Origin of the sequence: Nocardioides sp. BP30 (genome assembly GCF_029873215.1) — a bacterium.
Taxonomy (GTDB): domain Bacteria; phylum Actinomycetota; class Actinomycetes; order Propionibacteriales; family Nocardioidaceae; genus Nocardioides.
In genome coordinates this window covers 514,492-570,768 of record NZ_CP123620.1, presented here as the reverse complement: position 1 = coordinate 570,768, position 56,277 = coordinate 514,492, and the positions used below count along the sequence as shown (strand labels likewise).

Genomic DNA, 56,277 nt, shown 5'->3' with positions numbered 1-56,277 from the left:
CTGGCTGGCCTCGACGGCCGTGTGCTTGGCGAGCGCCGCTCCCGCCACGGTGCCGGCCGTGGTCCCCTCGGCGTCGTACTCGCGCACCACGGCATGGGTGTAGGCCTTCGCCGCCTCGACGCGGCGGTGCATCTCGACGAGCCGGTGGCGCACCACCTGGCGTGCGATCAGCGGCTCGCCGAACGTGCTGCGGCCACGGGCGTGCTCGGCGGTCAGCGCCAGCGAGCGCGCGGCGATGCCGTAGGCGTGCACGGCGAGCGCGATCCGCTCGGTGACGAAGGCCTCGGCCAGGTAGCCGAAGGCCGCGTTCTCCTCGCCGACCAGGTTGCCGGCGGGCACGCGTACGTCGCTGAATCCCAGCTCGGCGGTGTCCGAGCAGTGCCAGCCCATCTTGGCCAGCCGGCGGTCGAGGCTGAACCCGGGGGTGTCCTTGTCGATGACCAGCAGGCTGATGCCGCGCGCGCCGCCGTGCCCGTCCTCGGGACGTCCCGTGCGCACGGCGACGGTGACGAAGTCGGCCCGGGCGCCGCTGGTGATGAAGGTCTTGGTGCCGTTGACGACGTAGTCGTCACCGTCCCGGACCGCCCGGGTCGTCAGGTGCGCGACGTCGGAGCCACCGCCCGGCTCGGTGACGGCGAGCGCGCCGATCAACCTCCCCGCCAGGGTCGGCCGCACGTAGCGGTCGACCAGCGCGGGCGAGCCGTGCCGGGCCAGGTGCGGCAGCGCGATGCCACCGGTGAACAGCGCCGCCAGCAGACCGCTGGACGCACCCGCCGCCAGCATGCCCTCCTGCAGGGCGGTCATGTCGGCCAGGGTGCCGCCCTCGCCACCGACCTCCGGGGCGAAGCCGAGGCCGAGCAGACCCTGCTTCGCTGCTGCGAGATGCAGCGAGCGCGGCACCTCGCCGGCGTCCTCCCAGGCCTGCAGCGAGTCGAGGACCTCGCGCCGGGTGAACTCGGCGCCGAGGGTGAACAGCTCCGGAGTCATCGCTGCACGGCCTCCGGTGCTAGCAGGTGATCGGGCAGGTCGACGTACCGGCTGCGCAGCCACTCCCCCAGCGCCTTGGCCTGCGGGTCGAACCGCACTCCCTCGGCCACACCGGCGCCGAGGATGCCGTGCACGACGATGTTCACCCCGCGCAGGTTGGGCAGCGCGACGATGTCGATCTCCAGCTCCGCCGTCTCGGGCAGCAGGGTGCGCACCCAGTCGGCGGTGACCGTCTCGAGCAGCCAGTCGACGGCCGCATCCGGGCGGCCGGCCGGGATCCACAGCCCGATGTTGGCGTCGCCGCCCTTGTCGCCGGAGCGGGCGTAGACCAGGTCGCCCAGCGGTCGGCGCGTCATGCGATCACCTCGGTGGTCCCGTCGGGCAGGTGCACGGTGTGCCGGACGAGGTCGCGGTCGACGTACGTCGGCGTGTAGACGCCGAAGGCACTCGCCTTGCCCGGCGGCGCCGTGACGTGGAAGCCGGCGTAGGAGGCGAGGACCAGCTCGATCGCCGGGCCGGTGAACGCCCGCCCGACCGCCGCCTCGTCGTCGGACCAGACCGTCAGCCGCTGCAGCACGGCGGCGCCCTCCTCGGTCGGCGAGTCAGGGGCGGGCGCCCGCCAGGTGGACCAGGACCGCTGGAGGTCGGCATGGAGCGCTGCCTCGACCTGGACACGCAGCAGTGTCGACTTCCGCTCGATGTCGAGCCCGGTGAGCACGAACTCGACCTGGTTGCGCCAGCCGCCGATGCGGTTGACCGCCACCTTGAGCCGCGCCGGGGGCTCGCTTCCCCGCGTGCCGGTCACCTCGACCCGGTCGCGGCCGGCCTGGTGCAGCGAGATCGTGCTGAGGTCGGTGGTGACGTCCGGGTTGAGGTAGGTGCTGCCCTGGATCTCGTAGAAGAGCTGGGCGGTGACGGTGTCCACGGTGACCAGACCGCCGGTGCCGGGGTGCTTGGTGATGACGCTGGAGCCGTCGGCCGCGATCTCGGCGATCGGGAAGCCGAACGGCCGGATCGGATCCTCGACCAGCCCGGCGTCGATCGCGTCGAAGAGGCCGGCGAAGTTGCCGCCGGTCGCCTGGGTGCCGCACTCGATGACGTGACCGGCGACGACGGCGCCCGCGAGTGCGTCGTGGTCGGTGGACGACCAGCCGTGCCACCAGATCGCCGGCCCCATCACCACGGCCGCGTCGGTGACCCGGCCGGTGACCACGACGTCGGCGCCCGCCGCCAGGGCGCGGGCGATGCCGAAGCCGCCGAGATAGGCGTTCGCCGTCAGGGCGTCGGGGATCTCCTCGAGGCGGCCGCGGACGTCGTCGCCGTCGACGTAGGCGATCCGAGCACCGGTGCCGAGCTCGTCGAGCGCCTGCGCCAGACCGGCCGGGTTGAGCCCGCCGGCGTTGCTGACCAGCCTGACGCCCTGCTCCAGCGCCAGCCCGAGGCACTCGCGTGCCTGGGCGAGGAAGGTCTTGGCGTAGCCGAGCGAGGCGTCACGGATGGTGTCCTTGCCGAGGATGAGCATGGTCAGCTCGGCGAGGTAGTCGCCGGTGAGCACGTCCAACGGGCCGCCGGTCAGCATCTCGCGCATCGCGCTGAGCCGGTCGCCGTAGAAGCCGGAGCAGTTGCCGATCAGGATCGGGCGCTGGGGTTCAGCCACGAGGGCGCCCCTCTCCCGCGGGACCGGCGAAGGCCTGGGCGATGGTCAGCCACCGTTCGGCCTCGGCGCCGGAGGTCACCAGGTGGGTGTCGTCGCGGTGCACCCGCTGGGTGACCAGCCGGGCGAAGTCCCACGCGGAGCCGCGCACCCGCTCGGCCGCCTCCTCCGGTCCCCACTGCCACCGCTCGCCGCTGGGCGAGGCCAGCTCGACGCGGACCTCGTGGGTCGGCGCCGGCAGCCCGTGGGTGGTGAAGGCGAAGCCACGGGTCCGTACGCCGAGGTGGCACACGTGCCGGATCCGGTCGGTCCGCTCGACCGGCAGGCCCAGCGCCTCGCGGACGTCGAGCCCGTGCGCCCAGGTCTCCATGAACCGCGCGGTCGCCATCGAGGCCGGCGACATCGGCGGACCGAACCACTGCATCCTGCCCTCCACCCGGCGCAGCGCCGGCGGTAGGGCGGCGCGCGCGGCGTCCCAGCGGGCCAGCAACTCCGCCGGAGGTACGGCGCCGCCGCTGAGCGCCGCCTTGTCCACCACGCCGTCGATGTCGGCCAGTGCCACCTCGACCAGGGCGTGCCAGGCAGCCCGGTCGGTGGCGGAGGCCAGCGCGCACTCGTCGGTCCAGGCCAGGTGGGCGATCTGGGTGGCGACGTCCCAGCCGGCGGCGGGCGTCGGCGTGCGCCATCGGTCGTCGGGAAGGTCGGCTACCGCCGCACGGAGCTGGTCACCCTCCACGGCGAGGTCCGCCAGCAGCTCCTCAGGAACCATCGCCGATCTCCTTCTCCAGGACCTTCGCCCACTCGTCGAGGATCCGAGCGCGCCGCTTCGCGTCGTCGGAGAGCGTGTCGGCCAGGCCGAGGCCGCGACACAGGTCGAGGGTCGCCTGGATCAGCTCGCGCACCCCGGGGACGGACTCGTCGGCGCTCAGGAGCTCGACGGTGATCCGGTGCGCCTCGCGGCCGATCCGGCGCTCGAGCGGGGCGACCGCCGCATGCAGGTCGGCATCGCTGCGTGCCGCCACCCACAGCTCCAACGCCGCCTGGAAGCCGGGCGAGGTGAAGTGGTCGGCGAGCATCTCCAGGACGCCACGGGTCTTGGCGCCCTGGTAGGTGCGGACCGCCTCGCGAAGCTCGTCGGCCCGTCCGGCCATCACGTGCTCGACGGCGGCCACGACCAGGGCGTTCTTGGTCGGGAAGTGGTGCAGCTGCGCACCCCGGCTGACACCCGCGCGCTGGGAGACCAGCGTGGTGGTGGTGCCCGCCCACCCGCGCTCGGTGAGCACCTCGACCGTCGCCTCGAGGAGCCGGGCCCGCATCAGCCGGGTGCGCTCCTCCTGGGGCACGCGCTGCGTGGTCGTCGTCACATCGACCAGCGTGCCGCGTGGCAAACAAACAGTCAAGACTGACTTTTTGTTGCGGGCGGGCGTGGCCGGTCGCTTCCGCATGTAACGCGGTGTTCGATCACCACCTGCGGTGCCGCAGCACCGCGATGGTGCGCCGGACACCGCGTTACATGGGGGCTCAGCCCGGCTGGCGCAGGTCCCAGTGCGAGAGGTAGTCCGGGTGTCGCCGGTAGAGATGAGCGATCCGGAGCAGGAACCGCTCCACCTCGTAGGCGCTGGGCGGCACCGCCCACAGATACGCCTCCATCTTCTTCACCTCGGTCAGCAGGCTCTCGAGCCAATCCGCACGCAGCGGATCGCCCGTGGCCCGCCTGACCTGGTCGACGATCCGGGCCTTGACGAAGACCAGCAACGGTTCCAGGTCCGAGCCGGGTCCGGGCCTCCTCACCACGACCGGGCCCTCGAGACCGACGGCGCCATCCCTCCGACGGCGCTGGCCCACGCATGCACGCCCTATGTCTAAGGCCGCCGGCTGAATCCCTGCACCACTGATCCTGAAACGATGCTGTTAATTCTCGGCACCGCGGCGGCCCCGGACCGGCCCCGGACCGGCCCCGGACCGGCCCCGGACCGGGCCGGGGAGCGCGCCGCCTCAGCGTCGATCGACCAGCCCCACCGTCTCGGCGAGCACCTGGAGCTGGTGCTCGAAGAGGGCGGCGGGGTCGCCGAAGGTGTCGGCGCCGTACTGCCCGAACACCTCGAAGCTGACACAGCCGAACAGCGCGGCCCACGCCAGCACGCCGCGCGCGAGCGCCTGGTCGGGAAGCTCCACCCCGAGCTCGTCGCGTACGGCGAGGAACGACGCGGCCAGGCCGGCGGGCACCGGCGGCCCGTCGGGGAGCCGCATCGCCCCGGCGGCGTACGCCTCGGTCCACAGCCGTACCAGCGCCCGGATCACCCGCGTGCCCGGCCCGGTGGTCCGCTCGGCAGGTGCGTGGTAGCCCGGGACCGGGCTGCCGAAGAGCAGGGCGTACATCGCCGGCTCGCGCACCGCCCAGCTGCGCACCGCTGCGCCGATCGCGAGCAGCCGCCCCCGGAAGTCACCCTCGTCGATGCCTCCGAGGGCCTCGTCGACGGCGTCGCCGAGCTCGTCGTAGCCCGCCACGACGAGCAGGGTGAGCAACTCGTCGCGGCTGGCGACGTAGCGGTAGACGGCCGAGGAGACCACGCCCAGATCGCGCGCCACCGCCCGCAGTGAGAGTGCGGCGGCACCGTCGCTGCTCAGGTGCTCGCGACCTATCCGGACGATGTCGGCCATGGTCCGTGCTCGGGCGCGATCACGCGGCGTTCCCTCCATGCCCCCATCGTGCCGTCAGAGAGCGATCGAGGCAAATGTGAGCACTGCTCTTGCTTTATCTCCGAAGAGGGCCCATGATCGAAACCGAGAGCGGTGCTCTCACAATCACCTCGACGAAGGAGAGACCATGAACAACGTCGTCATCGGAGCGGGTCCGGTCGGATCCACCATCGCCCTCCAGCTCGCCGCCGCCGGTGAGCCGGTGCGGCTCCTCACCAGGTCGGGCAGCGGCCCGGAGCACCCGCTCGTCGAGCGGCGCCGCGCCGACGCCGGCGACCTCCGCCAGCTGAGCGAGGCACTCGACGGCAGCCGTGTCGTCTACGACTGCATGCACGCCTCGGCCTACCGGGCCGACGTGTGGCGGACCGAGCTCCCCCACGCCGAGCACACCGTGCTGGAGGCCGCCCGCCGTACGGACGCGGTCGTGGTGTTCCCCGAGAGCCTCTACTCCTACGGCCACGTGTCGGCTCCCATGACCGAGTCGACGCCGCGCACCGCCGACTTCGGCAAGCCCGGGGTGCGCACGCAGCTCCTCGCGGCCCGGGAGCGCTCGGCCACCGCCACCGTCAGCGTGGTCGCCTCCGACTTCTACGGCCCGGGCGTGCTGACCGCCCACGCCGGTGAGCGGATGGTGCCGACCGTCCTGGCCGGCCGCACGATGCGGGTGATCGGCGACCCGGACGCGCCGCACTCGTGGACCTACGTCCCCGACCTGGCCGCGGCGATGATCCGGGCGGCCGGCGACTCCTCGCTGTGGGGCGCTGTCCTGCACGCACCCACCGCCGCCCCGCTGAGCCAGCGCGAGCTGGTGACGCTGTACGCCGAGGTGGCCGGCGTACCCGCCCCGAGGGTCTCGACCGTCCCGACGTGGTTGCTGCGAGCGGTGGGCGCCGTGCACCGCGACACCCGGGAGATCGTGGAGATGACCTACCAGTTCGAGCGCCCGTTCGTGATGGACTCCACCGCGAGCGAGGCCCGGCTCGGCCTGTCGCCCACCCCGATGACCGAGGGTGCGCGACAGACCGTGGCGTGGTGGCGCGAGCGCGGGAAGTGACCTCTCGACCTCCCGAAGGTGACGTCTCGGCGTCAGGACAGCCGCGAGACCATCGGCAGCCTCGAGCGCGTGCAGGCGCCGACGAGCAGCGCTGTCAGCACCGGCAGACCCACCACGACCAGCCCGATCAGGAGCCACGGGATGTCGAGGTAGGGGCCCTTGCTGCCGGGGTACTGCTGCCCGGTCAACGGCCAGGTGATCGCGATGCCGGGCACGAACCCGACCAGCATCCCGAGCACCGCCCCGACGAAGGCGACCACGAAGGTGTACGACGCCGCCACCCCGCGGCGGGTCCGCGGATCGGCGCCGACGGCGGCCAGGGTGGCCAGGTCGGGCCGGGCATCGGACAGGGCCAGGAACATCGCCGTCAGCGTGCCACCGAGCATCAGGATCGCCGCCAGTGCCGCCAGCACGAACTGGATGATCAGCGCGTCGGTCTTGGTCTGGTAGCCGCGCTCGACGTAGATCGTCGCGGGCGTGGCGAGGCCGTCGAGTGCGGCATCGAGATCCTTCTGTGCCGCGTTCGACAGATGCGGCTGGTCGAGCTCGAGCCCGGCGACGACGGTGGGCAGCTTCAGCCCCTGCGCGAGGGCCGGCGGCAGAATCGCATGCAGCGGGGCCGAGACGTCGGCGCCGCGGTAGACGACGGTGGCCGGCACCGTCTTGGAGAGCACGTGCGTGAGCGTGCCGTCCGCCTTCGTCACGTCGACGCTGATCGTGACCTGCCTCAACCGGGCCTGGCCGGTGTCGCTGCTGAAGACGACCGCCCTGCCCGCGGCGAGGGCGGCCTGGACGCCGTCACCGGGCCGCAGTGCCGCGACGAGGGTAGGGGGCAGGTCAGCGGCGCCGCTGACCACGAGGTCGGTCCCCTCGGCGTAGCGGGACTGGGCCGGTGAGACGTCGGTGTCGACCTGGCCCGGCACCTGGAACCTCACGTCGGTGTAGTCGCCCGCGGGCGTCGACTGCTGCACACCCCGCACGACCGAGATCCGCGCATCGGGGACGTGCTGCCGGATCACGTCGGTCACCTTCGTCCAGTCCATCGTGGACGGGTCCACGTCGCTGAAGTCCTCCGACGGCGTCACCTCGGCGTTGCCCAGCGCCAGGAGCGGCTGGTAGGTCTCGCGATTCTGCAGGGCGTCGCTGCCGGTCGAGATGCCGAGCGCCACCACGCCGGCGACCGTCGCCGCGACAGCCGCCACGGCCGGCGTCGTGCGGGTGCGGTGCCGGACGGCGTCGCGGGCCGCGAAGCGAAGCGCGAGCGGAAGACGTCCGGCGACGCGGGCCAGTGCCATCACCACGACGGGGACCAACAGCACCATGCCCAGTACGCAGACCACGGCCGACCACGAGACCATCAGGTCGCCGCGTCCCCGCGCCCCCTCGACAGCCATCAGCACGCCGATCGCGAACAGCACCACGCCGAGCAGCGGGAACGCGCGCACCGGCCTGGCATCACCGCGGCGACCGGCGAGGACGGCCACCACGTTCTGCCGCGAGGCGATCCACGCCGGTACGACGCAGGCGATCAGCGCGCTGACCAGCCCGAACGCGGCGACCGCCGCCAGGTGCGCCCACGGTACGTCGAACGGGCCCAGCCAGGTTCCGTCGACGTGCTGGACCGCCGGCACCAGCAGCCGGGCGAGCCCGATGCCGCCCGCCACGCCGACCAGGCCGGCGCAGAGGCCGAGGAGCAGGCCGCCGGCGATGATCACCCGCCGCGACTGCGCCGGCGTACCGCCCGATGCGACCAGGAGGGCCAGGGAGCGCTGCTGCTTGCGTGCGCCCACCGCGAAGGCGGGACCGGCCAGCAGGACGACCTCGATCAGCGCCATCACCGCCACCAGGACCGCGACCTGGAAGGTGCTCTCGTCGATGCCCGAGCTCGGGAAGGGGTCCGGATAGTCATCCGGATGGCCGGCGATCTGCCGGTCGGTGACCAGCACGCCGAGCGCGTTGAGCTGCTTGACCTGCGCCCAGGTGATCGGCGGCCCGTCCACCAGCCACGCCGCGCCATCGTCCGGGGCGGCGGAGGCCGAGCTGTCCGGGAAGGCGCCGGGCAGTCCGACGGCGACCGAGCCGTCGCGGGTGCTGGCGTCCACGATCGTGCCGACGATCCTCCGCGTCGACTCGCTGCGGTCGGGGCTGACCACGCGCAGGGTGTCGCCCACGCCGCGCTCCAGCAGCGCCCGGTTGACGACCACCTCGTCGGTCGAGGTCGGCCAGCGTCCGCGGGTGAGCCGGTACAGGCCCCTGGCGAGCGGCGCCGAGGCGTCGACCTGGTCGGCGCGAACGCTCTCGCGGCCGTGCGCGGTGCGGACCAGCGCGTCGCCGTGGAGGGCTGCGGGCAGCATCGTGCGCCTGCCGATCACCCGCTCGATGTCGGCGAGGGTCGTGGGCCGAGCCAGGTCGCCCTCGTCGCCGTAGTCGGTGGGGTCCGCACCCTGGACCACCTTCTGGTCGTCACCGGTGCGGACGAGCTCGGCGGTGGCGACGGTGCCGATCCGCCGGTCGATGCCCTCGCTGGGCGAGACCTTCGCCGTCTGGATCAGGATGTCGGCGGTGACCACGCCGAAGACCGGCAGCGTCACCATCACCAGCGCGATGATGGCGCGGGCGCGGTGCTTGACCAGGTCGCGACGCGCGAGCCGCAGCGCGAGCCGCCAGCTCGTGAACCAGCCCCTCATGCCCGGACCGCCGTCGACCGGCCGGCCTCGTCGACCACTGCACCGTCGCGGAGGTAGACGATGCGGTCCGCCCACCCTGCGTGCCGCGGCTCGTGCGTGACCAGGACCCCGGCCGCACCCGCGTCGCAGCGCGCCCGCAGCAGGCGCAGGATGTCCTCACCCGTGACGGAGTCCAGCGCACCGGTCGGCTCGTCGGCGAGGACGAGCCGCCGCTCGCCGACGACGGCGCGGGCGATGGCGACCCGCTGCTGCTGGCCGCCCGACATCTCGTCGGGGAAGCGGTCCGCCAGCTCGTCGATGCCCAGCTCCTCCAGAGCGGCCACGGCTCTCGCCCGCGCGCCCCGGGCCGGTACGCCGTCCAGCTCCATCGGGAGGCTGACGTTCTCCGCGGCCGTCAGGGCCGGGATGAGGTTGAAGTCCTGGAACACGTATCCGATGGAGGTACGGCGCAGCTTGGCCCGGCCGGCGTTCCCCGCGGCGGTCAGGTCGGCGCCCTCCACCAGCACGCGACCGGCGGTCGGCTGGTCGAGGCCGCCCGCGATCGTGAGCAACGTCGACTTCCCGGAGCCGGAGGGACCCATTACCGCCACGAGCTCGCCGGCGTACGCCTCGAAGGAGACCTCGCGCAGCGCATGGACCGCGAGCTCACCGGCGCCGTGGATCCGCGTGACGCGGTCGAGATGGAGCACAGGGCTGCCAGGAGTGGTCATCGGTCGGTCTCCTCGGTTCGGGTCTCGGGCGGGTCGGTACGACGGGTGGCAGGAGCGGGGCGGCGTAGCCGCTCGCGGGCCTGCTCGAGCCAGCGGATCTCCGCTCTGCGGAGCCGGTCAGCCTCGGTGGGGGCCAGGTAGGAGCTCATCGCGAGGTCCTCGAGCCGTCCTGGCGCAGTCGTGCCTCACAGTGGTCGAGCCAACGGATCTCGGCCTCGGCAGCGAAGATCAGCGCGTCGAGGACCAGGCCGTAGGCGAGATCGGTGGAGCTGCGCTTGAGCCGGGTGTGCTCCTGCAGCGAGGCCATCGTGGCGCTGCGCTGTCGTTGGATCACGGCCGCCAGGTCGAGCGACGGTGCGCCGACGGCGAAGGCCAGTTTGATCGCGAGCTCGTCGCGAGGCGGCTGGGTCCGGGGAACCGCGCTGCCGAACCAGTCGGTCACCTCGGTCCGGCCGGCGTCGGTCAACCGGTAGAGCTGGTGGCCGTCGGCGTCGGTCTCGCCACCTTCCACCAGGCCGTCGCGCTCCAGCCGGGCGAGGGTCGTGTAGACCTGCCCGATGTTCAGCGGCCACAGCTGGGCGGTGCGCTCCTCGAACGCGGCACGGAGCTGGTAGCCGTACATCGGCTCCCGCTCCAGGAGCGCGAGCAGCGCGTGCTTGACCGACATCCCTGACCTCTCGTTGCTTACATACCGAGTATGCGCATACTCGGTATAGCGCGTCAAGTCACCCGTCTCCTGAGATGCGGACGGCCCCGCGATCGAGTGATCGCGGGGCCGTCCAGGTGGCGGCGGGAACCGGCCTCAGGAGTTGCTGAGCGGGAGGCCAGCCGGGTTGACCTGAGCGCTGGTCACCGCCTCGTTGGACAGGTTGTACGCCGCCAGCCAGGCGGCGTACTGGCCGTTCTTGATCAGGTAGTCGATCGCATCGGCCAGCGGCTGCACGAGGCCGTCCCCCTTCTTCGTCGTCGCAGCGATCAGACCCTGCAGCGACGCCCCGGCACCGGAGTAGGTGCCGGCGGTGGCGACCTCCTTCGGCGTGCCCTTGGTGATGGACTCCTGGTAGGCGATGCCGGGGTTGGGGCCGAAGTAGGCATCGATCTGGCCCGACGCCAGCGCCGTCCAGGCCGAGGTGTCGTCGGCGAAGTACTTCACCTCGAGCGTCTTGCCCTCCTTCTTCAGCAGGTCGCGCCAGTGCAGCAGGATCTTCTCCTGGTTGGTGCCGGACCCGACGGCGACCTTCTTCCCGGCCAGGACCTCATAGCCGCGCGGATCGTTGCGGTCGAAGGTCCAGGTGGTGCCCTTCTTCACGGCGAGCGCCAGGTTGTCCTGCCGGTAGGAGGCGAAGTCGTACTTCTGCTTGCGCTCCTCGGTGACGGTGATGTTGGAGAAGCCGACATCGTTCTTGCCCGAGTCGATGCCGACGAAGAGGTTGTCCCACGTCGAGTTGTTGATCACCGGCTTGAGGCCGAGAACCGCCGCGATCAGGCGGCCGAGATCCGGCTCCGCGCCGGTGAACGTCTTGTTGTCGGTGCCGACGTAGGCCAGCGGCGGGAACCCGGAGGGCAGCGCGCCCTCGCCGATGGTCAGCTCCCCGCTCTTGAGGATCGCCGCTGGCAGCTCCTGGCGGATCGATGCCACCACGGGCACCGAGATGCGGGTCAGCTTGTACTGCTGCCCGGCAGCGGTGGCGATCGCCACCGACGTGGTCCCGCTCGCGGTGGAAGGGCTTGCACCCGCGGCGGCGTCATCCGACGCCGAGCTGCTGCCGCAGGCGGCGAGCGCCACACTGAGCACGCCGGCGGTCGCGGCCGCGCCGAGACCGCGGCGGAAGGGTCGGGCGATGGACATGGTTCTCCTCGGGTTCGCACCCACCGGCCCTGTGCCGGTCGGGTCTGGGGAATCGTGGGGATAGGCGCGGGTCCGCCCGGGCGAGGCGGACGGCAGGGTCAGAGGACCTTGCCGAGGAACTCCCTGGTGCGCGCCTCGGTCGGGTGGTCGATCACCCGGCTGGGCGGCCCCTGCTCGACGACCACGCCGCCGTCGATGAAGACCACGTGGTCGGCGACCTCGCGGGCGAAGCCGATCTCGTGCGAGACGATGACCAGCGTGCGGCCGTCGGTGGCCAGCTCGCGGATGACCGCCAGCACCTCGCCCACCAGCTCGGGATCCAGCGCCGAGGTGGGCTCGTCGAACAGCAGCACCTCCGGTTGCAGCGCCAGGGCACGCGCGATGGCGACCCGTTGCTGCTGACCGCCGGAGAGCTGGCGCGGGTAGGCATCGCCGCGCTCCCCGAGCCCGACCCGGCTCAGCAGCGCGAGGGCGCGGGCGCGGGCCTCCTCCTTGCCGGCCCGCTTGTGGGCGAGCAGCGGCTCGGCGACGTTCTCCGCGACGGTCAGGTTCGGGAAGAGGTTGAAGCTCTGCGCGACGAATCCGATCCGGGTGCGCTGGCGCCGGACCACCGCGGCCGGCAGCTCGTGCAGCCGCCCGCGGCGCTCGTGCACGCCGATCAGCTCACCGTGGACGGCGACGTACCCGAGGTCGAGGGGCTCGAGGTGGTTGATGGCGCGCAGCAGGGTCGACTTGCCCGAGCCCGACGGGCCCAGGATCACCGTGACCCCGCCCGTGGGCAGGGAGAGGTCGATCCCGCGGATGACCTCGGCACCGCCGAAGGCCTTGTGGGCGTTGCGGATCTCCACCGCCGGGACGGACGGGACGGCGGTAAGCGCGCTCATCGTGTCACCGCCTCGGCGAGCCGCAGCCGCGCCTGCTTGAGCCCGTCGACCAGGCGCTGGAACGGCGTGCGGGGCAGCGTCCGCACCGCGCCCCTGGCGAAGAAGCGCTCGACGTAGAACTGCACCACTGTCAGCACGGCGGCGATGACGAGGTACCACGCGACACCGACCATCAGGATCGGCACCACGTCCTGCGGGTTGGTGCTCTCCAGCTGGTTGACGATGCCGAACAGGTCGACCAGCGAGACGAAGTAGACCAGCGAGGTGCCCTTGACCAGCCCCACCAGCTGATTGACGTAACCCGGGACGATCGTGCGCAGCGCCTGCGGCAGGACGACCCGGCGCAGCCGCCGCGAGGGGGGCAGGCCGAGGGCGTTGGCCGCCTCGATCTGCCCGGGATCGACCGAGAGGATGCCGCCACGGATCAGCTCCGCGGCGAAGGCGGCCTCGTTGAGCGACAGGCCGATGAGTCCCCAGGCGAAGGGCGCCATCGAGACCGTGTCGTGGCCGAAGAGCGTCGGCAGGAAGGGCAGCTTGAGCCCCACGTGGGGGAAGAAGTAGGCCAGGTTGAACAGCAGGATCAGCAGCACGTTGAGCGGCAGCGACCGGAAGAACCAGATGTAGAGCCAGCTCAGCCCGCTGAACAGGCCGTTGCCGGAGAGCCGGGCGAGCGCCAGGACGACCCCGCCCACGAGGCCGAGCACAGCGCTGAGGGCCGTCAGCTCCAGCGTCAGGAACACCCCGTGACGCACCACGTCGAGCGTGAAGTAGTGGCCGAACCTGCCCCACTCCCAGGCGTCGTTGTGGGCGATGTTGAGGACCAGCTCGGCGAGCAGGGCCAGGACCACCACCGAGGCGATCCACCAGCCGTAGTGGCGGCGCGGGGTCACCGGTCGGCCGGCGAGCTCCCGGGCGGCCTCCTCACCCCGTGGGGCCGGAACCACCTCCTGGCGGGGTGTCGCCGTGTCGACGGCGCGGGCGCTGCTCATGTCTCACCTTTCGGGTGGGCTCTCGAACTGGTTGCAGAACGTAGGTGGTTGCGGTGTATGTTGTCAATGTAGATCAGATTTCTAGACAAACTCTTGGATCAAGGCTTCTCGTGACAGTTGTCGACCCGGCACCGGCCGAACCAGCACCCGCCGCACGCACCAGCACCGGCGCCCCCACGAACACCCCCGCGGACACCCCCGCGGACACCCCCGCAGACACCGGCCTGGCGGTGCTGGACAACCCCGCCTGGCACGCGCTGACCGGACCGCATCAGCGCTTCGCGCAGCGGTACGGCGACGCGGTCCGCTACCAGCCCGACGTCTCGGTGTTCACCGCGCTGCCGGACCGCGCGACCGAGCAGGACTGGCACGACCTGGCCCGTCTCGTCGGTCCCGGAGAGATCGTCCCGGTCACCGGTACGTCGGTCGAGCCCCCGGCCGGCTGGGAGGTCGTCGAGAGCGGGCGAGGCGTGCAGATGATCGCCGAGTCGCTCGTGCCCGAGCCCGATCCGGAGGCAGTGGTGCTGGGCGCCTCGGACGTACCGGAGATGCTGGCGCTGGTGGAGCGCACCAAGCCGGGTCCGTTCAAGCGGCGCACGGTCGAGCTCGGCACCTATCTCGGCATCCGGCGCGAGGGTCGCCTGGTGGCGATGGCGGGCCAGCGGCTACGGCCACCGGGCTGGACCGAGATCAGCGCGGTCTGCACCGATGCCGATGCCCGGGGCCAGGGCCTCGCCGGCCGGCTGGTCCGTGCCGTCGCCCACGAGATCGTCGCCCGCGGCGACCGCGTCCTGCTGCATGCCTCGGCGGCGAACACCAACGCCATCCGTCTCTACGAGCAGCTCGGCTTCACGCTGCGCAAGGAGACGACGTTCTCCGCCCTGCGCACCCCGCGCCCCTGACCGCCCCTGACCCCGACACCCGAACCAGGAAGACCATGACTGAGCATCTCCATCTCGCCCTCGCCCTCGACGGTGCCGGCTGGCACCCCGCCGCCTGGCGCGAGGACGACGCCCGTCCCTCCGACCTGCTGCGTCCGTCGTACTGGGTGGACCTGGTCCGGCAGGCCGAGCGCGGTCTCCTCGATCTGGTCACCATCGAGGACGCCCTGCGGCTGCAGTCGGAGGACCCGTTCGCGCCCGACGAGCGCACCGATCGCGTCCGCGGTCGGCTCGACGCCACCCTCATCGCCGCCCGCGTCGCGCCGAGGACCAGTCGCATCGGCCTCGTACCGACGGCGGTGGTCACCCACACCGAGCCGTTCCACCTCTCCAAGGCGATCGCCACCCTCGACTACGCCGCCACCGGCCGCGCCGGCGTGCGGGTCCAGGTCTCGGCCCGCGCTGACGAGGCCGCCCACTTCGGCCGCCGCCGGATCGAGGCGCTCGCCTCCGCCCGCGAGCTGGACTGGTCCGACCCCGAGCTGCGCCGTCGCGTGACCGAGGCCTTCGCGGAGGCCGCCGACTACGTCGAGGTGCTGCGCCGGCTGTGGGACAGCTGGGAGGACGACGCCGAGATCCGCGACGCCGCGACCGGCCGCTTCATCGACAACGCCAAGCTGCACTACATCGACTTCGAGGGCAGCCACTTCTCCGTCAAGGGACCCTCGATCACACCGCGCCCGCCGCAGGGACAGCCGATCGTCGCCGCGCTGGGCCACGCCGAGATCCCCTACCGGCTCATCGCCACCTCCGCCGACCTCGGTCTCGTCACGCCGCACTCGGCGGCCGAGGCGGCCGACATCGTCGGCCAGATCCGTACGGCGCAGGCTGCGGCCGGCCGCGCGGAGGAGACGGTGCATCTCTTCGGGGACCTGGTCGTGGTCCTCGAGGACACCGACGCCGCCGCCCAGGCCCGCAAGCGGCGCCTCGACGAGCGCGCCGGGGCCGCGCTGACCAACGACGCCGAGATCTTCGTCGGCACCCCGGCGGGTCTGGCCGACCTGCTGCAGGAGTGGCAGGCGTCCGGCCTGACCGGCTATCGGCTACGGCCGGCCGCCCTGCCGCGCGACCTCGACCAGATCACCGACGGCCTCGTGCCCGAGCTGCAGCGGCGCGGCGCGTTCCGCACGTCCTACGCGACCGACACGCTGCGCGGCCACCTCGGCCTGTCCCGTCCCGCCAACCGCTACGCGACCGCCCAGTCCGCCTGAGCGACCCAGGAGCCTTCCATGACGAGCAACCCGAGCAAGCCGCTCAAGCAGGTCCACCTCGCCGCCCACTTCCCGGGCGTGAACAACACCACCGTCTGGAGCGACCCCGCCTCCGGCAGCCACATCGAGTTCGAGAGCTTCAGGCGGTTCGCCCAGAGCGCCGAGCGCGGGCTCTTCGACTTCATGTTCCTCGCCGAGGGGCTGCGACTGCGCGAGCAGGGCGGCCGGATCTACGACCTCGACGTCGTCGGCCGGCCCGACACCTTCACCGTGCTCGCCGCGCTGGCCGCCGTCACCGACCACCTCGGCCTGACCGGCACGATCAACTCCACCTTCAACGAGCCCTACGAGGTGGCCCGGCAGTTCGCCAGCCTCGACCATCTCTCGGAGGGGCGCGCCGCCTGGAACGTGGTGACCAGCTGGGACGCCTTCACGGGGGAGAACTTCCGCCGCGGGGGCTACCTGCCGCAAGACCAGCGCTACGAGCGCGCCCAGACGTTCCTCGACACCGCTGTCGAGCTGTGGGACTCCTGGAGCCCCGGCGACGTCGTCGCGGACAAGGCCGGCGGCCGCTTCCTCGGCTCCGCGACGGCCGGTGCGTTCAGCCACCACGACGCCCACTTCGACATCGAGGGTCGGTTCGACGTGCCGCGCAGCCCGCAGGGTCGTCCGGTGATCTTCCAGGCCGGCGAGTCCGAGCAGGGCCGAGAGTTCGCGGCCGCCAGCGCCGACGCGATCTTCTCCCGCTACAGCCAGTACGACGAGGGTCGGGCCTTCTACGACGACGTCAAGGGGCGGCTGGCCAAGTACGGCCGCGACCGCGACGAGCTGCTCATCCTGCCGGCCGCGACCTTCGTGCTCGGCGACACCGACGAGGAGGCCGCCGAGGCCGCTCGCGAGATCCGCTTCCAGCAGGTCTCCCCTGCCACGGCGATCAAGTTCCTCGAGCAGTTGTGGAACACCGATCTCTCCGACCACGACCCGGACGGGCCGCTGCCCTCCTTCGACCCGGTCGAGAGCGATGTCGACGGTCTGATCGCGCAGGGGCGGGCGAGCGTCCGCCAGCACCGGGACCGGCTCGAGGTCGCCGCGCAGTGGCGCGCCAAGGCGGAGGCGGAGAACCTGACCACGCGCGAGCTGATCGTCGAGGTCACCGGTCGGCAGGCGTTCGTGGGCACTCCCCGGACAGTGGCCGAGACGATCAACCGCTTCGTGCAGGACGACGTCGCCGACGGCTTCATCCTGGTCCCGCACATCACGCCGTCGGGCCTGGACCCGTTCGTGGACACGGTGGTCCCGATCCTGCAGGAGCTGGGCGTGCACCGCACCGCCTACGACGGCACCACGCTGCGGGAGAACCTGGGTCTTGCCCACCCCGACCATGCGGCGGCGAAGCGGGCCACCGCGTGAAGTTCATCGCCATCTCGCTGATCGTCCACGCCGCCGATCCGTTCACGGGTGCGCAGAAGTCGACCCACGAGCGGTTCCGGGAGGTGGTGGCGAACGCGGTCCTGGCCGAGGAGCTCGGCTTCGACGGGTTCGGCGTCGGGGAGCGGCACGAGCGGCCGTTCATCTCCTCCTCCCCCACCGTGGTCCTCAGCCACCTCGCCGCCCGGACCGAGCGGATCAGACTCTTCACCGCCGTCACCACCCTCAGCCTGCTCGACCCGGTGCGCGCCTACGAGGACTACGCCACCCTCGACCACCTCTCCGAGGGCCGCCTCGAGCTGATCATCGGCAAGGGCAACGGGGCCGCGCAGCGCGACCTGTTCCAGGTCACCCCCGAGGACCAATGGGACCGCAACGCGGAGTCCTACGAGGTCTTCCGGCGACTGTGGGGGGAGAACAGGATCACCTACGAGACCAGGTTCCGGCCGCCGCTGGTCGAGGCCGAGGTCTGGCCGCGGCCCTACCAGCGGCCGATCCGGATCTGGCACGGCAGCGCGACCTCGCGAGCATCGGTGGACCTGGCCGCCCGCTACGGCGACCCGTTGTTCTCGGCCAACGTCACCCACCCGATCGACCCGTACGCCGAGCTGATCGACCACTACCGCGAGCGCTGGCGGCACTACGGCCACGACCCGGCGCTGGCCACCGTCGGTGCCGGCACCGCCGGGTTCTACGCCGCCCGGACCAGCCAGGAGGCGCTGGAGGCCTACCGGCCCGTCTTCGCCGGCTACCTGGCCTTCCAGGCCAGGCTGGGCGTCGCGCCGGTCTTCGGCACCCTGGAGGACTTCGTCGAGCGCAGCTCGGCGTTGATCGGCAGCCCGCAGCAGGTCATCGACAAGGTCGGCCGCTACCACGAGCGGTTCGGCCACAGCGTGGTCCACCTGAACGCCGATGCCGGCGGCCTGACCGACGCCGAGCATCGCGCCTCGCTCGAGCTGTTCGGCTCCGACATCGCACCGGTGCTGCGCGCGCAGTACCCCGATCCGCCGCTGGGCTGGGGGCCGGGTCCGCTCCTCGAGGACCACCTCGACCCCGACGACGTCCCCGCACCGTTCACCGTCACCGGCTGACGGCCGCTCCTCCCGAAGGGAACCTCCGTGCCAACACCGCTCTCCGTCCTCGACCTGGTGCCGATCTCGTCCGGCTCGACCGCCACCGAGGCGCTGCACCGCACCCTCGACCTCGCCCAGCAGGCCGAGCGCCTCGGCTACGCCCGCTACTGGATCGCCGAGCACCACCTCAACCCCGGCGTCGCCGGCACCTCGCCGGCCGTCGTGCTGGGCTTCCTCGCCCAAGCCACCCGCACCATCCGGCTCGGCTCCGGCGCGGTCCAGATGGGCCACCGCACCGCGCTCGCGACGGTCGAGGAGTTCGGCCTCCTCGACGCGCTGCACCCGGGCCGGTTCGACCTCGGCCTGGGACGCTCCGGCGGCAAGCCGCCGGCGACCGGCCAGCCAGCCGGTGAGCCCTTCGTCGGCCGCACACCCGAGGGTGTGCTGATCCCGCCGAGGTTCTCCTACGCGCACCTGCTCGCCTCGCCGCGGCTGGCGCTGCAGAAGCGGCTGCTGACCCTTCCCGGGGCCCAGTCGCAGGAGTACGCCGAGCAGGTCGACGACGTGCTCGCCCTGATCGACGGCACCTACAAGTCGCCCGAGGGCGAGGAGGCGCACGTCATCCCTGGCGAGCACGCCGACCTGCAGCTGTGGATCCTGGGCAGCAGTGCCGGCGAGAGTGCCGAGGCGGCCGGCCGGCGCGGCATGCGGTTCGCCGCCAACTACCACGTCGCGCCCGCCACCGTCCTCGACGCGGTGCGGTCCTACCGGACCGCGTTCCAGTCCTCGACCGAGCTGCCGGCGCCGTACGTGCTGATCTCTGCCGACGTCGTGGTGGGCCGGACCGAGGAGGAGGCCCGGGAGCTGGCCACCGGCTACGGCCTGTGGGTGCGCAGCATCCGCACCGCCGAGGGCGCCATCCCGTTCCCGACGCCGGACGAGGCCCGGCGCTGGGCGTGGAGCGAGGCCGACCGCGAGCTGGTGCAGGACCGGGTGGACACCCAGTTCGTCGGTACCGCCGAGCAGGTCGCCGATCAGCTCGAGGCCCTGCAGCGTGCCACCGACGCCGACGAGCTGTTGGTCACCACGATCACGCACGGCCACGAGGACCGGGTGCGTTCCTACGAGCTGCTCGCCACGGAATGGGGCCGCCGAGGTCACTGAGACCCCTCCCGGTCGAGGTTACTTGCGGGTACGGTCTCTCCCATGAGCGAGCACGTCGACGTCCTCATCGTGGGAGCCGGGCTGTCCGGCATCGGCGCGGCCGCGCAGCTGCGGCAGGGTCTGCCGGAGCTGTCGGTCGCGGTACTGGAGGGCCGGGAGGCCAGCGGCGGGACGTGGGACCTGTTCCGCTATCCGGGCATCCGCTCGGACTCGGACATGTTCACCTTCGGCTTCAGGTGGCACCCCTGGCCCAGCGATCGCTCGCTGGCGGACGGTCACATGATCCTGGACTACCTGCACACCATCGAGCGGGAGTACGGCGTCGACGAGCTGATCCGCTACCAGCACACCGTCACGGCCGCCGACTGGGACACCGCGGCCAAGCAGTGGACTGTCACCGCCACCACCCCGGAGGGCGAGAAGCGGTTCACCGCCAACTTCCTGTGGGCCTGCGCCGGCTACTACGACTACGACGAGGGCCACAAGCCGCAGTTCCCCGGTCTGGCCGAGTTCGAGGGCACGTTCGTGCACCCGCAGCACTGGCCCGAGGATCTGGACTACACCGGCAAGAAGGTCGTGGTGATCGGGTCGGGCGCCACCGCCGTCACGCTGGTGCCCGCGATGGCGGACCGGGCCGAGCACATCACCATGCTGCAGCGGACACCGACGTACATCATGTCGCGGCCGGCGAAGGACCCGCTCGCCCGTCTCCTGGGCGGCAGCCGGCTGCCCGACTTCGTGCCGTTCAAGGGGCTGCGCCGGAAGGCCGGCTACGAGGCGACCCGCTGGGCCAACATCCTGATCCTGGTCGGCTCCTACCAGCTCTCGCGGCGCAAGCCGGAGCTGATGAAGCGGATGGTCCGCAAGAACGTCGTCGAGCAGCTGACCGCGCGCCCCGGCCAGCCCGGGATGAGCGAGCAGGAGGCGGAGGCGTACGCCGCCGAGCACTTCTCCCCGCCGTACGACCCCTGGGACCAGCGCCTGTGCGTGGTGCCCGACGGCGACCTCTTCCGGGCCATCCGCAAGGGTCGGGCCAGCGTGGTCACCGACCGGATCCGGTCCTTCACCGCCAAGGGCATCGAGCTGGAGTCGGGCGAGACCCTGGAAGCCGACATCGTGATCAGCGCGACCGGCCTGCGGATCAAGCTGTTCGGCGGCGTGCAGGTGCACGTCGACGGGAAGCCGGTGGACGTCTCACAGACGATGTCCTACAAGGCCCTCATGCTCAGCGGCGTGCCGAACTTCGCCTTCACCATCGGCTACACCAACGCCTCGTGGACGCTGAAGGCCGACCTGGTCGGCGAGTTCGTCGTCAAGCTGCTGCGCCACATGCGCTCGCAGGGCTTCACCGAGGCGCTGGTCGAACGGGATCCCAGCGTCGGGGAGCGTCCGTTCATGGACCTGGCCTCGGGCTACATCCAGCGGGCGGCCGAGACGATGCCGCGCCAGGGCGACCGGGCGCCGTGGATGCTCAAGCAGAACTACCTGGCCGACCTGCGGGTGATGGGCCGCGACGTGGAGGACGGGGTCATCCGCTTCTCCTGACACCCGGAGGATCTGCGCGTAACGGCTATGCAGGACACCGTGTCCTGGATAGTGTGGGGTCATCGTCGTCCTCCGGAGGTGTCCGATGGCTCCTGTGACCCTGGCCAAGCGTGTGATCGGTGGCGGTGCCCGCGGCCCTGCGACGGCGCCGCCCGTCCGACGACAGGGCGGGCAGTCCTACGAGGACGTCCTGCGCACGCTGTCGGAGGCGTCGGTCGAGCGGTGCTTCAACGCGTTCCGCGACGTGCCGTGGGACGACCCGGCGTACGCGCTGGTCGAGGACGACGAGCGCTGGATCCTGCCGAGCGTCGATCCGCTCGGCGCACACCCGTGGTACCGATCGCTGTCCCGCGAGCGGCAGATCGAGATCGGCCGGCGCCGGCTCGCGCTGATCACCAAGATCGGCTCGCAGTTCGAGCAGCTGCTGCTCCAGGGCGGCTCCGGTTTCCTGCTGCGCACGCCCAACGACAACCCCGAGTTCCGCTACTTCATGCACGAGCTCACCGAGGAGACCCACCACATCCAGATGTTCCAGGAGTTCACCAACCGGGTCTGTCCCGAGGTGACCGGGGGGCCACGGTGGCTGGTCAACGTGATCCCGCTGGTGGCGCAGTTCGGCTGGATGAGTCCGACGATGTTCTTCACGATCATCCTGGCCGGCGAGGAGCCGATCGACCACGTGCAGAAGGACCTGATGCGCCGTGGCGGCGGTCACCCGCTGCTGCGTCGGATCATGCAGATCCACATCGCCGAGGAGGCCCGCCACATCGGCTTCGCCCACGCCTGGCTGGAGCACCATGTGCCCAACCGCAGCGCCATCGCTCGCGTCTGGCTCGGCATCATGTGGCCGATGTCGCTGCGTCTCGGCGCCGACGTGATCCTGGTGCCGAGCAGGGCCGACCGAGCGTTGATGGGCATCCCCGACGACGTCGCCGCGGAGGTGTGGGGCAACGGTCCGGAGGCGGCCAAGTTCCGCCGGGACCTCTTCTCCGACGTACGGATGCTGGCCGACGAGATCGGCCTGCGCACCCCGCTGACCCGGTGGGCCTGGAGGCTCTGGGGCGTCGACGGCCGGCCGGCGCGGTTCCGCGCCGAGCCGAGCAGTGCGGCCGCCTGAGCGCTGGTCGCTACCCTGGTCCGTCATGGACGGACGCTCGACGCGCTGGGAGGCGCACAACGACGCCCAGCGTGAGCGCATCATCGCGGCCGCCATCGCCCTGTACGACGAGGGCAACGTCAACGCCTCGCTCCAGGAGATCGGCGCCCGCGCGGGACTGAGCAGGTCGGTGCTCTATCGGCAGTTCGAGGACCGCCGGGCCGTCGAGCTGGCGATGGAGCGCCATGTGCTCGCGGGGCTGCTCGAGCGACTGGACGCCTCGTTGGTGCTCGCCGGCACGATCCGCCAGACGCTGCACCGGGTCGCGGCCACCTACATCGACTGGGCCGCCGAGCACCCGCGGCTGCACCAGCTCGCCGACCTCGACGCCGCCGACGGCCCCCTGGGGCAGGCGATCGCGCAGATCGCCGGCCGGATCGCGGAGACGCTCGTCGCCACCTTCCGCGCCGGCGGCGCAGAGGTCAGCGAGGCCGATGTGGCGGCCGCGGACCCGCTGGCGCACGGCCTGGTCGGCGCGGTCTTCGCCACCGTGCGGCGCTGGCTCCAGCTCGGTGCCAAGGTCCCCGACCGCGAGCACCTGACCGACCTGGTCGTGGAGAGCGCCTGGGCGGTCCTCGACGTACGGCTGCGCGCCTACGGCCACGTGCTCGACCCCGACGGTCCGATTCCGACGGGTCGCTAGCGCGCCCGCCGCCCGGTGGGTGCCTCCGTCCGCGATCAGACGCCCAGGAAGCGACCGATGATCTCCTTCTGGATCTCGGTCGTGCCGCCGTAGATCGTCTGGATGCGGCTGTCGACGTACGCCTTCGCGATCGGGTACTCGTTCATGTAGCCGTACCCGCCGTGGATCTGGACGCCTGCGTCCACGACCCGCTTCTGCAGCTCCGTGGTCCACCACTTGGCCATCGAGGCGAGCGAGGTGTCCACCTCACCGGCGTTGAGCTTGAGGATGCAGTCGTTGACGAAGACCCGGGCGATGTGCGCCTCGGTGGCCATCTCGGCGAGCACGAAACGCGTGTTCTGGAAGGACCCGATCGGCCGCCCGAAGGCTTCGCGCGTCTTGGCGTAGTCGAGGCACAGGTCCAGCACCCGCTCGACCGCCGCCACAGCGATGGCCGCCACCGAGACGCGCTCGCGCGGCAGCTCGGTCATCAGGTGCACGAAGCCGCCGTTGAGCTCGCCGAGGAGGTTCTCCTTGGGCACCACGACGTCGTCGAAGACGAGCTCGGCGGTGTCCTGCGCCTTCATGCCCATCTTGTCCAGGTTGCGGCCGCGGCTGAAGCCCTCCATGCCGCGCTCGACCACGAGCAGCGAGATGCCGTGCGCGCCCTTGTCCGGCTCGGTCTTGGCCACCACCACGACGAGGTCGGCATTGATGCCGTTGGTGATGAAGATCTTGGAGCCGTTGAGGACGTAGTGGTCGCCCTTGTCGACGGCCGTCGTGCGCACGCCCTGCAGGTCCGAGCCGGCGCCGGGCTCGGTCATCGCGATCGCTGTGATCAGCTCGCCGCTGACGCAGCCGGGCAGCCAGCGCTGCTTCTGCGCCTCGGTGCCGAGGTGCAGCAGGTAGGGCACCACGATGTCGCTGTGCAACGAGAAGCCGAGACCGCTCGCGCCGATCCGGGTGACCTCCTCGGTGAGCACGGCGTTGAAGCGGAAGTCGTCGATGCCCGCGCCGCCGTACTCCTCCGGGACGTCGAAGCAGAGCAGCCCGGCCCGTCCGGCCGTCGCCCAGACCTCGCGCGGCACGATGCCGTCCTTCTCCCACTGCTCGTGGTGCGGCACCACCTCTCGCTCCAGGAAGGCGCGCGCGCTGGCGCGGAAGTCCTCGTGCTCTGCTTCGTAGATCGACGGCTTGGTCGGCATGGTGCTCCCCCAACAGGTACGACGAGACGGGCCTGCCAGCACTGTGACAGCAGAACTGTCATGTTTCAAGACGGGAGGGTAGGGTCCACCGGCATGGCGCAGACCCGATCCGAGACCGCCGCCGAGCCGACGATGGCGGGGGCCGCCGACGGCATGCTCACCGTCGACGAGCTGGCCGAGGCCACCGGCGTCTCGGTGCGCAACATCCGGTACTACGCCAGCCTGGGGCTGCTGCCCCCTCCCGTCCGGCGCGGGCGGGTCGCCTACTACGGCCCCGAGCACCGCGCCCGCCTCGATCTGACGACGGCGCTGCAGGAGCACGGCTTCACGCTGCAGGCGATCGAGCGCTACCTGGCGCGGCTCCCCGAGGACGTCACCGTGGAGGACCTCGCGATGCAGCGGGCGATGATCACCTCCTGGACGATGCCGGACGCGGACGAGGTGCTGCGCGACATCGGCCGCGAGCTGCGCCGGCTCGGCCTCTCCCGCGATGCCCTGGCCGCCGCGCACGAGCTCACCGAGCGGCACCTCGACGCCCTCGCCGGCGATCTGCGGACGCTGCTCGAGGACGAGGTGCTCGACCCGTGGCGCCGTACGCACCACTCGCCGGGCGAGCTGGCGGTGCTCGAGGAGGGCCTGCCGCGGCTGCGGGGGCTGGTGGTGCAGTCGGTGATGATCTCGTTCCAGACCGCCGTCAACCGCACCATCGGCCGGAGCCTGCGCCGGAGCGTGTGACCCGCGCTACCCGCCCGCCGGTTGACGCTGACAGTAAAGGTGTCAGAATCGTCCCATGGCAGAAGCATTCATCTACGACCACCTGCGGACGCCGCGTGGTCGCGGCAAGAAGACCGGCGCCCTGCACGAGGTCAAGCCCATCGACCTGGTGGTGGGACTGATCGACGAGTTGCGCAAGCGCAACCCCTCGCTCGATGTCGAGCGCATCGACGACGTCGTCCTCGGCGTCGTCAGCCCGATCGGCGACCAGGGCGGTGACATCGCCAAGGCCGCCGCGCTGCGGGCGGGCCTGCCCGAGACGACCGCCGGCGTCCAGCTCAACCGCTTCTGCGCCTCGGGCCTCGAGGCCGTCAACCAGGCCGCGTCGCGCGTGCGCGGCGGCTTCGAGGACCTCATCCTCGCGGGCGGTGTCGAGTCCATGAGCCGGGTGGCGATGGGCTCCGACGGTGGCGCCTGGGCGATGGACCCGGCCACCGCGCTGGCCACCGACTTCGTCCCGCAGGGCATCGGCGCCGACCTGATCGCGACGGTCGAGGGCTGGAACCGCACCGACGTCGACGCCTACGCCGCCGAGTCGCACGCGCGTGCGGCCGCAGCGTGGGAGGCCGGCTACTTCAAGGACGCCGTCATCCCGGTCGCCGACCTCAACGGTCAGCTCGTGCTCGACCGCGACGAGCTGGTCCGTCCCGGCACTACCGTCGAGAGCCTCTCGGGCCTCAAGCCCAGCTTCCTGCAGCACGGCCAGGAGGCCGGCTTCGACGACGTGGCGCTGTCGAAGTACCACTGGCTGGAGAAGATCGACCACGTCCACCACGCCGGCAACAGCTCCGGCATCGTGGACGGCTCCGCACTGATGCTGATCGGCAGCGAGGAGGTCGGCCGCGAGCTCGGCCTGACCCCGCGCGCCAGGATCATCTCCGCAGCCGTCTCGGGCGCCGACCCGACGATCATGCTGACCGGCCCCGCGCCGGCGGCCCGCAAGGCCCTCAAGCGCGCCGGCCTGACGCCGGACGACATCGACCTGTGGGAGATCAACGAGGCGTTCGCCGCCGTCGCGATGCGGTTCATGCGCGACATGGGCATCAGCCACGACATCACCAACGTCAACGGCGGCGCGATCGCCATGGGCCACCCGCTCGGCGCGACCGGCGCGATCATCCTCGGCACGCTCGTCGACGAGCTCCAGCGCCGCGGCCTGCGCCGCGGTCTCGCCACGCTCTGCGTCGGCGGCGGCATGGGCATCGCGACCATCGTCGAGCTCGTCTGACATCACGGATAGGCATACCAAGAGACATGACTGACCAGAACGCCGTCCAGTACGACATCGACGCCGAGGGCATCGTCACGCTGACGCTGGACGACCCCCACCAGAGCGCCAACACGATGAACGAGCTCTACGCGAGCTCGATGAAGGCTGCCGTCGAGCGGCTCTACGAGGACCAGGACAAGGTCACCGGCGTGGTGATCGCCTCGGCCAAGAAGACGTTCTTCGCCGGCGGCGACCTGAAGAACATGATGTCGGCCGGCCCCGAGCACGCGGCCGAGATCTTCGCCGAGGTCGAGGGCATCAAGGCCACGCTGCGCAGGCTGGAGACCTTCCCGAAGCCGGTCGTCGCCGCGATCAACGGCGCCGCCCTCGGTGGCGGCCTGGAGATCGCCCTGGCGAGCAACCACCGCATCGCCGTCGACGGGCGCTACGAGATCGGCCTGCCCGAGGTCACTCTCGGGCTGCTGCCCGGTGGCGGTGGCGTCACCCGCACGGTGCGGATGTTCGGCATCATCACCGCGCTCACCGAGATCCTCGGTACCGGCACCCGGTTCAAGCCGGCCGCGGCCCAGGCCAAGGGGCTGGTGGACGAGCTCGTCGCGACCCAGGACGAGCTGATCCCGGCCGCCAAGGCCTGGATCAAGGCCAACCCCGACGAGGCCGCCCAGCCGTGGGACAAGCCGGGCTTCAAGCTGCCCGGCGGCAGCCCCACCTCGCCGTCACTCGCCGCGTTCCTGCCGGCTCTCGCCCCGATCCTGCGCAAGCAGCTCAAGCAGAGCGACATGCGTGCACCCAAGGCGATCCTCTCGGCTGCCGTCGAAGGCGCCCAGGTCGACTTCGACACCGCCTCCCGGATCGAGTCGCGCTACTTCGTCTCGCTGGTCACCGGCCAGCAGGCCAAGAACATGATCCAGGCGTTCTTCTTCGACCTGGGCTCGATCAACTCCGGCGCGCTGCGTCCCAGCGGCGTCGAGAAGTACCAGCCCACCAAGGCGGTCGTCCTCGGCGCCGGGATGATGGGCGCGGGCATCGCCTACGTACTGGCGCGCGCCGGCGTCGAGGTCGTCCTCAAGGACGTCGCCATCGAGGCGGCCGAGAAGGGCAGGGCCTACACCGCCGGCCTGAACGAGAAGGCCGTCTCGCGCGGCAAGCTCAGCCAGGAGAAGGCCGACGAGATCCTCGGCCGGATCACTGCGACCATCGACCCGGCCGACGCCCGGGGCGCCGACATCGTGGTGGAGGCGGTCTTCGAGGACGTCGCGCTCAAGCAGAAGGTGTTCAACGAGGTCATCCCGTTCCTCGCCGACGACGCGCTGCTGTGCTCGAACACCTCGACGCTGCCCATCACCGAGCTCGCCAAGGGCATCGAGGGCACCGACGCCGCCGGTCGCTTCATCGGTCTGCACTTCTTCTCCCCCGTGGACAAGATGCCGCTGGTCGAGATCATCCGCGGCGCTGAGACCTCCGACGAGGCGCTGGCCAAGGCGTACGACGTCACCCTGGCGATCAAGAAGACCCCGATGATCGCCCACGACTCCCGCGGCTTCTACACCTCGCGCGTGATCGGCACCCAGATCGAGGAGGGCCTGGCGCTGCTGCTGGAGGGCCAGCACCCCTACTCCATCGAGCGGGCGACCACGCAGGCCGGCTACCCCGTCGGGCCGCTGCAGATCGCCGACGAGCTCAACATGGAGCTCATGGTCAAGATCGCCAAGACCACCCGCGACGCCGCCGGCGTGACCGAGCCGACCGTCACCGAGCAGGTCTGCGGCCGGATGATCGAGGCGGGCCGGCCGAGCAAGCTCAAGGGGGCCGGCTTCTACGAGTACACCGACGGGAAGCGCGGCTCCCTGTGGACCGGCCTCTCGGAGCTGTTCCCGGTCGCGGAGAAGCAGTACCCGCTCCAGGACATGAAGGACCGCATCCTGTTCCGCGAGGCGATCGAGACGGCCAGGACGTTCGAGGAGGGCGTGGTCACCTCGGCCGCGCACGCCAACATCGGCTCGATCTTCGGGATCGGCTTCCCGCCGGCCACCGGCGGCGCCGCGCAGTTCATCACCGGCTACGAGGCCGCCGACGGTTCGATCGGCATCGAGGCGTTCCTGCGGCGCGCCGACGAGCTGGCGGACACCTACGGTGAGCAGCTGCGCCCCACGCAGTACCTGCGCGACATGGCGAAGAACGGCGAGACCTTCCCCGCCTGACGCCGAGACGTCACCTTCGGGAGGTCGAGACGTCACAACTGGCCCCGTGGGATCCGTCCCACGGGGCCAGCGGCGTCGTGGGGGACCGTCAGAGGACGCGCGCGAGGAACTGACGGGTGCGTTCCTCGCGCGGGGCACCGAAGATCCGGTCCGGCGGCCCCTGCTCGAGGATGCGACCCTGGTCCAGGAAGCACACGGTGGTGGCGATCTCGCGGGCGAACGCCATCTCGTGGGTCGCCAGGATCATCGTCATCCCCGCCTCCGCCTCGGCCCGGACGATCTCCAGCACCTCGCCGACCAGCTCGGGATCGAGCGCGGCCGTGATCTCGTCCAGGAGCAGCAGCCGCGGCCGGGTGCACAGCGCGCGCACAAGCGCCACCCGCTGCTGCTGGCCGCCGGAGAGCGCGTCGGGATACGCCGCAGCCTTGTCGCCCAGACCGAACCGCTCCAGCAGCTCCAGCGCCCGCGACCGGGCCTCGGCCTTCGGCACCTGGTGCACCAGCGACTGGGCGAGCGTGCAGTTGTCCAGCACGGTCAGGTGCGGGAACAGGTTGTAGGCCTGGAACACCATGCCGATGTCGCGGCGTACGGTCCTGGGGTCGACCCGCGGATCGGAGATCTCGGTGCCGTCGAAGGTGATCACGCCGTCCTGGATCTCCTCCAGGAGGTTGAGGCAGCGCAGCAGCGTGGACTTGCCGGAGCCGGACGCCCCGATCAGGCAGACCACGTCGTGTGCAGCGACCGAGAGCGAGATGTCGTGCAGGACGACACGCTCGGCTCCCGACCCTGCCGAGGGGTAGGTCTTGCGCAGGTTGTCGACCCGGAGGATCGGGGCCGGCGGCTGGCTCATCGACCCTGCTCCCGTCGGATCTGGCGCAGCATCAGCCAGTCGGTGAGCCGGGTCAGCGGCACAGCGATGACGAGGAAGTACAGCGCCGTCACCAGCAGCGACGTGCCGTTGAAGTGGTAGCCCTGCCAGTCGCTGGCTGCTCGCAGAGCCTCCCAGACGCCCAGCGTGGAGAGCAGCGCTGTGTCCTTCTGCAGCGAGACGAGGTCGTTCATCAGCGGCGGCACCGACCGGCGGACGGCCTGGGGGAAGATCACCCTCCACATCGCCTGGGTCCGGGACAGACCGAGCGCCTCGGCCGAGGACCACTGCGTCGGGTGCACCGCCAGGATGCCCGCGCGCAGCACCTCGGCGACGTAGGCGCCGTAGCACAGGATCAGGGAGATCGTGCCCAGCCAGAACAGCGACGTGGGCACGCCGTTGAGCTGGAGCGCGGGCGTGCCGACCCCGATGATCACGACGACGACGATCGAGGGGATCCCGCGGAAGAGGTCGGTGTAGACCACCGAGACCAGCCGCAAGGGCGCGAGCCACGGCGAGCGCGATTGCCGGCAGACGGCAACGAGGGAGGCGAAGACCAGCACGCACGGCTCGGCGACCAGGAAGACCCGGATGTTGAACCAGAAGCCGCGGCTCACCGACGGGAAAGCGCCTTTGAAGTCGGACCAGGACAGGAAGTAGTCGCGGAACGCCGGCCAGCCCGGCGAGGTCAGGAAGACCGCCAGGACCGCGCCCAGGACGACGATGGTGACCACGGTGGCGAGCACCGCCCGCCGTCGGCGCATGCTCGCCGCGATGCGCGCCCGCTGGAGCTGGTGCGGGCTCGGGGTCCAGCCCCGGTCCGCGTCGGCGACTGCCTCGGTGCTCACTTCAGGACCGGCACGCTCTCCATGTTGGCGAGCCACTGCTGCTGGAGCTGGTCGAGGGTGCCGTTGCTCTTCAGCGTGGCGAGCGCCTGGTCGACGCAGGTGACCAGCGGGTTGCCCTTGGCGAAGAGCAGGCCGAACTCCTCCGGCTCGCTGTTGGAGAACCGGCCGGCGACAGTGCTGCCCTTGATCTCGCTGGAGATGTAGTCGGCGCTGGGCAGGTCGGTGACCAGCCCGTCGATCTGGCCGTGCAGCAGGGCCTGCTTGGCCTGGTCGTCGGTGTCGAAGACCAGCGGCTGGCTGCTCGGCTGCACGTCGTCGCGGATGGCGGTCAGGCTGGTGGTCGCGGTCTCGGCGCCGAGCTTGAGGCTCTTGAGCCCGGCCAGGCTGGAGGCCTTGTCCTTGTTCTTGTCCAGCGTGATGACGGCCTGGTCGGCGGTGTAGTAGCCGTCGGAGAAGGTGGCGACCTTCGCGCGCTCGGGCGTGATCGAGATCTGGTTGATGTCGAAGTCGAACTTCTTCGCGCCCGGCGTGTAGGAGGTGTTGAACGCCTGCTTGGTCCAGGTCACCTGGTCGGCGCTGAAGCCCAGCTGCTTGGCCACCGCGTAGGCGACCGCCGACTCGAAGCCCTGGCCGTTGCTCGGGTCGTCCTTCTTGAACCACGGCGCGTACGCCGGCGAGTCGGTGGCCACCGTCAGCTTGCCCGGGCTGTACAGGTGCAGGTCGGCCGGCGCGCAGGAGGCGGCGCTCGCGCTGGAGGCCGAGCCGGTGGACGCGGAGCCGGTGGACGCGGAGCCACCCGCGTCGGTGGCCGAGTCGTTCTTGGCGGAGCAGGCGGCGAGGCTCGCGGCGGTCAACACGACGGCGACGAGGGCGGCGGAGGAACGCAGACGCATGGCCGCATCGTACGGCGCGAGCAGGTTTCTCTACCCATCCGCTTCTCATTCCGGGCCCAGGCGCGGTGCAGCCACCCTCGCCGATCCGGTTACCAGCAAGTAACCTCTGCTCATGCCGTACGACCACCTCCTCGCTCCGATCACGATCGGCGACCTCTCCCTGCGCAACCGCGTCGTGATGGGCTCGATGCACACCGGTCTGGAGGACCACGTGCGTGACATCCCCAGGCTCGCCGCCTACTTCGCCGCGCGCGCCCGCGGCGGCGTCGGCCTGATCGTCACCGGCGGCTACGCCCCCAACAAGCGCGGCTGGCTCAAGCCGCTCGCCGCCGAGATGAGCTCACGGCTGCACGCCGCCCGACACCGCGAGGTGACCGAGGCGGTGCACGCCGAGGGCGGCGCCATCGCCCTGCAGGTGCTGCACGCCGGCCGCTACGCCTACGTGCCCTGGTCGGTCTCGGCCAGCGCCGTCAAGGCACCGATCAACCCGTTCAAGCCGCACGCCCTCTCCGCCAGGGCCGTCGAGAGCACCATCGACGACTTCGCCCGCAGCATCGCGCTGGCCCGCAAGGCCGGCTACGACGCGGTCGAGATCATGGGCTCCGAGGGCTACCTGATCAACCAGTTCCTCGCCGAGCGGACCAACCAGCGCACCGACCGCTGGGGAGGTACGGCGAGCAACCGGCAGCGCTTCCCCGTCGAGATCGTGGCTCGCGCCCGGGAGCTGGTGGGCGCCGACTTCCCGATCATGTTCCGGCTCTCCCTCATCGATCTGGTCGAGGGCGGCCAGACGTGGGACGAGACGATGGATCTCGCCTACGCGCTCCAGGACGCCGGCGTCAGCGTGCTCAACACCGGGATCGGCTGGCACGAGGCCCGGGTGCCGACCATCATCACCCAGGTCCCCCGCGGCGCGTGGCTCGACTTCACCGCGCGGTTGCGCGCGGAGGTCGACGTACCGGTCTGCGCCTCCAACCGGATCAACACCCCCGAGCTGGCCGACGCGGCGATCGCCGAGGGGAAGGCGGACCTGGTCTCGATGGCGCGTCCGCTGCTCGCCGACCCCGAGTTCGTGGCGAAGGCGGCCGAGGATCGCGCGGACGAGATCAACACCTGCATCGCCTGCAACCAGGCCTGCCTCGACCACGCCTTCAGCAACAAGGCCGCCTCCTGCCTGGTCAACCCGCGGGCCTGCCGCGAGACCACGCTGGTGCTCACCCCGACCCGGACCCGCAAGCGGGTGGCGGTCGTGGGCGCCGGTCCGGCCGGCCTGGCCGCCGCGGTGTCGGCGGCCGAGCGCGGGCTGGACGTGACGCTGTTCGAGAAGGGCGAGGCGATCGGCGGCCAGTTCCGGCTCGCGATGGCGGTCCCCGGCAAGGAGGACTTCACCGACACGCTGCGCTACTTCGGCCGCCGGCTGGAGGTGCTCGGCGTCGACGTACGGCTCAAGACCGAGGCCACCCACGCCGACCTGGAGCACTACGACGAGGTCGTCGTCGCCACCGGCGTGACACCCCGCCTCCCCGTCCTCGACGGGATCGACCTGCCCGGCGTCGTGTCGTACGCCGACGTGCTCTCGGGCCGGGTCGAGCCGGGACGGCGGGTGGCGGTGATCGGCGCCGGCGGGATCGGCGTCGACGTGTCCACGTGGCTCACCCACGAGCCGGAGACCCTCGACGAGTGGATGGCGCACTGGGGCGTGGGTGACCCGGCGTACCACCGCGGCGGCCTGATGGAGCCGGAGCCGCTGACCCCGGCCCGACAGGTCACACTGCTGCAGCGCAAGACGACGCCGATCGGCATCGGGCTGGGCAAGACCTCCGGCTGGGCGCACCGCGCGCGGCTCAAGCAGGAGGCGGTGCGGATGGTGAGCGGTGCGGCGTACGAGGGGATCGAGGCCGGCGAGGACGGCGACCTGGTGCTGCGCTACCAGGTGGACGGCGAGTCGCGGACGCTGAGCGTCGACACCGTGGTGCTGTGCGCGGGCCAGGAGTCGGTCCGCGACCTGTGGCGGGAGAGCGCCGGCTGGCACCTGATCGGCGGGGCCGACGTGGCGGCGGAGTTGGACGCGAAGCGGGCGATCGAGCAGGGCACCCGCGTCGCCGCGGCGCTCTGAGCAGGCGGGGTCTGTCGATAGTCTCGGTCGCGTGGACTGCCTCTTCTGCGCGATCGTGGCCGGCGACATCCCCTCGACAAGGGTCTACGAGGACGAGCTGACCTACGCCTTCATGGACATCTCCCCCGCCTCCGAGGGTCATCTGATCGTGGTGCCCAAGCGGCACTCGCGCGACATCTTGGAGATCGACGCCGAGGACCTGACAGCGGTGGCACTGACCGGCCAGCGGCTCGCCCGCCGGGTCACCGAGGTGCTGGGCGCCGACGGGGTGAACCTGCTCAACAACCGCGGCGAGCACGCCTGGCAGACGGTCTTCCACTTCCACCTGCACGTCATCCCGCGCTACGCCGACAAGTCGCGTGACCGGCTGCAGCTGCCGTGGGTGCCCGAGCCCGGCGATCCCGACGCCATCCGGGCGATGGGGGCCAGGCTCACGTTGGGGTAGTCCGGGGCGCAGATCAGGGGTCGTCGTCCGATCGGGCTGAGATACGCCCCGGACTACCCCAGCAGGTGCTGCTCCTGCGCTGCGATCACACCCGCGTACCACTCGAAGGAGCGCTTGGGCGTCCGGGTGCCGCTCGCGTGATCGACGTGGACCAGCCCGTAGCGCTGGCGGAAGCCCTCGTCCCAGTCCCAGCCGTCGAGCAGGTGCCCGACGAAGTAGCCCCGGATGTCGACGCCCCGACGGCAGGCCTGCGCGACCGCCTCCAGGTGGCCGTCGAGGTAGTCGATCCGCGGCTGGTCGTCCACCACGCCGTGCTGGTCGGGACCGATGCCGTAGGAGGCGCCGTTCTCGGTGATGACGAACGGCGGTAGCGCGGCCCGGAACCGCGCCCGGGTCAGGATCAGCCATTCCCGCAGCGCGGAGGGTACGACCGGCCAGCCCCTGTCCGTCAGGGGGTAGCCCAGCAGCGGTGTGACCTCGAAGGGCACGTCGCCGTCACCGTCCTCCGGGCTGGCCGCGACCCGCCAGGGATGGGAGTAGTTCACCCCGTAGAAGTCGAGCGGCTGTCGGATCGTGGCCAGGTCGCCGTCCTCGACGATCTCCTCGGCCAGCGGCTGCAGGTCGATCGGGTAACGGCCCAGCAGCATCGACTCCAGGAACAGGCCGTTCCACAGGCTGTCGAGCAGCTTGGTGGCACCGATGTCGGCGGGGTCCTCCGAGGCCGGCCACATCGGCGCGTGGCTGTTCGCGCAGCCGACGTCGTGTGCTCCCGCGGAGCGCAGCGCGATCACCGCCCGTCCGTGGGCGACCAGCAGGCTGTGTGCCGCGGCGGCGGCACCGAAGATCAGCTCGCGACCGGGTGCCCACCGCCCGGTGCCGTAGCCCTGGTAGGCGGCTGTGCCGGGTGCCTGGATCGGCACCCACGAGGCGACCCTGTCAGCGAACCGCTGCCCGAGGAGCTCGGCGTACGTCGCGAACGCGTCGATGGTGGCGCGGTTGAGCCACCCGCCGTCGTCCTCCAGCGCCTGCGGGAGGTCGTGGTAGTACAGCGTCGCCATCGGCGAGATACCGGCGTCGAGCAGGGCGTCGAGATAGCGGTCGTAGTGCTCGACGGCCTGAGGGTTCAGCGGTCCGCGTCCGCTCGGTTGGAACCGCGACCAGGGGAAGGAGAAGCGGTGCGCGCCGACACCGAGCCGGCGCAGCAGGGCGATGTCCTCGCCATAGCGGCGGTAGCTGTCGCACGCCACCGTCGCGTCGCTGCCGTCGGCGATGACGCCGGGCCGACGGGCGAAGGCGTCCCAGATGTTCGGGCCGCGTCCGTCCTCGGCGACAGCGCCCTCGACCTGATAGGCCGCCGCGACGGTCCCGAACCGGAAGCCCACTGGGAGCTGAGGTGCAACCACGGGCACAATCTTCCCTGTGACGGTCGCGATCCGCCGAGGAAACTCCCGATTCTTGGAGCGTGTTGCCGCACGAGCCACCTGGCACGCGCTGTCCTTCGGCGAGCACTACGACCCGGATCGACTGCGGTGGGGCCCGATCGTGTGCCACGACGAGCACCTCCTGGGTCGCGGCCAGGGCTTCGCGACCCACCGCCACGACGAGCTCGAGATCGTCACCTGGGTCCTGAGCGGCGCCGTCACCCACGAGGACACGCTCGGCTCCGCCGTCACCCTGACGCCGGGCGCCGTCGGACACCTCACCGCGGGCACGGGCGTGTCGCACAGCGAGGTCGCCGCCGCTCCGCAGACCCGGTTCGTGCAGGTGTGGCTGGCGCCGCAGGGGCCCGGGCGGACCCCGGCGTACTCCTCCACGGAGGTGGCCATCGAGCCCGGCCGGCTCTGCGACGTGCTGCGTCCCGACGCCGGCGCCACGTTCTCGGTCGCCCGGCTGGCCGCCGGCGAGAGCATCACCGTCCCACCCGCGGACCTGCGCCACCTGTACGTCGCCACCGGGGCGCTCCTGCGCTCCTCGCTCGCCGAGCCGCTCTCCGCGGGCGATGCGTTCGTGATCGACGGCGAGGACGCCCAGACCCCCGTCGACATCACCGCAGCGGTGCCCACCGAGCTGCTGGTCTGGCGCTTCCGGTGAGGATCGAGCACCGCTGCGGCCCGCCCGTTGTTTTACCTCAAACCGGCCCCTGCGCCGGGGCCGGCATGCCAGGGTGAAGACTGTGTCGATGACCGACCCGACGAGGCCCACGGCGGCGCTCCCGCCGGACGCGACGCCGCCGACGTTCGCCGGACCGGTCGCCGCAGCCTGGGCCCTCGTCCGCACCGGCCGGATCCGGCTTGCCGTCGAGGAGCTGCACGCGCTGCAGCGCGCCGAGTCGGCTGCGACGCTGACCTCGCCGCAGCTCGCGCTCGCCATGCTCCTCCAGGTCGAGCTCGATCTGGCCGCCGGGGAGGTCGCCGCCGCGACCGGCCACCTCGGTCCTCTGACCGCTCTGACCGGCGAGGTGGAGGCGCTCGCCGCCGAGCTCGCCAGCGGTGAGGCGGCCGCTGCGTACGGCGACCATGCGGACGCTCGCGACCACTTCCTGGCGGCGGGTGCGATGCCGGGTGCCGAGGAGGTCCTGGTCCGACCGTGGTGGGTCGGCGCCGTGCCGGCCCTGGTGCGGACCGGTCGCCGGCGCGAGGGCGCCGAGCTCGCCCGGGAGCACGTCGCGCGCGCCGAGGAGTCGCGCGACCCCTTCACCCTCGCGCACGGCCTGCGCGCCCTGGCCACCGCCGACACCTGCCGCGACCCGCTCGGCATGCTGCGCCGTGCTCGCCAGCTCGCCGGTGTCTCGGGCAGCCGCCGTCTGGCCGTCCAGCTCGACAGCGACATCGCCGCGCTCACCATCCTCTCCCCCGGGACGCCCGGGCCGGAGATCGTGCCGATGCTGCGCGAGGCCGAGAGCTATGCCGGCGAGGAGGGACTGTGGCCGCTGCACGCCCGGGTGGTCGCGCTGCTGGCCAGGGTCGGCGAGGCGGCCCGGCCGCTCGCCGGCCGGACCCTCGACGTCCTCACACCCGCCGAGCAGCGCGTGGTCCGGCTCGCCGCGAGCGGCCTGACCAACCGGCAGGTGGCGGCCGAGCTCGGCGTCAGCATCAAGGGCGTGGAGTGGCACCTGTCGCGGGTCTACCGCAAGCTCGGCATCCCCTCTCGGGAGGCGCTGGTCACGCTGCTCGGCCCCCAGCTGCCCGACGCCGACTGACCGGCCGCCGATCCGCGCCGGGAGCGATCAGCCGAACCAGTGCATCGAGCGGCCATGGCCGTGCGTGTGCGCCACCGCCCGGCCGTCGATGCCCAGCACGAAGGTCGGCTTCGCCGCCGGGATCTCGGGTCCGGAGGCCGTCACGCCGGGCAGCACCGTCTTGCTCTCGTTGCTGACCCAATGGCAGGCGCCCTCGGCGACCAGTCCGCGCATCAACCGGTCGAAGCGCTCACGCTCGGCCGGCTCGAGGTAGGCGATCACCGCGCTGTGGAAGACCACGACGGTGCCGTGCCCCGAGGCCTCCCGCACCATCCTCGGCAGCTCCGCGATCAGGTCACCGGCGACGAGCCGCGGCGGGTCGTCCCTCGCGACGCCCACGGCCTGGCGAAGGCGCGTACGCCGGTCGTCGTGCTCGGGCCACACCAGCTGCTCCAACCAGCCCATCTGGTCAGCGTCCGTCACGGCGAGCGGGTGCAGGTCGATGCCGCCGCGCCAGCCGATCGAAGGGAGCTCGGCGGGCAGCGGCGCCGTACCTTTGACCCGGCAGGAGAGTCGCGGCTCCGCGCCGAGCAGCACCTCGCCGGTGTCGGTCTGCCATGCGTAGCCCCACCGGTCGGGGTAGAGGCACAGCCCCGCCGAGGCGCCGGCCTCCAGCAGCGCGAGTGGCCGGCCCGGCTGCTCCTGCTCGGCGGCGATCCGGGCGAAGGCCGGCACCAGGGTCGCCAACCGGCCGACCTCGTTGGTCTGGGTGGCCCGCGCCAGGATGGTCGCCCGGATCGGGCCGGCGGCTCCGTCGGCGAGCAGCGCCTCGCGCAGGTTCCGGTAGGGACCGGGAGCCGGGACGCCGTGCCACCGGGCGGCGGCGAAGACGAGGTTGGGCTGCTGCTTGATCCCGGGGAGGCTGCCGATCCAGGCCACCACCTCGGGGTCCTCGACGACCGCCTCGGCCCAGGACCGGAAGGTCGCCGAGTCCGCACCGACCTCCCGGGCGAACGCCGCGTAGGCGTCGATCACGTCGGCATAGGGCTCCATGGCCGGCGGGCTAGTGGTCCGCGGGCAGTGCGACGTAGGTGGTCTCGAGGTATTCCTCGATGCCCTCGAACCCGCCCTCGCGCCCGAAGCCGGACTGCTTCACCCCGCCGAAGGGCGCGGCCGGGTTGGAGATCAGGCCGGTGTTGATCCCGACCATGCCGTAGGCCAGCGACTCGGCCAGGCGGATGGTTCGGGCCAGGTCGCGGGTGTAGGCGTAGGAGGCGAGGCCGTACTCGGTCGCGTTCGCCCGCCGGATCGCCTCCTCCTCGTCGGCGAAGGTGGTGATCGGAGCCACCGGACCGAAGATCTCGTGGGTGTTGATCTCCGACTCGGGGTGCACGTCGACCAGCACTGTCGGCTGGTAGAAGAAGCCGGGCCCCTCCGGCGAGTTGCCGCCGGTGACCAGGGTGGCGCCGTCGTGCACCGCGTCCGTGACCAGCTGGTGCACCGACTCCACCGCCTTCTCCTCGATCAGCGGGCCGACGTCGACGCCGTCGTCCTGACCCCGGCCCACGGTGAGGCCGCTCATCCGGTCCGCCAGCTTCTGGGCGAACTCACGCGCGACGTCCTGGTGGACCAGGAACCGGTTGGCGGCGGTGCACGCCTCACCCATGTTGCGCATCTTGGCCACCATCGCGCCCTCGACCGCCGCGTCGAGGTCGGCGTCCTCGAAGACCAGGAACGGCGCGTTGCCGCCGAGCTCCATCGACATCCGCTGCAGCTGGTCGGCCGACTGCCGCACCAGCACCTTCCCGACCGGTGTCGAGCCGGTGAAGGAGACCTTGCGCAGCCGGTCGTCCTCCATCAGCGCCTTGCTGATGTCGGCGGCGCGCGTGGAAGGGATCACGTTCAGGACGCCCTCGGGCAGGCCGGCCTCGGTCAACGTCCGGGCGAGCGCGAGCATGGTCAGCGGCGTCAGCTCGGCCGGCTTGATGACCATCGTGCAGCCGGCGGCGATCGCGGGGCCGATCTTGCGGGTGCCCATCGCCAGCGGGAAGTTCCACGGCGTGATGAAGAAGCACGGGCCGACAGGCTTCTTCACCGTCAGCAACCGGCTGCCGCCGGCCGGGGCCTGCATCCAGCGGCCATGGATGCGCACCGCCTCCTCGGAGAACCACCGGAAGAACTCGTTGCCGTAGGAGACCTCGCCCCTCGCCTCCGCGACCGTCTTGCCCATCTCCAGGCTCATCAGCTCCGCGAAGTCGTCGGCGCGCTCGTTGATCAGCTCGAAGGCTCCGCGAAGGATCTCGCCGCGGGTGCGCGGGGCGCTCCGCGCCCACTCGTCCTGCGCCGCGACAGCGGCGTCCAGCGCCTCGACCGCGTCGTTCACCGACGCATCGGCGACCCGCGTCAGCACGGAGCCGTCAGCGGGATCGAGTACGGCGAAGTCCTCGCCGCCCTCGGCCTCCCGCCACGTCCCGCCGATGAACAATCCGCGCTGCTCGGGCCCGACCAGATCCATTCCACTCATGGCTCAAGAGTCGCACCCCGATCCAGCTATTCGACAGGGGGCCGCACCGCGATGCATCATGTCCTGGTCGATGTGAGGAGGGAGCACTCCGCATTTCGATCGGGCCCCTCACTGACCCCATGCAGCGGGGGGCCTCCCCCATTTCGGCCCTCGCTGCTCAACGGACCTGCTTCGCCGCGCCGCGCAGGAACCCCTCCACGACGGGCCCGGCGGTCTGCGCGCCGGTGACTCCCTCGTCGACGTAGACGGCCACCGCAAGGTCGCCCTGGGCGGCGATCATCCAGGCGTGGGTGAGGCGCTTGCCGTCCCGGTCGAACTCGGCGGTGCCCGTCTTGGCGATGACCGGCTTGCCCGGGACGTCGGCCAGCCCCAGACCGGTGCCCCGGGTGACGACGGCCCGGAAGATCTCCTTGAGCTGGTCGTCCTCGGCGGCGGTCAGCGGTGTGCCACCCGGCTTGAGCGTCGTACCGGCGATGAGCCGCGGCACCGTCGAGGCTCCGGACTGGATCGCGCCGATGACGCTGGCCATCACCATCGGCGATGCGAGGACCTTGCCCTGCCCGATCATGTCGGCCGCCTTCTCGGTCTCGCTCGCGGCAGCCGGGACCTGGCCGAAGTAGGCGGGGAAGCCGGTGTCGTGGTCCACACCGAAGCCCAGCGAGGCCGCCGCGGAGGCGAGCGCGTCGTCGGAGACCTTGGCACGCTGACTGATGACAGCGGTGTTGCACGAGTTGGCGATCGCTGTGGACAGCGGAACCCGCCCGGTGGCGCCGGCCGGGTAGTCCGAGTCGTTGGTGAACCTCTTGCCGTCCACCGTGATCGAGTCGGTGCAGGGCACCGTCGAGCTCGGGGTCAGGCCGGCTCGGAGGAAGGCGAGTGAGTCGACGGTCTTGAACGTCGATCCGGGCGGCATCCGGCCGTAGGTCGCCAGGTTGAGGCCGCCGTTGCCGGGACCGTTGGCAGCGGCCAGGATCTCGCCGGTGCTCGGGCGCAGCGCGACCAGGGCGCTGGCCGGCTTCACGCCCGCGAGCAGCTTCTCGGCCAGGTTCTGCAGCTTCAGGTCGAGCGTGGTCGTCAGCGGCTTGCCGTCCACCGGCTGGGCGTCGAAGACCTGGGTCACGGTGCCATCGCCGGCGACCCGGTCCACCACCGTGCCCGGCGTACCGCGCAGCTGGTCGTCGTAGCGCGCCTCCAGTCCGCTCAGACCGGCCACGTCACCGGCGCGGTAGGTCGCTGGATCCTTCTTGACCATGTCGGCGGTGACCGGCCCGACCGTGCCGAGGATCGGGGCGGCGAAGGACTTCGTCGGCGCCAGCGCCGCGTTGGTGTGCACCACGCGCGCACCCGGGATCGCCGCGACCTGGCCGGCGCGCAGCGGGGCCTGTCCTGCCCGGTAGGTGATCGCCTCGACGAACTGCTTCGCACCCGCCGCCTGCACGAGCTTGGCGTAGGCCTCCGGGTCGATGCCCAGACGCCGGGCCAGCTGCCTCGCCGAGCGCACCGCCCTGGCCCGCTTGGCGACCTGGGCCATGTCGATGCCGAAGACGACCACCGGACGGCTGGTCACCAGTGCCTGGCCGCCCGCGCCGAGGATGTCGCCGCGTTCGGGCTCCACGCTCGCCGCCCGGAGCACAGCCTTCGGATCGGTGAGAGTCGCGCTGACGGCTGTCGGGCTCCAGCTGATCGGGCCGTCCGCACCCCTAGCCGACACCGTCGTCGTGTAGGTCCAGGTGCCGCCGCGCAGGGGCCAACTCCATCGCAGGGATGTGCCGGCAGCCCTGACCCGTGGCTTGACACCGCCCATGCCGGCGACGATGCGCCGGTAGTCGGCGGCGGCGGTGGTCGCCGAGCTTCCGGCGGCGAAGCGGACCTGATCGAAGCGGAAGCTGCCGCTCAGAGCACCGGCGAGGACGGCGACGTTGCTGGCGCGATCGGGTTCGTTCGGCTTCGGCGTCCCACCGCCGCCTCCGCACCCGGTGAGCGCCAGGACGAGGACGGACCCGAGAAGTGCGCGTCTCATGCCCAGGTTTCTACCAGGGCTCCCCGACGTCCGCAGCCGTGAGCGCGCCGGGCGGGTCAGCTCTTGTGCCGCGGCTTCTTGCGCGGAGCACCCGAGTCGCCGTCGGAACCGTCGCGGTCGAAGGAGCGGCCGCCCCGCGAGCGGTCGCCGTACTCGCGCCGCGGTCCGCGTGCGCCGCCGAAGGTACGGCCCGAGCCGCCCTCGTCGAGGCGCAGCTCGATCAGCTTGCCGCTGATCCGGGTGTTCTCCAGCGCTGCGTAGGTCTCCGGCGCGAGGTCGGCGGGCAGCTCGACCAGCGAGAAGTCGGGTCGGATGCTGATGTTGCCGAAGTCGCCGCGTCGCAGGCCGCCCTCGTTGGCGATCGCACCGACGATCTGGCGCGGCTCGACGCGGTGTCGCTTGCCGACGTTGATCCGGTACGTCGCGAGCGGCTGCCCGGTCTGGCGGGAACGACCGCTCTCCCGCGGACCGCGGTCGCCCCTGTCGCCGCGATCACCCCGGTCCTCGCGCTGCCGGCGCGGCGGCTCCGGGATGTCCTCGAGCAGCAGCGGCTCGTCACCCTGGAGGACCACTGCCAGCGCCGCGGCGACATCGACCTCGGGGACGTTGAACTCCTCCACGTAGTGCTTGACCACGTCGCGGAAGAACTCGACCTTGGGCTGCTCCTGGAGTGCTGCGGTGATGGCGTCGTCGAAGCGGGACAGGCGGGTGGCGTTCACCTCGTCGACGCTCGGCAGCCGCATCTCGGCCGGCGTGGCCTTGGTGTGCTTCTCGATCGCCTTGAGCAGGTAGCGCTCGCGCGGGGTGACGAAGGAGATCGCGTCGCCCTTGCGGCCGGCGCGACCGGTGCGGCCGATGCGGTGGACGTAGGCCTCGAGGTCGGTGGGCAGGTCGTAGTTGACGACGTGGGAGATGCGCTCCACGTCGAGGCCACGGGCTGCCACGTCGGTGGCGACCAGGATGTCGAGGGTGCCGTCCTTGAGCTGGTTGACGGTCTTCTCGCGTACGTTCTGCGCGACGTCGCCGTTGATCGCGGCGGCACTGAACCCCCGGGCCCGCAGCTTCTCGGCGAGGGAGTCGGTCTCGGTCTTGGTGCGGGTGAAGACGATCATCGCCTCGAAGTTCTCCACCTCGAGGATCCGGGTCAACGCGTCCACCTTCTGCGGGTAGGACACCATCAGGTAGCGCTGGGTGATGTTGGCGTTCGTCTTGGTCGCCGACTTGACCTGGATCTCCTCCGGGTCGTTGAGGTAGCGCTTGGAGAGCCGGCGGATCTGGGCCGGCATCGTCGCGGAGAAGAGCGCGACCTGCTTGGTCTCCGGGGTGTCGGCCAGGATCGTCTCGACGTCCTCGGCGAAGCCCATGTTGAGCATCTCGTCGGCCTCGTCGAGGACGAGGAAGCGCAGCTTGGACAGGTCGAGCGTGCCCTTGTCGAGGTGGTCCATGATCCGGCCGGGGGTGCCGACGACGACGTGTACGCCGCGACGCAGCGCGGAGAGCTGCGGGCCGTAGCCCTGACCGCCGTAGATCGGCAGCACCCGGATGCCGGGCATGGCGGAGGCGTAGCGCTCGAACGCCTCGCAGACCTGCAGCGCCAGCTCGCGCGTGGGGGCCAGCACCAGCGCCTGCGGCGCCGAGGTGTCGGCGAGATCGAGGTTGGACAGGATCGGCAGCGCGAACGCCGCGGTCTTGCCGGTGCCGGTCTGGGCCAGGCCGACGACGTCGCGCCCGGCCAGCAGCGGCGGGATGGTGGCGGCCTGGATGGCCGAGGGGTTCTCGTATCCGGCGTTGGTGACCGCGTCGAGGACGGCGTCGGCGAGGCCGAGCTCGGCGAAGGTAGGCGCGGGCGCGGTGGTCTCGTCGGTGTTGCTCACCCCACCACGGTAGAACCTTCGCGCGAGGTTCGGTCATTCGTCGGCGCGGTGCGCCCTGTCACAACCCGTTCGCCACCGGCCGCTGACCTGCTATACGCGCACCCGTGTCCCTGTCTTCAGCGGTGGCGGAGGACGGAATCGCACCGCCTGACCGGTGGCGGTGGAGCGCGGATGCCCGGGCGGGCGGCGTTTCCCGCTGCTGAGTGGAGGAGATGCGGCGAAATGCGCCCAACGCTGGCCATTTGGGTGGAGGAGCGCTATGGTTGGTGAACAGACGGTGAACAGGAGGTGTCTCATGAAGGAATCTAAGGTGTCGAAGCAGCTCACGCTTCACTGGATCCCGGTCGTGGGCGCAGACGGTCGTACGCACCTGGAGGCGGTCTGGACGACCGACGCTCCCGTGCACGCACACGCGCCGCACGCCGCCTGATCGTCCCGCATCGACCGGGCGCAGGCCCGCGATCGCCGGTGACCCCCGCACCGGCGCGACCCACCGTCAGGGCCGCGACTCCGTGGAGTCGCGGCCCTGACGCATTCACGAAAGTTTTCCCTTGGATCGGGAATGAAATCGCCCACCCTTCCGCTACAGTAGTCAAGGATTCAACTACAGCTTCAGGGAGACATCATGGGCATCTTCAGCAAGAAGGCTGCGGCCACCGAGACGTTCGACGCGCCGACCTCGGCCGTCGAGGACATCAGCGGCGACTACACCCTCGACACCGCGCACACCCGGCTGGGCTTCAGCGCCCGGCACGCGATGGTGACCACCGTACGCGGCGCCTTCACCCAGTTCGAGGGTACGGCCCACGTCGACACCGCGAACCCGGCCAACTCCACCGTCTCCCTCACGATCGACGCCGCGTCGGTCGACACCGGGAACAAGGACCGTGACGGCCACCTGCTCTCCGGCGACTTCTTCGAGAACGACGCCCACCCGAAGATCACCTTCACCTCCACCTCCGTCTCCTACGACGGCGAGACCTGGGAGGTCACGGGCGACTTGACCATCAAGGGCGTCACCCACTCGGTGACGATCCCCTTCGAGCTCACCGGCTCGGCCAAGGACCCGTTCGGCAACACCCGTGTCGGCTTCGAGGGTGCGACGACCATCAACCGCTCCGACTGGGGCCTGAACTTCAACGCGGCGCTGGAGACCGGCGGCGTGCTGGTCTCGGAGAAGATCAAGCTCGAGTTCGACGTCTCGGCGATCAAGACCGCCTGAGGCAGACGCTTCGCGCTGACGGGCGCGGATCCCTCCGGGGATCCGCGCCCGTTCGCATCTCCCGGCCCGGCGGCCGCATCACACCGGCCGCCCGGCGCATGCTGGGCTCCGCGACGGGTGACAGAGCGGATGAGTGTGACTACGGTCACCGGTGTCATCGCTCTGACTCGGAGGTGAGCCATGTCGTCTCGTAGCACGGCCCTGTGGGTGGCCGTGGGCGTCCTGCTGCTGCTCGCGGCGGTCCCCCCGCTGCTGGTCCCGGCGTACACCCGGACCGACCCCACCCTGTGGGGCTTCCCCTTCTACTTCTGGTTCCAGTTCCTGCTGGTGCCGTTCGCGGCGGTGTGCACCACCCTCGCCTACGTCCTGGCCCGCGAGGCGTTCCGGCGCGACCGCGCGACCGCCGGCCGCGCGGCGTCGGGCGAGGGGACGGGTGAGCCGCGGTGAACGGCGTCGCCTTCGGGGTCTTCCTGTTCCTGTTCCTGGTCGTCACCGTGCTCGGCTTCGCCGCCGCGCGCTGGCGCCGGGTGAGCAAGCTCGACAGCCTGGACGAGTGGGGCCTGGGCGGGCGCGGCTTCGGCACCTTCATCGCATGGTTCCTCATCGGCGGCGACATCTACACCGCCTACACCTTCATCGCGGTACCGGCGACGCTGTACGCCGGCAGCGCGACCGGGTTCTTCGCCGTCCCCTACACGGTGATCATCTATCCGCTGGTCTTCGCCTTCCTGCCACGGCTGTGGTCGGTGTCGCACCGGCACGGGTTCGTGACGCCGGCCGACTTCGTCGAGGGCCGCTACGGATCGAAGGGGCTGGGGCTGGCCGTCGCCGTCACCGGCATCGTCGCGACCATGCCCTACATCGCGCTGCAGCTGGTCGGCATGCAGGTGGTCCTGCAGGTGATGGGGCTGCAGAGCAGCAGTGACAACTGGTTCGTCAAGGACCTGCCGCTGTTCGTCGCCTTCATCATCCTGGCGGCCTACACCTACTCCGCGGGGCTCCGCGCACCAGCGCTGATCGCCTTCGTGAAGGACACCTTGATCTACATCGTGATCATCGTGGCCGTCATCTACATCCCCCACCAGGTCGGCGGCTGGGGCCACATCTTCGACGTGGTCCAGAAGGGGTTCGGCGACTTCAACAGCCAGAACGCCGACGCGATCGCCGCCAAGAAGGCCTCACCCAAGGCGATCATGCCCGGGCCGACCGGCCACTGGGCCTACGCCTCGCTCGCCCTCGGCTCGGCGCTGGCGCTGTTCATGTACCCGCACTCGGTGACAGGGGTGCTCTCCACCCGCAGTCGCAGCGTGATCCGGCGCAACGCGTCGCTGCTGCCGGCGTACTCGTTCCTGCTGGGGCTGCTCGCGCTGCTCGGGTTCGTCGCGATCGCGGCGGGCGTGAAGGTGGACAACCCGCAGCAGTCGATCCCGCAGCTGTTCGAGAACCAGTTCCCGGCGTGGTTCACGGGGGTCGCGTACGCCGCGATCGTGATCGGGGCGCTGGTGCCGGCGGCGATCATGTCGATCGCGGCGGCGAACCTGTTCACCCGCAACATCTACAAGGCCTACCTCAAGCCCGCCGCGACGCCGACCGAGGAGGCGAGGATCGCCAAGCTGGTCTCGCTGGTGGTCAAGTTCGGCGCGCTGCTGTTCGTGCTGGCCATGGACAAGAGCTTCGCGATCAACCTGCAGCTGCTCGGCGGGGTGTGGATCCTGCAGACGTTCCCGGCGATCGTCGCGGGCCTCTACACCCGGTGGTTCCACCGTTGGGCGCTGCTGCTCGCGTGGGCCGTCGCGATGGTCTACGGCACCGTCACCGCCTACCGCACGGCCTCGCCGACGCAGCGGCACTTCGGCGGCTCGGTCGCCAACTTCCCGTTCACCGACACCGGGGTCTACATCGCACTGACCGCGTTCGTGATCAACGTGATCGTGGCCGTGCTGGCCACGGTGGTGCTCCGCGCGCTGCGCGTGCCCGATGGCGAGGACCGCACGGTCGCGAGCGACTACGTGGCCGACCTGGGCGACGCGGACGTCGAGCCGGAGCTCAACCCGCTGACCTGAGTCGTGCGTCCCAGCGAGGCGCCGAGGCCTCGCTGGGACGCACGACGCGGGGCTCGGGTCAGCGGGCCAGCCAGTCGGCATAGGCGTCGAAGGTGAACGGTCGCCCGAGGAAGTCCTCGACCAGGTCGGCGGCGTCCTTCGATCCCCCGGGTGCGAGCACCCGGTCGCGGTAGCGGCCGGCGACCTCGGTGGCGAAGAGGTCAGCGGGGTCGAAGGCACCGAAGAGGTCCTTCGCGATGACCAGCGACCACTGGTAGGTGTAGTACGCCGAGGAGTAGCCGCCCAGGTGGCCGAAGGACGCGTAGAAGTGCGTGTCCTCCAGGTAGGGGAACGGCCCGTAGCGCTCCATCAGCTCGATCATCCGCGCGGTCAGGTCGGCGGGCCGCTCCTGGTGGAACCAGTAGGAGAGTGCCGCGTACATCGTCTGGGTCTGGGTCAGGTAGCCCTTGCCGAACTCCTCGGCGGCCCGCATCTTGGCGACCAGCTCGGCCGGGATCGGGTCCCCTGCGTCGTCGGTCGCGAAGCTCGCCAGCACGGCGGGATCCCACGCCCACTCCTCCAGCATCTGCGAGGGCGCCTCGACGAAGTCCCACTCCGTGGCCACGCCCGAGAACCGGGCCCACGCGCCCTGCCCGCCGAGCACGTGGTGCACCAGATGGCCGAACTCGTGGAACAGCGTGACGACATGGTCGTGCTCCATCAGGTGGCGGCTGAAGTTGCACACCAGCACGCCCTCGGCGACCGACTTCCCGGCCACGCCGGGCGCGAGATCGAACTGCGCCGCGTGCTTGTACTTGCCCTCGCGGGGGTGCAGGTCCAGGTGGATGCGACCCAGCCGTGCGCCGTCGGCCAGCCGCACCACGTCGTACGACGCCACGTCCTCGTGCCACACCGGGACGTCGACCTCGTCGTACCGGACGCCGAACAGCCGCCCGGTCACCGCCAGCAGCCCGGCGCGCACCTTGGCGAAGTCGAAGTAGGTGCGGACCAGCTGGGTGTCGAGGTCGAAGAGCTCGGCGAAGACCAGGTTGCGGTAGTAGCTGGCGTCGGCGAGGGCGACCCGATCGGCGTCGGGCACGTCGCGGCGGTAGCGCTCGAGCAGGATCGCCAGGTCGCGCTCACCGGGCTCCCGGGCCGCCTCCGCGATCCTGTCGACGAAGGCCGGGATCGCCTCGCCGGAGCCGATCATCTTCACCTCGGCGTCGTAGGAGGCCCAGTCGGGGTAGCCGAGAGTGGTGGCGTACTCGTGCCGCAGGTCGAACATCTCGTGCAGCACCGGATCGGCCGCCGGGTAGCCGCGGTTGAGGTAGGCCCGGCGCAGGTCGGTGCGCAGCCGGGCGTCCCGGGCGTAGTCGAACACCGGCAGCGCATCGGGGTAGTCGGTGGTGATCGTGACCAGGCCGTCGTTCTCGACGGGGTGCGACTCGAGGAAGTCCGCCGGCAGGCCGCCGAGTCGTTCGGGGGCGACCCGCACGGTGCGGACATCGTCGCGCGCGATGCGGGAGAACTCCTGGTCCAGCTCCAGCAGCCGCTCGTCGATCTGCTGAAGGCGCGCCCGGGTCGCATCGTCGCGGTCCACGCCGGCCCGCCGGAAGTCGAGCAGGATCTTGGCGAGGAAGCGCTGCGCGAGGGGGTCCAGGCCGGTCGCGTCGAGGGCGGCGAAGGCCGCGTAGAGCTCGCCGTCCTGCGCCAGCGCGGTCGACAGCCGCTGGGCTGCCATCTCCGTCGCCTCGGCCTCGGTCCGCACAGCCTCCACCGGGTGCACGTTGGCCAGCAGGCTGGCCATGCCGGAGGTGCCGCGGAGCGCCAGGGTCACCTCGTCCCAGACCCGCAACGTCTCCAGCGCGCCACCGGGCGGTGCGGTGCGCAGCTCACCGGCCAGCTCCTCGACCCGGGCGAGCGCCGATCCCGAGCGCTCGCGCAGCCAGGACTCGGCGGAGCCGGCATCGGGCAGGACGAGAGGCTCGGGCGGGGTCGGCGAGATCGACGCGGTCATGGTGCCACCCTGCCACGCTCGCCGCTCCCAGCGATTCCGGGAGTAAAGCCGACCCGACGTAGGTTGGGGCACCGTGGCCAACCTCCGCAGTCTCGTCGCCGACACTCGACCGCTGCGCGAGCCACACTTCCGCCGGCTGTGGATCGCCATGATCGTCACGATGGTCGGCGCCCAGCTGACGGTCGTCGCGGTCCCCGCACAGATCTACGCCGACACCGGATCCTCGGCGTACGTCGGACTGACCGGCCTGTTCGGACTGGTCCCGCTGGTGGTCTTCGGCCTGTACGGCGGGGCCCTCTCCGACCACTTCGACCGACGCCTGATGATGATGATCTCGACGGTCGGCCTGATCGGCACGAGTGCGCTGTTCTGGCTGCAGTCGGCGCTCGGGAACAGCAACGTGTGGCTGCTGCTGAGCCTGTTCGCGGTGCAGCAGGCGTTCTTCGCGATCAACTCCCCGACCCGCGCGGCGACCCTGCCCAAGCTGCTCCCGCCCGAGCTGCTGCCGGCGGCCAACTCGCTGTCGATGACGGTGATGCAGGCGGGTGCCATCGCCGGACCGCTGGTTGCCGGCATCCTGATCCCGATCACCGGCTACACCTACCTCTACCTGATCGACACGATCACCCTCTTCGCCACCCTCTACGCGGTGGTGCTGCTGCCGAAGATGCCTGTCGAAGGCGCGGGCGCGAAGGTGCCGGGGCTGCGCTCGGTGCTCGACGGCTTCGTCTACCTGCGCACCCAGCCGGTGCTCCTCATGAGCTTCGTGGTCGACCTGGTCGCGATGATCTTCGGCATGCCGCGGGCGCTCTACCCGCAGATCGCGCACCAGTCCTTCCTCGGCCCGGCCGACGGCGGCATCGCGTTCGCGCTGCTCTTCGCCGCGATCCCGGCCGGGTCGGTGGTCGGCGGCGTCCTGTCGGGCTGGATGTCGCGGGTGGAACGGCAGGGCCTGATCGTGCTCGGCTGCATCACGGTGTGGGGGGCGGGCATCGCACTGTTCGGCGCGACGCTGTGGGTGACCCCGGACCTCCGCGTCCCGATGCTGATCCTCGGCCTGTTCTTCCAGATGGTCGCCGGCGCGGCCGACGTCGCCTCCGCGGCGATCCGCGGCTCCATCCTGCAGTCGGCGGCCGACGACAACGTCCGCGGTCGCCTGCAGGGCGTCTTCACCGTCGTGGTCGCCGGCGGCCCGCGCATCGCCGACGTCGCTCACGGCGGTGCCGCAGCGGTCGTCGGGACGGCGGCGACCACGTTCGGCGGGGGCGTGCTGGTCATCGTCGGCATCGCGCTGTGTGCGGTGCTCGCGCCGACCTTCGTCGCCTACCGGGTCAAGCAATCGGACCCGCTCAGCGTCTGAGCGAGCGCCCGAGCGGTGCTCAGGCGCCGGCTCGCTCGACGATGCCGCGCACGTAGTTGGCCTGGCCGAGGTGCTGGGCATCGTCCTCGAGCACCGACACCAGCCGTACGCCGAGGGTCACCGGCGGATCCCAGTGCTCGTCGACCACCCGGTCGAGCTCGGCGGCGGTGACCCGCTCCAGGTAGCCGATGGTGGCCTCGTGGGTGGCACGCAGGTACGCGGCGAGCAGCTCGGCGCTCGCCCTGACCCGACCCACCTCCTCGGCGCTCTGGCCGTACCCGGACGCCTGGACGTCGAACGGCAGCGCGAACCTCTCGGCGTACCCCTGCGCGGTCCAGACCTGCTCGTGACCGGCGACGTCGGCGACCTGCATGTCCTGGACCCGGGCCAGGTGCCAGACCAGCCAGGCGATCGTGTTGGCCTCCGGATCGATCCGGTGGGTGAGCTGGTCCTCGGTGAGGCCGTCGACGACGGCGGTGCCGCCCTCGACGATGCGGGCGAAGGCATCCTGGAGGAGTTCTGCGGGACTCATGTGCTCGACCGTAGCGCGCGGGTACAGGGCCGCATGACGAACTTCGGCTACACCCTCATGACCGAGCAGAGCGGCCCCCGCGAGCTGGTGGGCTACGCGCAGCGCGCCGAGGAGGTCGGCTTCGACTTCCTGCAGAGCAGCGACCACTACTCGCCCTGGCTGACCGAGCAGGGGCACGCGTCGTACGCCTGGGCGGTGCTGGGCGCCGTCGCCCAGGCGACCTCGCGCGTGGGCCTGATGACGTATGTGACCTGCCCGACGATGCGCTACCACCCCGCGGTGGTGGCGCAGAAGGCGGCGACGCTGGGACTGCTCAGCGACGGGCGCTTCACACTCGGCCTGGGCAGCGGCGAGAACCTCAACGAGCACACCGTCGGGATGGGCTGGCCCGGGCTCGAGACCCGGCAGGACATGCTGACCGAGGCGATCGAGGTGATCCGGGCGCTGTTCGCCGGCGATCTGGTGACCTACCGCGGCGAGCACTTCGACGTCGACTCCGCACGGCTGTGGGACCTGCCGGAGGAGACCGTCCGGATCGCCGTCGCCTGTGCGGGCGACCGGGCGGTGGAGGCCTTCGCGCCGTACGGCGACGACCTCATCGCGGTCGAGCCGGACCAGCAGCTGGTGACCGCGTGGAACGACCAGCCCGACGCCCTCGCGATCGGCTCCGGTGCTCGCGCGATCGGCCAGATCCCGATCTGCTGGGACCCCTCCGAGGAGGCAGCGATCGAGCGGGCGCACCGGGAGTTCCGGTGGTTCGGCGGGGGCTGGAGCGTCAACGCCGACCTGCCGACGACTGCCGGCTTCTCCGCCGCCAGCCAGTTCGTCCGGCCCGAGGACGTCGCCGAGTCGATCCCGTGCGGTCCCGACCTGGACAGGATCGTGGAGTCCGTCAGGTCCTTCTGGGAGGCGGGCTTCACCGACATCGGGCTGGTCCAGGTCGGCGACGAGGGGCAGCAGCGGTTCCTGGACGAGGCCGCCGGGCCGCTGCTGGAGAAGCTGCGGGCGGCGGCCCCGGCCTGACCGTCGCGACGGTGGTCGCCGGCTGAGGCCGGCCCGCGATGTCACGTTCCACCCCGCTCGTGCGTCGAGCAGGATGTGAGCGTGCACGAGAGCGAGCTGTCCGCACTGTTCGAGACCGAGCGACCCCGCCTGCTGGCCATCGCCGACCGGGTCCTCGGCTCGCCGGCCGGTGCCGAGGACGTCGTCCAGGAGGCCTGGCTGAGGCTGGCATCCCTGCCCGGCAGCGGTACGCCGGACAACGTCGCCGCGTGGTTGACCACGGTCGTGACCCGGCTGTGCCTGGACCAGCTGCGCAGCCGGCGGCACGTCGCTTCGACCGACGAGCTGCCGGAGCAGCCGGACGCGGCGAGCGGGCCCGAGGCGGATGCGGTGCTCGCCGACCGGGTGGACGCGGCGATGCTGGTCGTCCTGCACACGCTCTCGCCGATCGAGCGGGTGGCGTTCGTGCTGCACGACCTCTTCGCGGTCCCCTTCGAGGAGGTGGCCGCGACCCTGGGCCGTTCCGAGGCGGCCGTGCGTCAGCTCGCCTCGCGGGCCCGGCGGCGGCTGCGCGGAGCGGACCTGGAGGCCGAGCGGCGCGAGCACCGCGCCGTGGTCGATGCGTTCCTCGCCGCGGCCCGCGGGGGCGACCTGCCGCGGTTGCTCTCGCTGCTGGCGCCCGGCGTCGCGCTGCACGCCGATCCGGCCGGGGCGTCGATGGGCGCCGACGTACGGACGGGTCAGGAGGCGGTGGCCGACCGGTTCAACGGGGCGCGCGGAGCCATGCCCGTCACGGTCGACGGCTGGGCGAACGCCGCCTGGGTCCATCACCGCGAGGTCAAGGTGGCCTTCCTCTTCACGGTCGCCGACGGGCTCATCACCGACATCGACATGGTCGCCGACCCGGCCTCACTGGACCTGATGGAGATCTCCGGCACGGCGAATCCGAACCGCCACTCGATCGGCGAGAACTGACGCCTCGGTGCGCGGAACGTGACGTCTCAACCCGCGAGGGCGGACGTCTCGACGGCGATCCGGGCACCCAGCCGGGCGTTGGCCTTCACCAGCGCGATGTTGGCGGTCAGCGAGGCGCCCTCGGTGATCTCCACGATCCGTCCCAGCAGGTACGGCGTGATGTCCTTCCCGCTGATGCCGAGCCGGTCGGCGTCGCCGAGCGCCTGCTCGATGATGCCGCCGATCTCCCCGGCCGGGATCTCGTCCTCGGCGGGGATCGGGTGCGCCACCACCACCCCGCCGGGCAGGCCCAGCGACCACTTGGCGGCGAGGACGGCGGCGATCTCGGCCGGACCGTCGACCCGCATCGGGGCGGCGAAGCCCGAGGAGCGGGAGTAGAAGGAGGGGAACTCGTCACTGCCGTCGACCAGCACCGGGACGCCCAGCGTCTCGAGCGTCTCGAGCGTCAGCCCGATGTCGAGGATCGACTTCACTCCGGCCGAGACCACCGCCACCGACGTCTGGCCAAGCTCGGTGAGGTCGGCGGAGATGTCGAACGAGGTGGCCGCCCCGCGGTGCACGCCACCCAACCCGCCGGTCACGAAGACGCGGATACCGGCGAGCGCGGCCAGCCGCATGGTCGCCGCCACCGTGGTGGCGCCGTGCTGGCGGCGCGCCACGACGTACGGCAGGTCGCGGACGCTGACCTTGACGACCCCGGGTGCGGAGCCGAGCAGCTCCAGCTCATCGGCGGACAGGCCGACCTTGGGGACGCCGTCGAGCACGGCGATGGTCGCCGGCACCGCGCCCCCTGCCCTGACGATCTCCTCGACCTCGCGCGCCATCGCGACGTTCTGCGGGTAGGGCATCCCGTGACTGATGATGGTCGACTCCAACGCCACCACGGGTCGTCCGGCCTCGAGCGCCTCACGGACCTCGGCGGCGATCTCGACGTTCACAGCATGCTCCTGATCAGCTGGTCGGACAGGTCGGTGCGCACGGTCGAGCGCGAGGTGACGGTGAGCGCCGCGGCGGCGTGACCGTAGCGCGCGGCCGTGAGCAGGTCGGCGCCTCCGAGCACCGCGTGGCAGAACGCACCGAGCATCGCATCGCCGGCGCCGGTCACGTCGACCAGGTCCACCTCGGGCGCGCTGAGCGGCCACCGGCCCGCAGCGGTGTCGAGGATCGAGCCCTCCTCGCTCAGCCGCACCCACACCGACGGCACGCCGAGGGCGTGCAGTCGCTCGATCGCGTGATCGACCTGCGCGGGCGTGCGCGTCGGGAGGCCGGTCAGGGCCGACAGCTCACCGCGGTTGGGGGTCACCAGCCCGATCCCGTGCCCGATCGTCGGGCGCAACCGCTCCGCCTTGGGCACGCTGACCGGGTCGAGCACCACGCTGACGTCGGCGTCCCGGGCGACCTCGAGCGCGTGCTCGACGGTGGCGGGGAGCAGGTTCCCGTCGAGCACCAGCAGACCGGCCCCGCGGATCAGGCCGGCCGCCGCCTCCACCGCCAGCGGCGACACCAGGTCGGTGGCGGCCATGTCGGCCACCGCGACGACCAGCTCGCCGGCCGGGGAGAGGATCGCAGCGTAGGTGCCTGTCGCCACCGGGCGCTGCCGCACGTGCGTCACGTCGACGCCGGCGTCGACCGTGTGGGCGATCAGCTCGGCACCGAGGGGGTCGTCGCCGACGGCGGAGACGAGGTGGCACGGGGTGCCCAGCCGGGCGATCACCTCGGCGATGTTGCGCCCGACGCCGCCGGGCGAGAGCTGCGAGGAGCCCGGGTTGCTGGTGCCGGCGACGAGGTCCGCCCGCGCCTGGGCGTGCAGGTCCATGTTGGCGCCGCCGATGACGACGACGTACGGCTCACTCATGCGACCGGCCGCTGTCGCGGATCGCCGCGGCGTCGCCGTCCGCGTGCGGGACGCAGGCCTGCACCAGCCGGGCCAGCGGACCGCTGGCCCCCTCGAAGGCGTCGATGGCGAGGAGCACGTTGAGAAGCATGCCGTACGCCACGAAGTCGCGGACCTTCTCCTCCCCCCAGCCGGTCGCCAGCAGGGTGTCGAAGATGCGGCCCATCCCGGCGCGGGCGACCGCCCCGATCTCCGGCACGCTGCTGGCCGTGAAGCCGTGCATCAGCACGTGCAGGAAGTCGCTGTCGGCGAGCAGCTCGGTGTAGGCGTGCCCCATCCGCTCCTTGTCGACCTCGCTGTCGGGGTCGAACGGTCCGGCGTCGAGCACCGCCCGGAACGCCGCCTCGATCCGGTCGCAGGCGTTGCCGAACACGGCGAGGAACAGGTCCAGCTTCGTCCCGAACATCCGCACCACGTACGGCTGGCTGACGCCGGCCTCCTTGGCCACGGTGTCGGTGCTGGTGCCGCTGTAGCCGCCCTCGGCGAAGGCGCGCGTCGCGGCCTGGAGGATGAGCGCGCGCCGCTCCTCGGCAGGCATCCGAACAGTCACGCTTGACATGTTATCAGTCGATTACTTATCGTCGTTTTGAGGTAAGTAATCATTCGATGCCAACAAGACAGCAGGAGGAGCGATGAGCACGCTCACCGACCATGGCGGGGCCTCCGCCTCGCCCCGCGTCGCAGGCGGCGTACGCCGCGTGCCGCTGTGGCTGACCATCGCGGCCGTGAGCCTGCCGATGTTCATGGCCACCCTCGACAACCTGGTGATGACCAGCGCGCTGCCGGTGATCCAGCGCGACCTGCACGCGAGCGTGAGCGACCTGTCCTGGTTCATGAACGCCTACACGCTCGCCTTCGCCACGTTCATGCTGCCCGCGGCCACGCTCGGTGACCGGATCGGCAGGCGTCGGATGATGCTGGCGGGCATCACCGTCTTCACCCTCGCCTCGATCGGCTCTGCGCTCTCCGGCTCCGCCGGCACGCTGATCGCGACGCGGGCGGTCCAGGGCTTCGGCGCGGCGGCGATCATGCCGCTGTCGCTGACCCTGCTCGCCGCAGGCGTCCCCGACCGCCTCCGGCCCGCGGCGATCGGCATCTGGGGCGGGGTCTCCGGGCTCGGGGTGGCACTCGGTCCGGTGGTCGGTGGCGCGGTGGTCCAGGGGATCAGCTGGGAGGCGATCTTCTGGCTCAACGTGCCGGTCGCCGTCCTCGCGATCCCCCTGGTGCTGCTCGCGGTACGCGAGTCCCGCGGGACGTGGCAGCGGCTCGACCCGGTCGGCACCCTGCTCCTCGGCGGCGCCGTCTTCGGCGGGATCTGGGGCATCGTGCACGGCAACGACGACGGCTGGTCCTCGGCTCGGGTGCTCGTGCCGCTGATCGTGGCGGCGCTGCTCGTCCCGGCGTACGTCGGCTGGGCCCGCCGCCGCAGCGACGCGGTGCTGCCGCTACGGCTCTACGCCGCAGGCAGCTTCTCGGTCGCCAACCTCGTCGCGCTCGCGTTCACCGTCGGGATGTTCGGTGCGGTCTTCCTGCTCTCCCAGTACCTGCAGGTGGTGCAGGGCTTCACGCCGCTCGGTGCGGGCCTTCGCACCCTCCCCTGGACGGCGGCGCCGATGGTGGTCGCACCGATCGCCGGAGCGCTGACCGGCCGGATCGGCGCCCGACCGCTGATGCTGGTCGGGCTGGCCCTGCAGGCCGGGTCGCTGGCATGGTTCGCGGCGCTGACCGAGCACGCCTCGGCGTACTCCTCCTTCGTGCCGGCGCTGGCCATGGCGGGGGTGGGGATGGGCATGGTGTTCCCGACCATCTCGACCTCCGTGCTCGACGGCCTGCCGGAGGGCGACTTCGCCATCGCCAGCTCGGCCAACTCCACCATCCGGGAGTTCGGGGTAGCACTCGGGATCGCGCTGCTGACAGCCGTCTTCCTCGGCAACGGCGGGCACATCGCACCCGATGGCTACGCCGGCGCGATCGGTCCCGCACTGCTGACCGGTGCCGGAGCGGTGACGCTCGGGTTCGTGGCGGCGCTGTTCGCTCCGCGGAGGGCCCGGTGACGGTTTTGACCCCCAGGGGTCAGAACCGCACGTTGATGGGCAATGCTTCGGCCCCCAACGTTCGGTTGTGACCCCCAGGGGTCACAACCGCACCCCGCACCACCACCTAGAACAGCTCGGGCTCGGGCCGCACCGGCCCCGGGACGGTCAGCGCGGCCACCACCGTGGTCAGGGGAACGGCGAGCACCAGACCGATCGCGCTGACCAGCGACCGGACGATCTCCTCGGTGATCTGCTCGGTGCCGATCAGGTCGACCAGCGGCCGGTCGTAGAGGTTGATGATCAGCAGGGTGGTCAGCGCGGTCCCGGCGTAGGCGAACACGATGGTGTAGATCGTCGAGGCGATGT

At 71.3% G+C, this 56,277-nt stretch carries 52 protein-coding genes (2 of these 52 cut by a window edge); 23 read left to right on the top strand and 29 right to left on the bottom strand.

The window, feature by feature from the left end; genetic code table 11:
- The 7 genes from P5P86_RS02595 to P5P86_RS02565 form a co-directional block, all read right to left on the bottom strand.
- On the bottom strand, positions 1 to 987 hold the 5' portion of the coding sequence (locus P5P86_RS02595; protein ID WP_280609721.1) for an acyl-CoA dehydrogenase family protein. It extends 210 nt beyond the left edge of the window; 987 of the gene's 1,197 nt are visible here — the first part of the coding sequence; the start codon lies at positions 985 to 987; its stop codon lies off the left edge, out of view.
- Positions 984 to 1,343, bottom strand: a complete 360-nt coding sequence (locus tag P5P86_RS02590; protein ID WP_280609720.1) for an AtuA-related protein — start codon at positions 1,341 to 1,343, stop codon at positions 984 to 986. Before P5P86_RS02590 ends, P5P86_RS02595 begins: the two co-directional genes overlap by 4 nt.
- Positions 1,340 to 2,644 (bottom strand): acyclic terpene utilization AtuA family protein, encoded by a 1,305-nt coding sequence (locus P5P86_RS02585; protein WP_280609719.1) that lies wholly within the window; start codon positions 2,642 to 2,644, stop codon positions 1,340 to 1,342. The genes P5P86_RS02590 and P5P86_RS02585 overlap by 4 nt, the downstream gene beginning before the upstream one ends.
- Complete coding sequence (locus tag P5P86_RS02580; protein ID WP_280609718.1) at positions 2,637 to 3,410, bottom strand: TIGR03084 family metal-binding protein; 774 nt, start codon at positions 3,408 to 3,410, stop codon at positions 2,637 to 2,639. Before P5P86_RS02580 ends, P5P86_RS02585 begins: the two co-directional genes overlap by 8 nt.
- Complete coding sequence (locus P5P86_RS02575) at positions 3,400 to 4,005, bottom strand: TetR/AcrR family transcriptional regulator (protein ID WP_280609717.1); 606 nt, start codon at positions 4,003 to 4,005, stop codon at positions 3,400 to 3,402. The genes P5P86_RS02580 and P5P86_RS02575 overlap by 11 nt, the downstream gene beginning before the upstream one ends.
- 157 nt (positions 4,006 to 4,162) lie before the next feature.
- Complete coding sequence (locus tag P5P86_RS02570; RefSeq protein WP_280609716.1) at positions 4,163 to 4,435, bottom strand: hypothetical protein; 273 nt, start codon at positions 4,433 to 4,435, stop codon at positions 4,163 to 4,165.
- 201 nt (positions 4,436 to 4,636) lie between these two features.
- Positions 4,637 to 5,302: a TetR-like C-terminal domain-containing protein gene (locus P5P86_RS02565; RefSeq protein WP_280609715.1), complete on the bottom strand. Its 666-nt coding sequence runs from the start codon at positions 5,300 to 5,302 to the stop codon at positions 4,637 to 4,639.
- A gap of 166 nt (positions 5,303 to 5,468) precedes the next feature.
- Here P5P86_RS02565 and P5P86_RS02560 point away from each other — a divergent pair, with 166 nt between their 5' ends.
- Positions 5,469 to 6,395, top strand: a complete 927-nt coding sequence (locus P5P86_RS02560) for an NAD-dependent epimerase/dehydratase family protein (RefSeq protein WP_280609714.1) — start codon at positions 5,469 to 5,471, stop codon at positions 6,393 to 6,395.
- Between the two features lie 32 nt (positions 6,396 to 6,427).
- On the opposite strand, the gene P5P86_RS02555 is transcribed toward P5P86_RS02560, so the two are convergent.
- The 7 genes from P5P86_RS02555 to P5P86_RS02525 form a co-directional block, all read right to left on the bottom strand.
- Positions 6,428 to 9,082, bottom strand: a complete 2,655-nt coding sequence (locus P5P86_RS02555) for an ABC transporter permease (protein WP_280609713.1) — start codon at positions 9,080 to 9,082, stop codon at positions 6,428 to 6,430.
- The gene (locus tag P5P86_RS02550) at positions 9,079 to 9,792 is read right to left on the bottom strand and encodes an ABC transporter ATP-binding protein (protein WP_280609712.1); all 714 of its coding nucleotides are present in this window, start codon (positions 9,790 to 9,792) and stop codon (positions 9,079 to 9,081) included. Before P5P86_RS02550 ends, P5P86_RS02555 begins: the two co-directional genes overlap by 4 nt.
- Positions 9,789 to 9,941, bottom strand: coding sequence for a hypothetical protein (locus P5P86_RS02545; RefSeq protein ID WP_280609711.1), 153 nt, complete (start codon positions 9,939 to 9,941; stop codon positions 9,789 to 9,791). Before P5P86_RS02545 ends, P5P86_RS02550 begins: the two co-directional genes overlap by 4 nt.
- Positions 9,938 to 10,459, bottom strand: a complete 522-nt coding sequence (locus P5P86_RS02540; protein ID WP_280609710.1) for a PadR family transcriptional regulator — start codon at positions 10,457 to 10,459, stop codon at positions 9,938 to 9,940. Before P5P86_RS02540 ends, P5P86_RS02545 begins: the two co-directional genes overlap by 4 nt.
- A gap of 135 nt (positions 10,460 to 10,594) precedes the next feature.
- Positions 10,595 to 11,641, bottom strand: coding sequence for a transporter substrate-binding domain-containing protein (locus P5P86_RS02535; protein ID WP_280609709.1), 1,047 nt, complete (start codon positions 11,639 to 11,641; stop codon positions 10,595 to 10,597).
- A 98-nt stretch (positions 11,642 to 11,739) separates the two neighbouring features.
- Positions 11,740 to 12,525: an amino acid ABC transporter ATP-binding protein gene (locus tag P5P86_RS02530; RefSeq protein ID WP_280609708.1), complete on the bottom strand. Its 786-nt coding sequence runs from the start codon at positions 12,523 to 12,525 to the stop codon at positions 11,740 to 11,742.
- Positions 12,522 to 13,514: an amino acid ABC transporter permease gene (locus P5P86_RS02525; protein WP_280609707.1), complete on the bottom strand. Its 993-nt coding sequence runs from the start codon at positions 13,512 to 13,514 to the stop codon at positions 12,522 to 12,524. Before P5P86_RS02525 ends, P5P86_RS02530 begins: the two co-directional genes overlap by 4 nt.
- A gap of 110 nt (positions 13,515 to 13,624) precedes the next feature.
- On the opposite strand from P5P86_RS02525, the gene P5P86_RS02520 reads away from it, so the two are divergent.
- The 8 genes from P5P86_RS02520 to P5P86_RS02485 all read left to right on the top strand — a co-directional run bounded on the left by P5P86_RS02520 (position 13,625) and on the right by P5P86_RS02485 (position 22,675).
- The gene (locus P5P86_RS02520; RefSeq protein WP_280609706.1) at positions 13,625 to 14,416 is read left to right on the top strand and encodes a GNAT family N-acetyltransferase; all 792 of its coding nucleotides are present in this window, start codon (positions 13,625 to 13,627) and stop codon (positions 14,414 to 14,416) included.
- 35 nt (positions 14,417 to 14,451) lie between these two features.
- Entirely contained in the window at positions 14,452 to 15,666 is a 1,215-nt protein-coding gene (locus P5P86_RS02515; protein ID WP_280609705.1) for an LLM class flavin-dependent oxidoreductase, read from the top strand.
- 18 nt (positions 15,667 to 15,684) lie between these two features.
- Entirely contained in the window at positions 15,685 to 17,076 is a 1,392-nt protein-coding gene (locus P5P86_RS02510) for an NtaA/DmoA family FMN-dependent monooxygenase (protein ID WP_280609704.1), read from the top strand.
- Complete coding sequence (locus P5P86_RS02505; RefSeq protein ID WP_280609703.1) at positions 17,073 to 18,185, top strand: LLM class flavin-dependent oxidoreductase; 1,113 nt, start codon at positions 17,073 to 17,075, stop codon at positions 18,183 to 18,185. The genes P5P86_RS02510 and P5P86_RS02505 overlap by 4 nt, the downstream gene beginning before the upstream one ends.
- A gap of 27 nt (positions 18,186 to 18,212) precedes the next feature.
- On the top strand, positions 18,213 to 19,331 hold the full coding sequence (locus tag P5P86_RS02500) for an LLM class flavin-dependent oxidoreductase (protein WP_280609702.1): 1,119 nt from the start codon (positions 18,213 to 18,215) through the stop codon (positions 19,329 to 19,331).
- A gap of 42 nt (positions 19,332 to 19,373) precedes the next feature.
- Positions 19,374 to 20,876: a flavin-containing monooxygenase gene (locus tag P5P86_RS02495; protein WP_280609701.1), complete on the top strand. Its 1,503-nt coding sequence runs from the start codon at positions 19,374 to 19,376 to the stop codon at positions 20,874 to 20,876.
- A gap of 85 nt (positions 20,877 to 20,961) precedes the next feature.
- Positions 20,962 to 21,993 (top strand): AurF N-oxygenase family protein, encoded by a 1,032-nt coding sequence (locus P5P86_RS02490; protein ID WP_280609700.1) that lies wholly within the window; start codon positions 20,962 to 20,964, stop codon positions 21,991 to 21,993.
- Positions 21,994 to 22,018: 25 nt separating this feature from the next.
- A complete protein-coding gene (locus P5P86_RS02485; RefSeq protein WP_280609699.1) occupies positions 22,019 to 22,675 on the top strand; it encodes a TetR/AcrR family transcriptional regulator in 657 nt (218 codons plus the stop codon).
- Between the two features lie 35 nt (positions 22,676 to 22,710).
- Here the strand turns inward: P5P86_RS02485 and P5P86_RS02480 are convergent, their stop codons facing one another.
- On the bottom strand, positions 22,711 to 23,859 hold the full coding sequence (locus tag P5P86_RS02480) for an acyl-CoA dehydrogenase family protein (RefSeq protein WP_280609698.1): 1,149 nt from the start codon (positions 23,857 to 23,859) through the stop codon (positions 22,711 to 22,713).
- A gap of 93 nt (positions 23,860 to 23,952) precedes the next feature.
- Here P5P86_RS02480 and P5P86_RS02475 point away from each other — a divergent pair, with 93 nt between their 5' ends.
- The 3 genes from P5P86_RS02475 to P5P86_RS02465 are packed head-to-tail and all read left to right on the top strand — an operon-like array spanning position 23,953 to position 28,065.
- The gene (locus tag P5P86_RS02475) at positions 23,953 to 24,594 is read left to right on the top strand and encodes a MerR family transcriptional regulator (RefSeq protein ID WP_280609697.1); all 642 of its coding nucleotides are present in this window, start codon (positions 23,953 to 23,955) and stop codon (positions 24,592 to 24,594) included.
- A 55-nt stretch (positions 24,595 to 24,649) separates the two neighbouring features.
- Entirely contained in the window at positions 24,650 to 25,861 is a 1,212-nt protein-coding gene (locus tag P5P86_RS02470; protein ID WP_280609696.1) for an acetyl-CoA C-acetyltransferase, read from the top strand.
- Between the two features lie 26 nt (positions 25,862 to 25,887).
- Positions 25,888 to 28,065, top strand: coding sequence for a 3-hydroxyacyl-CoA dehydrogenase NAD-binding domain-containing protein (locus P5P86_RS02465; protein ID WP_280609695.1), 2,178 nt, complete (start codon positions 25,888 to 25,890; stop codon positions 28,063 to 28,065).
- Between the two features lie 88 nt (positions 28,066 to 28,153).
- Here P5P86_RS02465 and P5P86_RS02460 read toward each other — a convergent pair whose 3' ends face one another.
- The 3 genes from P5P86_RS02460 to P5P86_RS02450 are packed head-to-tail and all read right to left on the bottom strand — an operon-like array spanning position 28,154 to position 30,674.
- A complete protein-coding gene (locus P5P86_RS02460; RefSeq protein ID WP_280609694.1) occupies positions 28,154 to 28,915 on the bottom strand; it encodes an amino acid ABC transporter ATP-binding protein in 762 nt (253 codons plus the stop codon).
- The gene (locus P5P86_RS02455; protein ID WP_280609693.1) at positions 28,912 to 29,781 is read right to left on the bottom strand and encodes an amino acid ABC transporter permease; all 870 of its coding nucleotides are present in this window, start codon (positions 29,779 to 29,781) and stop codon (positions 28,912 to 28,914) included. The genes P5P86_RS02460 and P5P86_RS02455 overlap by 4 nt, the downstream gene beginning before the upstream one ends.
- On the bottom strand, positions 29,778 to 30,674 hold the full coding sequence (locus tag P5P86_RS02450; protein WP_280609692.1) for an ABC transporter substrate-binding protein: 897 nt from the start codon (positions 30,672 to 30,674) through the stop codon (positions 29,778 to 29,780). Before P5P86_RS02450 ends, P5P86_RS02455 begins: the two co-directional genes overlap by 4 nt.
- 112 nt (positions 30,675 to 30,786) lie before the next feature.
- Between P5P86_RS02450 and P5P86_RS02445 the strand changes: the two genes are divergently transcribed.
- Positions 30,787 to 32,790, top strand: coding sequence for an NADPH-dependent 2,4-dienoyl-CoA reductase (locus P5P86_RS02445; protein WP_280609691.1), 2,004 nt, complete (start codon positions 30,787 to 30,789; stop codon positions 32,788 to 32,790).
- Between the two features lie 31 nt (positions 32,791 to 32,821).
- Positions 32,822 to 33,235, top strand: a complete 414-nt coding sequence (locus P5P86_RS02440; RefSeq protein WP_280609690.1) for an HIT family protein — start codon at positions 32,822 to 32,824, stop codon at positions 33,233 to 33,235.
- Between the two features lie 53 nt (positions 33,236 to 33,288).
- Here P5P86_RS02440 and P5P86_RS02435 read toward each other — a convergent pair whose 3' ends face one another.
- Positions 33,289 to 34,638 (bottom strand): glycoside hydrolase family 1 protein, encoded by a 1,350-nt coding sequence (locus P5P86_RS02435; RefSeq protein WP_280609689.1) that lies wholly within the window; start codon positions 34,636 to 34,638, stop codon positions 33,289 to 33,291.
- 52 nt (positions 34,639 to 34,690) lie between these two features.
- On the opposite strand from P5P86_RS02435, the gene P5P86_RS02430 reads away from it, so the two are divergent.
- Complete coding sequence (locus tag P5P86_RS02430; RefSeq protein ID WP_280609688.1) at positions 34,691 to 35,326, top strand: pirin family protein; 636 nt, start codon at positions 34,691 to 34,693, stop codon at positions 35,324 to 35,326.
- An 88-nt stretch (positions 35,327 to 35,414) separates the two neighbouring features.
- Positions 35,415 to 36,434, top strand: a complete 1,020-nt coding sequence (locus P5P86_RS02425) for a helix-turn-helix transcriptional regulator (protein WP_280609687.1) — start codon at positions 35,415 to 35,417, stop codon at positions 36,432 to 36,434.
- A gap of 27 nt (positions 36,435 to 36,461) precedes the next feature.
- On the opposite strand, the gene P5P86_RS02420 is transcribed toward P5P86_RS02425, so the two are convergent.
- From P5P86_RS02420 to P5P86_RS02405, 4 genes are all read right to left on the bottom strand, one after another.
- Positions 36,462 to 37,466, bottom strand: coding sequence for a DUF2332 domain-containing protein (locus P5P86_RS02420; protein ID WP_280609686.1), 1,005 nt, complete (start codon positions 37,464 to 37,466; stop codon positions 36,462 to 36,464).
- Positions 37,467 to 37,476: 10 nt separating this feature from the next.
- Positions 37,477 to 38,928 (bottom strand): NAD-dependent succinate-semialdehyde dehydrogenase, encoded by a 1,452-nt coding sequence (locus P5P86_RS02415; RefSeq protein WP_280611309.1) that lies wholly within the window; start codon positions 38,926 to 38,928, stop codon positions 37,477 to 37,479.
- A gap of 166 nt (positions 38,929 to 39,094) precedes the next feature.
- Positions 39,095 to 40,957: a penicillin-binding transpeptidase domain-containing protein gene (locus P5P86_RS02410; protein WP_280609685.1), complete on the bottom strand. Its 1,863-nt coding sequence runs from the start codon at positions 40,955 to 40,957 to the stop codon at positions 39,095 to 39,097.
- A 56-nt stretch (positions 40,958 to 41,013) separates the two neighbouring features.
- Positions 41,014 to 42,831 carry a DEAD/DEAH box helicase gene (locus P5P86_RS02405; protein WP_280609684.1) on the bottom strand — a complete coding sequence of 606 codons (1,818 nt, stop codon included), beginning with the start codon at positions 42,829 to 42,831 and terminating at the stop codon, positions 41,014 to 41,016.
- Positions 42,832 to 43,456: 625 nt separating this feature from the next.
- Between P5P86_RS02405 and P5P86_RS02400 the strand changes: the two genes are divergently transcribed.
- The 3 genes from P5P86_RS02400 (at position 43,457) to mctP (ending at position 46,116) form a co-directional block, all read left to right on the top strand.
- Entirely contained in the window at positions 43,457 to 44,053 is a 597-nt protein-coding gene (locus P5P86_RS02400; RefSeq protein WP_280609683.1) for a YceI family protein, read from the top strand.
- Between the two features lie 180 nt (positions 44,054 to 44,233).
- Positions 44,234 to 44,500: a DUF3311 domain-containing protein gene (locus P5P86_RS02395; protein WP_280609682.1), complete on the top strand. Its 267-nt coding sequence runs from the start codon at positions 44,234 to 44,236 to the stop codon at positions 44,498 to 44,500.
- Positions 44,497 to 46,116 (top strand): monocarboxylate uptake permease MctP, encoded by a 1,620-nt coding sequence (mctP, locus tag P5P86_RS02390; RefSeq protein ID WP_280609681.1) that lies wholly within the window; start codon positions 44,497 to 44,499, stop codon positions 46,114 to 46,116. Before P5P86_RS02395 ends, mctP begins: the two co-directional genes overlap by 4 nt.
- Positions 46,117 to 46,174: 58 nt before the next feature.
- On the opposite strand, the gene P5P86_RS02385 is transcribed toward mctP, so the two are convergent.
- Complete coding sequence (locus P5P86_RS02385) at positions 46,175 to 48,112, bottom strand: M3 family metallopeptidase (protein WP_280609680.1); 1,938 nt, start codon at positions 48,110 to 48,112, stop codon at positions 46,175 to 46,177.
- A gap of 73 nt (positions 48,113 to 48,185) precedes the next feature.
- On the opposite strand from P5P86_RS02385, the gene P5P86_RS02380 reads away from it, so the two are divergent.
- Positions 48,186 to 49,472, top strand: coding sequence for an MFS transporter (locus P5P86_RS02380; protein WP_280609679.1), 1,287 nt, complete (start codon positions 48,186 to 48,188; stop codon positions 49,470 to 49,472).
- Positions 49,473 to 49,491: 19 nt separating this feature from the next.
- Here the strand turns inward: P5P86_RS02380 and P5P86_RS02375 are convergent, their stop codons facing one another.
- Positions 49,492 to 50,004, bottom strand: coding sequence for a mycothiol transferase (locus tag P5P86_RS02375; protein WP_280609678.1), 513 nt, complete (start codon positions 50,002 to 50,004; stop codon positions 49,492 to 49,494).
- Between the two features lie 33 nt (positions 50,005 to 50,037).
- On the opposite strand from P5P86_RS02375, the gene P5P86_RS02370 reads away from it, so the two are divergent.
- Complete coding sequence (locus tag P5P86_RS02370; protein WP_280609677.1) at positions 50,038 to 51,027, top strand: LLM class F420-dependent oxidoreductase; 990 nt, start codon at positions 50,038 to 50,040, stop codon at positions 51,025 to 51,027.
- 81 nt (positions 51,028 to 51,108) lie between these two features.
- Entirely contained in the window at positions 51,109 to 51,981 is an 873-nt protein-coding gene (locus P5P86_RS02365) for a sigma-70 family RNA polymerase sigma factor (protein ID WP_280609676.1), read from the top strand.
- A 26-nt stretch (positions 51,982 to 52,007) separates the two neighbouring features.
- On the opposite strand, the gene P5P86_RS02360 is transcribed toward P5P86_RS02365, so the two are convergent.
- The 3 genes from P5P86_RS02360 to P5P86_RS02350 are packed head-to-tail and all read right to left on the bottom strand — an operon-like array spanning position 52,008 to position 54,425.
- Positions 52,008 to 52,919 (bottom strand): pseudouridine-5'-phosphate glycosidase, encoded by a 912-nt coding sequence (locus tag P5P86_RS02360; protein WP_280609675.1) that lies wholly within the window; start codon positions 52,917 to 52,919, stop codon positions 52,008 to 52,010.
- Positions 52,916 to 53,836 (bottom strand): carbohydrate kinase family protein, encoded by a 921-nt coding sequence (locus P5P86_RS02355; protein WP_280609674.1) that lies wholly within the window; start codon positions 53,834 to 53,836, stop codon positions 52,916 to 52,918. The genes P5P86_RS02360 and P5P86_RS02355 overlap by 4 nt, the downstream gene beginning before the upstream one ends.
- Positions 53,829 to 54,425, bottom strand: a complete 597-nt coding sequence (locus tag P5P86_RS02350) for a TetR/AcrR family transcriptional regulator (RefSeq protein ID WP_446724917.1) — start codon at positions 54,423 to 54,425, stop codon at positions 53,829 to 53,831. Before P5P86_RS02350 ends, P5P86_RS02355 begins: the two co-directional genes overlap by 8 nt.
- Before the next feature lie 82 nt (positions 54,426 to 54,507).
- On the opposite strand from P5P86_RS02350, the gene P5P86_RS02345 reads away from it, so the two are divergent.
- On the top strand, positions 54,508 to 55,929 hold the full coding sequence (locus P5P86_RS02345) for an MFS transporter (protein WP_280609672.1): 1,422 nt from the start codon (positions 54,508 to 54,510) through the stop codon (positions 55,927 to 55,929).
- A 106-nt stretch (positions 55,930 to 56,035) separates the two neighbouring features.
- Here P5P86_RS02345 and P5P86_RS02340 read toward each other — a convergent pair whose 3' ends face one another.
- Positions 56,036 to 56,277 carry the 3' end of a YibE/F family protein gene (locus P5P86_RS02340; protein WP_280609671.1) on the bottom strand. Its footprint extends 1,090 nt past the window's final position, so only the last 242 of its 1,332 coding nucleotides appear in the window; the start codon falls outside the window, past its right edge; it ends in the stop codon at positions 56,036 to 56,038.

What these genes read in the sequence shown, in the direction of transcription:
- P5P86_RS02590 (WP_280609720.1), bottom strand. Translation starts at nt 1,343, where the DNA reads ATGACGCGCCGACCGCTGGGCGACCTGGTCTACGCCCGCTCCGGCGAC.
- P5P86_RS02580 (WP_280609718.1), bottom strand. Translation starts at nt 3,410, where the DNA reads ATGGTTCCTGAGGAGCTGCTGGCGGACCTCGCCGTGGAGGGTGACCAG.
- P5P86_RS02565 (WP_280609715.1), bottom strand. Translation starts at nt 5,302, where the DNA reads ATGGCCGACATCGTCCGGATAGGTCGCGAGCACCTGAGCAGCGACGGT.
- P5P86_RS02560 (WP_280609714.1), top strand. Translation starts at nt 5,469, where the DNA reads ATGAACAACGTCGTCATCGGAGCGGGTCCGGTCGGATCCACCATCGCC.
- P5P86_RS02555 (WP_280609713.1), bottom strand. Translation starts at nt 9,082, where the DNA reads ATGAGGGGCTGGTTCACGAGCTGGCGGCTCGCGCTGCGGCTCGCGCGT.
- P5P86_RS02550 (WP_280609712.1), bottom strand. Translation starts at nt 9,792, where the DNA reads ATGACCACTCCTGGCAGCCCTGTGCTCCATCTCGACCGCGTCACGCGG.
- P5P86_RS02545 (WP_280609711.1), bottom strand. Translation starts at nt 9,941, where the DNA reads ATGAGCTCCTACCTGGCCCCCACCGAGGCTGACCGGCTCCGCAGAGCG.
- P5P86_RS02540 (WP_280609710.1), bottom strand. Translation starts at nt 10,459, where the DNA reads ATGTCGGTCAAGCACGCGCTGCTCGCGCTCCTGGAGCGGGAGCCGATG.
- P5P86_RS02535 (WP_280609709.1), bottom strand. Translation starts at nt 11,641, where the DNA reads ATGTCCATCGCCCGACCCTTCCGCCGCGGTCTCGGCGCGGCCGCGACC.
- P5P86_RS02530 (WP_280609708.1), bottom strand. Translation starts at nt 12,525, where the DNA reads ATGAGCGCGCTTACCGCCGTCCCGTCCGTCCCGGCGGTGGAGATCCGC.
- P5P86_RS02525 (WP_280609707.1), bottom strand. Translation starts at nt 13,514, where the DNA reads ATGAGCAGCGCCCGCGCCGTCGACACGGCGACACCCCGCCAGGAGGTG.
- P5P86_RS02515 (WP_280609705.1), top strand. Translation starts at nt 14,452, where the DNA reads ATGACTGAGCATCTCCATCTCGCCCTCGCCCTCGACGGTGCCGGCTGG.
- P5P86_RS02510 (WP_280609704.1), top strand. Translation starts at nt 15,685, where the DNA reads ATGACGAGCAACCCGAGCAAGCCGCTCAAGCAGGTCCACCTCGCCGCC.
- P5P86_RS02495 (WP_280609701.1), top strand. Translation starts at nt 19,374, where the DNA reads ATGAGCGAGCACGTCGACGTCCTCATCGTGGGAGCCGGGCTGTCCGGC.
- P5P86_RS02490 (WP_280609700.1), top strand. Translation starts at nt 20,962, where the DNA reads ATGGCTCCTGTGACCCTGGCCAAGCGTGTGATCGGTGGCGGTGCCCGC.
- P5P86_RS02485 (WP_280609699.1), top strand. Translation starts at nt 22,019, where the DNA reads ATGGACGGACGCTCGACGCGCTGGGAGGCGCACAACGACGCCCAGCGT.
- P5P86_RS02480 (WP_280609698.1), bottom strand. Translation starts at nt 23,859, where the DNA reads ATGCCGACCAAGCCGTCGATCTACGAAGCAGAGCACGAGGACTTCCGC.
- P5P86_RS02475 (WP_280609697.1), top strand. Translation starts at nt 23,953, where the DNA reads ATGGCGCAGACCCGATCCGAGACCGCCGCCGAGCCGACGATGGCGGGG.
- P5P86_RS02470 (WP_280609696.1), top strand. Translation starts at nt 24,650, where the DNA reads ATGGCAGAAGCATTCATCTACGACCACCTGCGGACGCCGCGTGGTCGC.
- P5P86_RS02465 (WP_280609695.1), top strand. Translation starts at nt 25,888, where the DNA reads ATGACTGACCAGAACGCCGTCCAGTACGACATCGACGCCGAGGGCATC.
- P5P86_RS02460 (WP_280609694.1), bottom strand. Translation starts at nt 28,915, where the DNA reads ATGAGCCAGCCGCCGGCCCCGATCCTCCGGGTCGACAACCTGCGCAAG.
- P5P86_RS02450 (WP_280609692.1), bottom strand. Translation starts at nt 30,674, where the DNA reads ATGCGTCTGCGTTCCTCCGCCGCCCTCGTCGCCGTCGTGTTGACCGCC.
- P5P86_RS02445 (WP_280609691.1), top strand. Translation starts at nt 30,787, where the DNA reads ATGCCGTACGACCACCTCCTCGCTCCGATCACGATCGGCGACCTCTCC.
- P5P86_RS02425 (WP_280609687.1), top strand. Translation starts at nt 35,415, where the DNA reads ATGACCGACCCGACGAGGCCCACGGCGGCGCTCCCGCCGGACGCGACG.
- P5P86_RS02420 (WP_280609686.1), bottom strand. Translation starts at nt 37,466, where the DNA reads ATGGAGCCCTATGCCGACGTGATCGACGCCTACGCGGCGTTCGCCCGG.
- P5P86_RS02415 (WP_280611309.1), bottom strand. Translation starts at nt 38,928, where the DNA reads ATGGATCTGGTCGGGCCCGAGCAGCGCGGATTGTTCATCGGCGGGACG.
- P5P86_RS02410 (WP_280609685.1), bottom strand. Translation starts at nt 40,957, where the DNA reads ATGAGACGCGCACTTCTCGGGTCCGTCCTCGTCCTGGCGCTCACCGGG.
- P5P86_RS02400 (WP_280609683.1), top strand. Translation starts at nt 43,457, where the DNA reads ATGGGCATCTTCAGCAAGAAGGCTGCGGCCACCGAGACGTTCGACGCG.
- P5P86_RS02395 (WP_280609682.1), top strand. Translation starts at nt 44,234, where the DNA reads ATGTCGTCTCGTAGCACGGCCCTGTGGGTGGCCGTGGGCGTCCTGCTG.
- P5P86_RS02385 (WP_280609680.1), bottom strand. Translation starts at nt 48,112, where the DNA reads ATGACCGCGTCGATCTCGCCGACCCCGCCCGAGCCTCTCGTCCTGCCC.
- P5P86_RS02375 (WP_280609678.1), bottom strand. Translation starts at nt 50,004, where the DNA reads ATGAGTCCCGCAGAACTCCTCCAGGATGCCTTCGCCCGCATCGTCGAG.
- P5P86_RS02370 (WP_280609677.1), top strand. Translation starts at nt 50,038, where the DNA reads ATGACGAACTTCGGCTACACCCTCATGACCGAGCAGAGCGGCCCCCGC.
- P5P86_RS02355 (WP_280609674.1), bottom strand. Translation starts at nt 53,836, where the DNA reads ATGAGTGAGCCGTACGTCGTCGTCATCGGCGGCGCCAACATGGACCTG.
- P5P86_RS02345 (WP_280609672.1), top strand. Translation starts at nt 54,508, where the DNA reads ATGAGCACGCTCACCGACCATGGCGGGGCCTCCGCCTCGCCCCGCGTC.